Here is a 53,640-nt window from a genome sequence, read left to right on the forward strand (position 1 = left end):
GAGCACCCTCATGTGCAGGCCTTCTGTACTTGGGTCAAACAAGAGGTGGCCGCGCTTGACTGGACGCAAGTGCACCGGACCGGCGGGTCGCACGTGCAGTCTTGAATGCAGCAACAGTGCGCCCCCGCCGAATGAGGTGAGGATTCTGAGAAGCCGTCGACGTTGATGCGATCCGCCTCCGAAAACGAGTCCAGTTGCAATGTCAGCCTGAAAACACCGATCGACGTCTGACGACAGACATGAAATCTTCATGTCCGGTTAGGGTCTTGTGTCACGAGCGCCGTCTGTACGACGGTGCGTAACAGTACGGGAGATGAAGGAAGGCCCTTCGGGTTCGGCGATCAGGTCGCTGATCCCAAGCCACCGCGAGCTGCTGCGGTCAAAAGCCGGGGTGGTGATGTGGCCTCCCCCTGGCGCCCGCGAAAAAGGCTTTGTAAGCTGGGCGGCATGCCTTGGAAATATGGAAGGCGCTATGGAGCTACGGCACCTTCGTTACTTCGTCGCCGTCGCCGAGGAGGGCAGCCTGACGCTGGCGGCTGAAAAAAGGCTGCACACGGCGCAGCCTTCCCTCAGCCGCCAAATCCGCGATCTCGAATACGAGGTTGGCGTCCAGTTGATGACCCGCAGCGTTCATGGCATCGAATTGACTGCCGCAGGCAAGGCCCTTCTAGACCATGCCAGACTGGCGCTGGCGCAGGTCGATGCCGCGGTGGAAGCGGCGCGCAGGGCCGCACAGCCTGCACGAAAGACATTTGCCATCGGCTTCCAAACCGGTCACGAGATGAACTGGCTGCCGCGGGCCATGAATGTGCTGCGCGACGAGCTGAAGGACATCCATGTCACGATCTCGAGCGACTATTCGCCGGATCTCGCCGAGGCGCTCGTCCGTGGCCGGCTCGACGTGGCCTTCTTGCGCGTCGAGCCGGCCTTCGACCTGTGCTACGAGGTGGTGGACCACGAGCCGATGATCGTCCTGATGCCGAGCGACCATCGCCTCACCAGCCGCGAAGCGATTCACCCGCGGGAATTGGCCGGCGAGATCTTCATCGGCGGTTCGAACAAAGCCACCGTGCTGCGTGCCGTGACCGAGGACTATCTGCGCCGCTCCGGGCTCGATATCAAACTGGATCATGGGGTGGACAATTTGGCGATGGCCATGTCCCTGGTCGCGTCCACCCGCGGGTTGGCGCTTATGCCCGCCTATGCGAAGAATCTGCTGCCATGGTCAGTGGTCAGCCGTCCGCTAGAGGGTGAAGCGCCAACGATCGACCTGGCCGTGGGTTACAGCAAGTCAAACACCTCGCCGATTCTCAAGCTGTTCGTTTCAAGAGTGGACGAACTGATCGTTCGCGTATCGAAAAAGCCAGGCGAACCTAGCGATGAGAGCGAGGGAAATGCTGAAGGACGCAGAGGCTCCGAATGACCCTGTTAGCGTCATGATTACCAATTCGAAGGTCCGCTATCCGGCGTGGGACTCGGCTACAGAAAGTCGGCTTCGGGTCAGTTCGAGGCTTCGGATCCACCGGATTGAATGTCTGCATTCTCGCGCGTTCTTACCAGAACCGGTCGGACCGCTTCCGTGAAGAGTTTCGGGCGCCGGCAGGCGTACGAAAGTCCCCGAGGAAGGAACCCGCGGGCCACGGGCGATACTATGGGGATTTCGGATTTCGGCCGGTGTCGGCGATGGCGCGACTGCCGGCGGGAAGCGCTGGGATGGATGCGGATAGACCGCTTCGTTGCGCGTCCGCGCGGCATCGTCGGCTCGGCGCATAGTCGGACGCAGCCCTGTCGACGTCGATGATCACGATGGACGCGCGTGGGTCTGATGCCGAAGGCTGGGTGCCTGCGGCTGAAGGTTGGACCCTGCCATGCCGGGTCATGGACAGCTCTCCGGGTTCGGCGTCGTTTTGTCCGGCGGTCCGCGCGGCTGCCTCCATCGTTCGAACACCTCGATCACGATCATGCGTCCGCCGCAGCACGGGCATGGCGGGCGGAAGTCAGTCGGTTCTTCCGGAATGTTGTCATCGGGCAGCGGCGCGACGCTCAGCAATTCGCGCGCGAGTGCGAGGCTGGCCTTGCGGGAGCTGCCGGCGAGCAAGCCGTAGTGCCGGATGCGATGGAAGCCGCGCGGCAGGACATGGAGCAGGAAGCGGCGGATGAACTCGTCGGTGGCGAGCGTCATGATCTGCTGCCGGTCGGCGCCAGAACGACGATAATCTTTGTAGCGGAACGTGACCTCGGCCTCATCGAACCGGATGAGGCGGCGGTTCGAGATCGCAACCCGGTGGGTGTAGCGGGACAGATAAGCGAGCACCGCTTGGGGTCCGGCGAAGGGCGCCTTGGCGTAGACCACCCAGGGCTTCTTCCGGATCGGCGACAAATGCCGGAGGAAGGCCCGACGGTCGGCCAGGTGCGCCGCCGATCCGAAGAATGCGAGCCGACCGGCGTCGTGCAGCGCGACCAGCCGGGTCAGGAACAGGCGGCCAAACAGCTTGCCGAGCACGCGCACTGGCAGGAGAAAAGCCGGGCGGGACGAAATCCACTGGCTCCCGTCTGGCGCGATGCCACCGCCCGGCACGATCATGTGGACATGCGGATGGTGCGTCAGAGCCGAGCCCCAGGTGTGAAGCACGGCGGTGATGCCGACACGGGCACCGAGATGCTTCGGATCGCCGGCGATCGTCAGCATTGTCTCCGACGCTGCACGGAACAGCAGATCGTAGACCAGCGCCTTGTTCTGGAAGGCGATGTCGGCGACCTCTGCCGGCAGCGTGAACACGACGTGGAAGTATCCGACCGGCAGCAGGTCGGCTTCCCGATCGGCGAGCCAGGCGCGCGCGGCCGCACCCTGGCACCTGGGACAGTGCCGGTTGCGACAGCTGTTATAGGCAATCCGCCAGTGTCCGCAGTCCTCGCAGGCCTCCACATGACCGCCAAGGGCTGCGGTGCGGCAGTTCTCGATCGCCGACATGACCTTGAGCTGATGCAGGCTCAGATGGCCGGCATGGGCGATGCGGTATCCGGGTCCCGCGGTGCGGAAGATGTCGGCGACCTCAACAGAGGCGCGCACGGCTCAGCCGCCGGGCGAGATCCCTCCCGGATTGAACAGGCCAAGCTTGTCAAGCGGGCTGGTGACCGTGCGCACCGTGCGGGTCGCGACCTTGGTGTAGAAGGCTGTATTGTCGAGCTTGGCGTGCCCGAGCAGAACCTGGATAATCCGGATGTCGGTGCCGTCTTCCAAAAGGTGGGTAGCGAAGCTGTGGCGCAGCGTGTGCGGCCCGACGCGCTTGGCGATGTCGGCGGCCTGGGCGGCCTCGACGACGATGCGATGGAGCTGACGCGTGCTGATCGGCTTCATCGCGTGCTGCCCCGGGAACAGCCAGCCGTCGCGGTGCATCACGCCCTGTTGCCGCCCGACCTTCCACCACTGGCGCAGCAGCGCGAGCAGGTCGGCCGACAGCATGGCATTGCGATACCGCCCGCCTTTGCCGCGTTCGATCCTGAGCAGCATGCGTTCGCTGTCGACATCTGCGACCTTCAGCGTCGACACCTCCGCGACGCGCAGCCCGGAGCCATAGGCGACCGACAGTGCGGCCTGGTGCTTGAGGCAGGTGGTGGCGTTGAGAAGACGGGCAACTTCGTCGCGGCTCAGGACCACGGGCAGCTTGCGCGGGTGCGCCAGCCGGACGAGCTTGCGCGCCAGATCAGGGCGATCGACCGTATGGGTGAAGAAGAAGCGCAGCGCCGACACGATGCTGTTCATGGTCGGCACGGGAACGCCGTCTTCCTGCTGCCCGACCTGGAACCGTCGCAGATCGTCGGCCGTGGCCGTATCCGGCCCACGGCCAAGGAAGGTCGCGAACCGTCCGACATCGCGGATGTAGTTGCGCTGCGTCTCCTGGCCGAAACGGCGCAGGGTCATGTCATCGATCAGCCGCTGGCGAAGCGGGCTGATGGGTGCATCGAGAAGGGGATGGGGCATGGTCAGGCTCCTTGTTGAAGAAGCCCGTGATGCTCTGCCGCGGCCGAACCACGCTCAATGCGAACGCGACGATCGGTTCGTGATCTCTACCTCACCGCGCGCGCCCATCCCGCGCAGCGGGTTCGTTCTCCGGCCCGATCAAGACGTTGGGTGGTGGACTGGGCGTTGATCGCGCCCGACGAAATATTCGTCGAAACCTAAGTCCCGCTTCTTATGCGCTAGCCCGGAAGGCGGAGCTATCCCTTATCTTCATCAAACGTGTCTATGGTTGAGCAGAGGCAGAAATTCCGGATGGTGCTTGGCCCTGTAAGGAGTATCCTACATCCAGTTTTCCGAGATTGAAGCGTGTCGACACCGTCGCCAATGCCTTCGGGTCAGAGTATCGCATTCGGGCCCTTTCGGGTGCTTCCGCAGCAGAGGCAGCTGCTTGAGGGTGGGCGAAGAGTCCAACTGGGAAGTCGGGCGCTTGATATTCTGATTGCCCTGCTCGAACGAGCCGGCCAAGTCGTCGCCAAGGACGAGCTAATCGCCTACGTCTGGCCGGACACTTTCGTTGAAGAGAATAATCTGCGCGTTCACGTGACTGCTCTACGAAAAGCGCTGGGAGACGATCCCGCGTCGCCCCGTTTCATCGCCAACGTTCCCGGGCGTGGCTACTGCTTTGTCGCAGCGGTGAGAGGCGGCCCCAAAGCGCCACATCCTCCAGCGCCTGTTCAATCGAGGCCCATCAATAATCTGCCTGCCCTGCTGGGGAACATCGTCGGCCGGGATGATGTTCTCAACACGCTTGCGGTCCAAGTTGCGGAGCGACGCCTACTGACGATCACCGGACCTGGAGGAATTGGCAAGTCGACCGTCGCGTTGGGCGTTGCGAGGCGACTGGCATCTCTGTACCGGGATGGGGTCGCCTATCTCGACCTCGCTCCGGTGAACGACCCACGCTTCCTCGGCAGTCTGCTCGCTTCGGTGCTGGGTCAGCCGATAAGATCCGACAACCCGATCCGGGACATCGCAGTATTACTCCACGATCGGCATCTGCTTGTCGTGCTGGACAGCTGCGAGCACATGATCGAGGCGGCCAGCCAAGCTGCTGAGACGCTGCTCCGCGAGGCGCCTCATATTCACATTCTGGCAACCAGTCGTGAGCCGTTGCTAGCCGAAGGCGAGTGGGTGCACCGCCTGTCCTCACTTGATTTCCCCCCTTCGGCGGGTCCGGAGCGCGCCAAGGACCTGTTGCAGTTCTCGGCCGTTCAATTGTTCGTTCAGGCCACCGCTTCCAATTTAGGTGGTTACGAGCTGAGCGATTCGGACGCTCCGTACGTGGCCGAGATCTGCCGCAGGCTCGACGGGATTGCGCTTGCGATCGAATTAGCGGCAGCCCGCGTGGACAGTGTCGGAATTGAAGGGCTGGCTGGCTCCCTGCACGATGTCTTCCGCTTGTTGACGAAAGGACGCAGGACCGCGTTACCCCGCCATCAAACGTTGAGAGCCACACTGGACTGGAGCTACCGGCTTCTTACGCCGCGCGAGCAGTTGCTGCTCTGCCGTCTGGCCGCCTTCGTGGGCTCCTTCAGCATTGACGCGGCCCGCAAAGTAGCCTCGGGCGGGAGGATTTCCGGAAGCGATGTCGATGGCGATCTTGCGAATCTAGTAGCCAAGTCCCTAGTCGCAGCGGATGGCGTAGACAACCTGCGATACCGCTTGCTCGACACGACCCGTACCTACGCCCGCGAGAAGCTCGTGACGAGCGGGGAAGAGGACGGCACCGCGCGTCGTCATGCCGAGCACTTTCGCGAAGTGTTTGAGCATGCTGAAACGGAATGGGAAATTCGTCCTTCCCTGGAGTGGATGGCGGATTATGGCCGCCATCTCGACAACCTCCGGGCGGCTCTGGCGTGGACGTTCTCACCGACAGGCGAACCCGCGATCGGCGTTGCGCTGACTGCCGCGGCCGTGCCGTTGTGGTTCCAGCTCTCGCTGGTCGACGAGTGCCTCGATCGGGTGCAGCAATCCCTCACAAGGATTGCGCAAGATGCGTCGGAAGACAAACGTCGCATGCAACTTTACGCGGCACTCGGCTGGCCCCAAATGCGTGCCGTCAGCGGCTTTCCCAGCGGTGCGCAGGCCTGGAGCGCAACTCTTGAACTTGCCGAAAAGCTGGGTGATGCGGACTACCAGTTGAGAGCCTTGTGGGCACTCTGGGTCGATCGAACCAATAGCGGGGAGCCGCGCGCAGCCCTGGCCCTTACAGAACGGTTCGCCGTCGTCGCGGCGCAGTTCGGCGAGCCCTCGGACCTATTCCTCGCCGATCGCATGCGCGCACGGTCGCTTCATTTCCTTGGGGATCAGAACGGGGCTCTGAAGAACATTAGGAAAATGCTCGCGGGCTATTTCGCCCCGAGCAACCGATCCCATACGGCGCGGTTTCAGTACGACCAGGAGATTACCGCCCGAATCACACTTGCGCGCGCGCTTTGGGTCCAGGGTCTTGCAGAGCAGGCGCTGCGTGAAACCGAGGAAAACATCGACCAGGCACTCTCGCTTGGTCATGTGCTCACCCTCACGCACGCATTGTCGGACGGTGCCTGCCCGACCGCTCTTCTTCTGGGAGATGTCGGACTGGCGGATCGCTACACCGCGATGCTGCATCGCTACACCACTGAACACGCGCTCGACGTGTGGCACACCTACGCCGACGCCTACCGCAGCCAAATCCTCATCCGAACCGGCGATCTGCGGACCGGCATACCGATGCTGCGATCAGCCGTCGACAGGCTAAGAGATAGCGGCTTTGTTCTCTTTCGAGCACCGTTTCTGGGTGCCCTCGCCGAAGGTCTCTCGCTGAATGGACAGCATGTCGACGCGATTGCAGTCGTGGACAATGCTCTGACCTTGTGCGGAGCCAGCGGAGAAGGCTGGGCCAATGCGGAGCTGCGCCGCCTGAGGGGCGAGATATTGCTGAGGGAAAGTGCACCTGGCGCCCATGAAAGGGCAGAAGAACAATTCGGGCAGGCGCTGCGTATCGCGGTAGATCAGCAGGCGCTGGCCTGGGAACTCAAGGCGGCAACAAGCCTAGCGCGCCTGCGGTTGACGCAAGACCGAGCCCGCGAGGCTGTGGACCTCCTCGCCCCGGTGCGGGGTCGGTTAACCGAGGGCTTCGCAACGAGCGATGCCCGGGCAGCGGACGCCATTCTGGAGGACGCCGGCCGCGCCGCTGCGCGCTGACCTTCGGCTTTGCTTCATCGCCGGTCGGAAGCTTAGTCTCGTCGAACCTTAGCACCCTTTAGCAACCCTTTACTCGCCCGCGAGCGCGATGTGGCGCGACAGTGCTGTCACCGAGCGCAACTGCTTGGGACGGATCACTGAAGGGCCAATTCCATGATCAGACAAACAATTCTCACGACCACAACCCGCCGGGCGGTGATGCACGGCGGTCTGGCTCTCGCAGCCGCCGCAGTACTGCCATCGAAGGCCTTAATCGCAAGTTCCGGCGCAACCCTCTCTTCTCAAACCTCAGCAAAACCAGGAGCCAAGACAATGACCACGATCACGACCAAGGACGGCGTAGAGATCTTCTACAAGGATTGGGGGTCGAAGGACGCGCAGGCGATCGTCTTCCACCACGGTTGGCCGCTAAGCGCCGATGATTGGGACAACCAGATGATGTTCTTCCTTGAGAAGGGCTATCGCGTCATCGCGCATGATCGTCGCGGCCACGGCCGCTCGACCCAGACTGCCACCGGCAACGAGATGGACACGTATGCCGCCGACGTTGCCCACTTGGTCGCGTCGCTCGAGCTTCGCAACGCGATCCATGTCGGCCATTCAACGGGCGGCGGCGAGGTGGCCCATTACGTCGCTCGCGCCCAGGCCGGACGGGTGGCCAAGGCGGTGCTAATCAGCGCCGTGCCCCCGATCATGGTCAAATCCGACAAGAACCCTGGCGGCCTTCCCATCGAGGTGTTTGACGGCTTTCGGGCGGCCTTGGTCGCCAACCGCGCTCAGTTCTACGTCGACGTGCCGGCGGGTCCGTTCTACGGCTACAACCGACCGGGCGCGAAGGTCTCGCAGGGTGTCATCGACAATTGGTGGCGCCAGGGGATGATGGGCGGGGCCAAGGCCCATTATGACTGCATCAAGGCCTTCTCCGAGACGGATTTCACCGAGGATCTCAAGAACATCGACGTGCCGGTGCTCCTGATGCACGGCGACGACGACCAGATCGTGCCGTATCCGGATTCCGCGCCGCTCTCGGCCAAACTGCTGAAGCACGGCACGCTCCAGACCTATGATGGCTTGCCCCACGGGATGTGCACCACGCATCCCGAGGTCATCAACCCGGACCTGCTCGCCTTCATCAAGGCCTAGCCGACTACCGGCCGCCGGCCTCCGCGCACGTTCGAGGAGGTCGGCCCCAAGCAGGGGCTTCATTCATGCGCATCCTGTTGATGCTAATCCCGGATGTCGAGGCCGATATCGCTGCAGGCACATCGATGCTCCGACTCGAGCTCTTTGCCGGCGCATACTATTTGTTTCACGACCGAGGAATCGAGGTCGTTCTGGCCTCCCCAGCTGGCGGATCCCCGTGGATGGGACCGGCGAGCCCCGGCCGGGAAAACGCGGATGTCGCTGTGCTCCGCTTCAGGAAAGACGGGCCATCGCGCGAGGAGCTGACCGATACGATCCGCCTGGATCAGGCCTACGCCGAAGACTTCGACGGGGCGCTCTGCCTGGGCTCTCCCGGTTCCATTTGGCGACAGGAACACAAGAGCCCTGCAGCCTCTCTGATCGCCGACTTCCTCGTCGCCGCGAAACCCGTCGCCATCATGCCGAGCGGGCTGGACCTCATGCCTCACGGAACCGCCGAGGGATTGCTCATCTCCGGCGATAGCGCGCGCACACCATTGCTTGCTGCCCACGCACTCATCGGCGTTCTCGACGGCAGAGAAAATAGGGCGGCCTCTAACTTCAATGAGTAGTCCTATCGTCCGATTGGCTGAAGCCAAGGGTCCGCTCTTGGCGCAACCTCAAACCGAACTTCGCTATCGGCGACGTCCGCTTTCATGCGGTGGCGACGGGATCTCGAACGGCCGGCATGCGGCGCGAAGCTGTCGTTCGCGTCGTGGACAACGTACGTCGGCTTCCGGTCAGACTTTCCGTTCCCCGCCAATCTTTGCAGCACCGAGACAGGTCCATCACGCCCAACACCGTAGAAAATATCGCAGGGTTTCAGAGTCGGGGGAAAGGCGGTAGCGCTCTACCGACTCGAACCTCAGATGGAGTGTCTCGATCAAGTTTGCGCCGCAGCTGATTCAGACACTCCAACTTCCTTTTAAGCCCGCGCAGTTCGGCTGGAGGTGCAAGCTCTGCGCCACCGCGAGCGATGAGGCCGTATTCGACCGCAATGTCAAATATCCGCGCCGGCTGCCACAGCCGGAAATCGACCGCCTTGGCGGCGATCTTGTTTGACGAGCTGGGTGGAGAGATCGACGCTCGGCGGAGGCAGTATCGCTCTTCTCATAGTTCTTGCCGACGATGACGGCGAGCCTGTCGCGGGTGACCGGCTCGCGGGCTGCGAAGATCGTTGCCTCTTGAAGCGCGCCATGGGGTCAATGGCCTTTTCGGCTCAATATCTGCAATCGCCCGTACCACTCGGCGGAAATCTCATCCGCTGGGATTGGTTTCGGCGATGGACGGAACTCCCAGAAAAAGAGCGGTTCACGCAGGAGATCGTGCAAAGTTGGGACACCGCCTCCAAGGCAGCCGAGTTGAATGACTACTCCGTCGGCATCACGGCCATGGTGCTGAAGGAGGCGATCTACATACTCTCTGTCGTCAGAGAGCGTCTCGAGTTCCCCGCTCTGAAGAGGCGGATAGCGACGGAAAAGGACAGGTGGAAGGCAACCATGGTTCTCATCGAGGACAAGGGTTCAGGAACAAACCTCATCCAAGACCGTCGCAACGACGGCGTCTTCAGCATCGCCATCGAGCCTGAGGGAGACAAGATCGTGCGAATGTCGGCTGGATCGGCCTGCATTGAAGACGGGCGTGTTTTTCTTCCGCAGAAAGCGCCTTGGCTCGATGATTTCCGCAGCGAGGTGCTTGCCTACCCAACGGCGCTCACGACGATCAGGTCGATGCCCTCTCACAACTGATCAATTGGTCATGCAAGCGAAAGACTGTGGTTATAAGCGACGCTGTATTGCAGCAGGCAAGGCTCAAGACTGCCTTCAGGCAGGGGTACGGCCAGTGACGCTAGCGTTCCAAACATGGCTTCGTGAGTATGCCTACTTCGCGACGGAAGCCGTGCTTGCGCGCAGGCGACGCCATCTGGTCACGAGCGGGGCTCTTGATGCGGCTGCAAGGCGAACTGGAAGGTCGCACCAGGCCCGGCATTGCGCGTGGCCCACAATTTCCCGCCATGGTTCTCGATGATCGAGCGGCAGATCGACAGTCCCATGCCCATTCCGCTGGGCTTGGTGGTGAAGAAGGCATTGAAGATCTGCTTGGCGTTCCCCGGATCGATGCCAACGCCGGAGTCTTCGACCGCGACGAGCACCTGGCCGCTATCGTCCAGTTGGGATCGCACCACCAGATCACGTGAACGGTCGGTGACGGGCGCCATGGCCTCGATGCCGTTGACGATCAGATTGATGATCACCTGCTGCAGTTGTACGCGGTCGCCGAGCACGGCGGGCAGCGCCGGCGCCAGTTCCAGACGCAGCGACACCCGACGGCCGAGCGCCTCCTGGTGCACCAGCGGGATCATCTCGCTGATCGCGTTGTTGATGTCCAGTCCCACCTTCTGGGTCTCGGTCCTCTTGGAAAGCGCGCGAAGTCGCTGGATGATCCCGCCTGCCCGCCTGCCATTGCTGATCATGTCACGAAGAGCCTCACGCACCTCGGCCAGATCCGGCACCTCGCGGGCGAGCCACCGCAGGCAAACCTCTCCGTTGGTGACGATGGTGGCGAGCGGCTGGTTGACTTCATGGGCGATCGAGGCGGTCAGTTCGCCCAGCGTCGTCAGGCGTGTGACATGCGCCAGCTCCGCCTGCGACTGGCGCAGCGCCTCTTCTGCCCTCCTGGTCGCGGTGACGTCCGTCACCGCCCCGACAAACTCCACGTGTCTCGGTGCATCTTTTGTCGCGTGTGCGACGGCTTGGATATACCTCACCGAGCCATCTGGCATCAGCAAACGATATTCATGAGAGAAATCCTTCCCGTCTCTGGCCGCACGATCGATGGTCTGTTGCACGGCAGCACGATCGTCCGGATGGGTACGTTGAACGACCATGTCAACGGTGACAGAAGGAGCCTTGTCGTAGTCAAAGATCCGGAAAGTCTCGTCCGACCAGATGATCTCGCCGGTAGCGACGTTCCAGCCAAAGCTGCCAGTGCGACTCAATCTCTGCGCCTCGGCCAGATAGGCGTCGCTGCGTCGCAGTTCCTCCTCCGCTCGCTTGCGTTCGGTGTTTTCCCGCTGCACTTCAGAATAGAGGCGGGTATTTTCCAGCGAAATCGCGGCTTGTGAAGCCTCCAGCACGGCGACCCGGTCCGGCGTGAAGGCGTATGGCGTTAGATTGTTCTCAAGATAGAGCGCGCCAACGAGCTTCGTTTGTTTGACGACGGGCAGGCACAGGACGGACCTGGGGTGCTTTTGCCGGACATACTCGTCATCCGAATACAAGTTCCTGACCGAAGCGTCATCAAGGCCCACGCTCTCCCGCGTGCGGATCACGTAGTGAAGCGCGGATACCGCCCTCGCCGCCGCAGCTCGCGCGGCGCTCAACGTGTTGGCCATAAGACAGGCGATCGTCATGGGCCCTACCCCACCAGGCACTGGCGTGATGGCGCCGGCGACCTTGACGGCTTCGTCGAAGATGACGTCTCCGACCAGTCGGCTCTTACCAGACGGCTGATCGACACGGGTGATGCCAACGTCGATCACCGTCGCGCCCGGCTTGACGTCTGCGCCGCGGATCAAGTCCGGCACACCGGTGGCGACCACCAGGATGTCCGCCTGTCTGCAGCGTGCCGCGAGATCGGTAGTGCGAATGTGGGCGATCGATACTGTGCACTGTGCTTCCAATAACAGCTGTGCCATCGGTCGACCGACGACGTTGGACGCCCCGATGACAAGCGCCCCCAATCCGGCGATGTCGTCATGGACCGACCGGATGAGCCGCATGACACCCAACGGGGTGCATGGCGTCAGGACATCCATCATTCCCGTGGCGACGCGACCGACGTTGAGCGGGTTGAAACCGTCGACGTCCTTCTCCGGATTGATTGTCGCGACCACCCGTCGGCTGTCGATGTGCTGCGGCAGCGGGAACTGGACGAGAATGCCATGGATGGCGTCATCGGCATTCAGGCGACCGATCAGACTCAACAGGTCCCGCTCGCTGACGTCGGCCGGCAGGTCGTAGCGGAACGATCGCATACCGACGGTGTCAGTTTGGCGCACCTTGTTCGCTACGTAGACGTGGCTGGCCGGATCGTTTCCGACTAGCACGACAGCCAGGCCGGGTTGTTCGCCGCCAGCTGCAAGGAGAGAGGTCACTCCCGTCGCGACTTCGCGGCGGACCTCGGCGGCGATCGCATTGCCATCAATGATGTGAGCAGTCATCGCCGCAGCCCCTCGTCAGATCTTGAACAGATCGGCGCGCCGATTGTCGGTCTTGTAGGGGGCCGGCGCCACGACGGCGTGGATTTCCTTCTGTCGCTCACCCGGATTGCCCCAGATGACGGTCACTTCGGTGCCGATCTCAGCCTGAGCAACATCGATCGTGCAAAGGGACAGCATCTCGCGGAAGTGGTAGCTGTAGCCGCGGGAGGTCGCGACGCCGACGTCCCTGCCCTTGTGAAGCACGCTATCGGCGTACATGAACCCACGTTGATCGCGTGGCATCTCCATGAACTGATAAGGCGTCTTGTCCTTCTTGAAGAGCGAGGCGTAGACGTCTGCGACGTCATCACCGTTCCAGACGAGCGTCCGCATCAGCCGTCGCGGATTGGCGACCTCCTCTTCCAAGGCGGCACGTCCGATGAATTCGTGATCGAACTTGATGTTTCGGCCCCAACCGAGTTCGACCGGGCTACGGTACCACGCGCTGATATCGTCGGCTTCAAAGCTGCCCGCAACGTTGAAAGTCGAGGCGAATGCCGGCATCGCCGCCCTGAACTCCGCGAGGTAGCCCTTCATCTCCTCGTCGAAGATCGCGGGCATGTAGTCAGTGACGATTGTCGGGAAACATGCTTCGAGGTGGTTTATGAAGATGGCGCGTCCGCCCAGACGGCGCAGTCCAAACTCCGCGCCCGCGGCAACTATGGCGTCATAGACCTGCGCAGCCTTGTCGACCGGCCCCTGCAGGTCAAAGCCGACTTCGCCGGACATGCCCTGACGCAAGGCCAGCATCTTGCAGCCCGCGAATTCGATCTCGCCCGAATGCATGAACTTGATGTCACGCATGGACCTATTCGCTAGTTTCTCCATCAGCGCCAGCGAAGTTGGCCCCGCGATTTGAAAGTTGAACCAGTCATCGGCCTCGGAGGTGACGTCGTAGTTGCCGTGACGACGCACGTAGTCGACCCAGAATGTGCCCCGTCCGAACAACATGTACTCGTCTGCGGAAAGGCGCGTCAGAATGCCTTCCGCGATCACTTTGCCCTTCGATGTCGTGTGGGTGACATGCTTCGACTGTAATATGTCGAACTTAGCGAAGCTGCTGCCCGAGGTATCGCTGAACAGCTTGAGCGCATCGGGACCCTTGAACCGCCGTTCCCACAGGAAGCTCCAGTCTCCGATCGAGCACGTCTGTTTCCACGACATGGTCTCGTCGATCCAGTCGGTATATTCTGGCTGGCCCCAGCGGGACGTGAAGTAGCCTTCCGGGACTTTGCGCAGGTTTGGGGGTAGCATCGAAGTCGTCCTTCTTTGATCAATCGGCGAATATGACGGTGCGCTCACCGTTGATGATCGTGCGGTCTTCGAGGAACAGCAGGACCGCACGCGACAGCACGCGTCGCTCGATGTCGCGTCCCTTCCGGACGAGATCGTCGGGCGTGTCCCGATGGCTCACGCGCTCGACGTCCTGCGCGATGATTGGACCCTCATCCAGATCTCCGGTGACGAAATGGGCGGTCGCGCCGATCAGCTTCACGCCGCGCGCGTGCGCCTGGTGATAGGGCCTGGCTCCTTTGAAGCCCGGCAGAAAGCTGTGGTGGATGTTGATGCAACGCCCCGAAAGATAGCTCGCGAGATCGTCCGACAGGATCTGCATGTAGCGGGCGAGCACAACAAGGTCTGCGCCCGTCTCGTCGACGATCGACTTGATCTGAGCTTCCTGTGCCGCCTTGGTCTCTTTCGTGACCGATAAATGGTGGTACGGAATGTCGCCTATCAGGCTGACGCTCAGGGCCGAGCGGGGGTGGTTCGAGATGATCCCGACGACGTCCATGTTCAGTTCGCCTAGCCGATGCCGGTAGAGCAGATCGCCGAGGCAGTGGTCCGACTTCGAGCCGAGCAGAAGGACCTTCTTCCGCTCCGACATGGAGCGGAGCCACCACGCCATTCCGTACTTGTCGGCGATTGGCGTGAAGGAGGCGCGCAACGCGCCTGCTCGCGATGCAGCCACCTCAACGGCGACACGCATGAAGAAGCGGGCATTGCTGCCGTCGTTGAATTGCTCGGCTTCCACGATGTTGGCGCCGATCTCGAAAAGGCACCGGGTAACCTCCGCGACGATGCCGGGCGTATCGTCACAGGCGAGCGAGAGGATGTAGGAATCGGAATTCGAAGTGGTCGACAATGATCTGCTCCTCAGGAGCGAAGCGCGTCGAGACGGCGTTGCGCTTCGGCGCCGCGCATAGCGAGCATCGGTCGATCGGAGGCCTTGCGGCACGAGAGCATGACGTCTCCTTCCCTCCGCCCTGTGGAGCGGCTCAATGGTCTTGCTGACTGGGATGTTTATCCGGCGTTCAGGTATTGACAATCCGGTGTTCTCAAATATGAGATATCAACATAATGGATATCAGAAAGCTGAATCTCAATCTGCTGCTGCTCTTCGACGGACTTTACCGGGAGCAGAATCTGTCGGCGGTCGCGCGGCGTCTTGCGATGAGCCAGCCGATGGCCAGCGCCAATCTTCGCCATCTGCGGGAATATTTCGACGATCAGCTTTTTCTCTCGACCGGCCGCGGCATGCGACCGACGCAATTCGCGGAGTCGATCGCGGAGCCCGTGAAAGCGGTGTTGGCGATGATCTCCCGCGATATCCTGCGAACGCCGACGTTTCATCCGAAGGACAGCGACAGGGTGTTCACGATCACAACCTCCGACATCGGCGTCATGATCTTCGTTCCCCCCTTGCTTGCCAGACTTCGTGAATTAGCGCCGAAAGCGAGCATGCGTTGCGTCACCTCCGCCCACGATCAGCTGGAGAGCTCTCTGGAGCGCGGCGACATCGATCTCGCCATCGGATATTTCCCAGATCTGACCGGAGCCGGCATCGTAGCAGAGGATCTGTTCGATCATCCGTTCGTGTGTATCGCGCGAAAGAACCATTCGACCATCAGGGAGACGCTTTCGCTCGAGCAATTTCTTGCAGCAGACCACCTCGTGGTGAACCAGGACGGTCGCAGCCAGGAGATCTTCGAGCGGCGCATCCGCGACCTCAAACTAGAGCGTCGGATATTGCTTCATCTTCCGCATTTTATGAGTGTGCCGCAGATGATCGCGAACAGCGACATGATCGCGACCGTACCGCTTTCGCTGGGCGCATGGTATGCCGACAGCGGATTGAAGCTGCTGCCTCCCCCGGTCAGCATCCCACTCATCGAACTCAAGCAGTTCTGGCATCGGAGAATGGAGAACGATCCGGCGGTCCGTTGGCTACGCTCGATCGTGACCGAACAGCTTCGCGACCGCGATCCGTCACTCGCGATGTCGCCGGACTACGCAGATCTAGGCAGATAGCGCCGTAGCACCAGTCGCTGAGTTCTAGGAGACGCGCTCATCCGAGAGCACAGCACCACGCCTGGATAACATTCCATTTGGTGTTCGCTAAGCGACATATTCTACGCAGACGGTGGCAAAATGGCGCGCCCGAAGAGATTCAACTCCTGACCTCAGATTCGTAGTTAGAATCTGAAGAACGTTGGCGCCTCGCCGCGATTCGAACGCGGGGCCTTCCTTCGGAGGGTCGCAGAGTGAAGTTACCGATGCCCGGCGAGCCGGAGTGAATCCAAACGTCCTGACTGCGGAATGCCTTTGATTTAAGAAGTGGTGCGGGTGGTCGGGCTCGAACCGACACTCCTTTCGGAACTGGATTTTGAATCCAGCGCGTCTACCAGTTTCACCACACCCGCAAGGCGCTAACTCATTGACCGCTCAACGCTCTCATGCTGCACCTAAGTAGAAGGTGGCAGTTTGAGAATTAAGCGGCCCTTAGCTCCTAATCTATTGAACTCCAATCCTATTACCCTGCGTGCTGAAGGTAGACGCATCCAGATTTTGAGCCGTCCATGAACGGCTATGCTGAACCTCGCCGAATGCAAGTAAGAATGCGAAAACCTACTACGATCAAAGACTTGTCTTGCATCGTGGGGTCGCCAACCTTCTCCATGGCTTTCGGCAGTAGCCGGGAGCCGACGGCCTGAGTGCCCCTATTCGGCTCCTAGAATTTTTGAGGTTCGGAGACGATAGATGGCCAAAATCAAGCTCGCCAAGACCGCCGTGGATGCCGCAACCCCGAGGGACCACGACTATGAACTCCAGGATACTACCGTACCCGGATTCATGCTGAATGGCCTGCTGCCGGTTTCGTGGACACCGAGATAAGGTGTTTAACGGAACTGGAGAGTGGAAATGCAGAGAAGGAAGTTCAGCCGCGAGTTCAAGCTTGAGGCGGTGAGGTTGGTGAAGGATCGTGGCGTCGCGGTTACCCAGGCAGCCCGTGATCTTGATCTCCATGAGAATGTGCTGCGCAAATGGATCCGCGAGACGAGCGTTGATCCGCAGCATGCCTTTCCCGGTCATGGGCAGATGAAGCCGGAGCAGCTCGAGATCGACCGGCTGCGCAAGGAAGTCGCCAAACTGAAGGCGGAGCGCGACATCCTAAAAAAGGCCGCAGCCTACTTCGCGAGGGAAGTGACATGAGGTTCGCTTTCATCGCGAGGCACCGGGGCATCTGGCCGGTGGCATGACTGTGCAGTGCGCTGGATGTGTCCCGCTCGGGCTTCCATGCCTGGCTCAACCGCAGCCCTAGCGTTCGCTCCCGGCATGACGAGATCCTCGTTTCCAGGATCGACCGAAGCTTCAAGAGCAGCGACCGCACCTACGGCGCGCGTCGGGTCTGGCACGACGTTCTGGCAGAGGGGTTTTCCTGCGGACTGCATCGCATCGAACGCCTCATGCGGGAGAACGGCCTCCGGGCACGTCCACGCCGGCGCGGACTGCCGAAGGATATCGGCGAGCGAGCCGCCGTGTCGGACAACCTCCTCGATCGCGCCTTCGAGGCATCGGCCCCGAACCAGAAGTGGGTCGCCGACTTCACCTACGTCTGGACTGCGGAAGGATGGATCTACGTTGCCGCCGTCGTCGATCTGTTCTCCCGCCGTGTCGTCGGCTGGGCGATGAAGGCCGAGATGACCGCGCAGCTCGTCACCGACGCTCTCATCATGGCGATCTGGAGGAGAGGCAAGCCCGACAGCCTGCTGCACCACTCCGACCAGGGATCGCAATATACGAGCGAGCAGTTCCAGCGACTGATGGCCGACCACGGCATCACCTGTTCAATGAGCCGGTCGGGCAACGTCTGGGACAACGCTGCGATGGAGAGCTTCTTCTCGTCGCTCAAGACCGAGCGGACAGCCCGCAAGGTCTACAGGACGAGAGATGACGCGAGGGCGGATGTGTTCGATTACATCGAGCGCTTCTATAATCCTCGGCGAAGGCACTCGACGCTGGGCTATCTGAGCCCTGTCGAGTTCGAGGAACAAGCTATGCTAGCTTAACCTCGTGTCCGAAAAACCGGTAGCAGGCCAGAAAGTCACACCAGCGGGGCGCAAGATATTCATGCTCCAGTATCAAACCAACTCTGGAGTTCGCCGAAAGCCCGCCATCGGACGCTTCGGAGAACTGACCGTGGAGCAGGCACGGAAGATCGCCCAGGACTGGCTGGCCGAGGTCCGCCAAGGAAATGACCCCAGCGCTGAGAAGTCCGCCGCTCGCGCCGCGCCGACCACGAAGCAGCTCTGCGAGAAGTTCATCGAAGAGTATTCCAAGTTGCACAACAAGCCGAACACGGTCGAAGGCAACGAGCTCAACATCAAGAACCATATCGTCCCGCGCCTCGGCCGGATGAAGGTCCACGAGGTGACGCGAGCGGATATTTCAACTTTCATGACGGCGCTCTCCGACCGTCCGATCATCGCCAATCGGACGCTCGCTTGCCTCCGCAAGATGTTCAATCTTTCGGAGATCTGGGGCTATCGGCCGGACGGGTCCAATCCGTGCCGCCATGTGCAGAAGTATGCGGAGAAGGGTTCGACGCGGTTCATCACCGACGACGAGCTGCGCAAGCTCTTCACCTATCTCGATGCAGCGGAGCGGGACGGGCTCGAACATCCGTTCCTGACCCTGGCGATCCGCCTGCAATTCGAGTTCGCCGCTCGGATGTCAGAAGTGCTGTCACTCGAATGGCCTTGGATAGACCTTGAACAGCGCCGCGTCACTTGGCCGGACAGCAAGACCGGCGACATGATTAAACCGCTCAGCGGCGAGGCCCACCGTCTTCTGAGCGAAGCGCCACGCTTCGAAGACTCGCCCTTCGTCTGCCCATCCATTTTCGATCCCGCCAAATCGATGACGGTGAACACTTATCATCATGGGTGGAAGCGAGTGCTGAAGCGTGCAGGTATCCCGCATGTCGGGACGCACGGCATCCGGCACCGCGCCGCGACGGACATTGCCAATTCCGGCGTGCCGTTGAAGGTCGGCATGGCCCTCACCGCCCACAAGACCGTCGCGATGTTCATGCGCTACATCCACAACGAGGATGACCCGGTCCGCTCGGCCGCTGACGTGGTCGCATCCCGTCGCCGATCGATTGTGACGCCCAACGCGCCGGCAATCATCGTACCCGCGCCGGAGGCTGTCGAAGCCGCGCCGAGCAAAGCGCCGGAGCCGGCAAAGGAGGTCAGACCGTCACCCCCGCTCGCGGGCCTCGAAGATGGGAAATACCCGTCCCGTACCAAGGTCGGAAACTATCGGCCGTTCCGCCACCGCAAGGGCGACAACCGCACAGCACCACCGGGAAGCCGGCGCGAACCTGTCAGCGCGGAGGCGGCGGAATGAAAGCCTCCAAACCCGTAACCACACGTCGGATATGGTCAGACGCGATGGCCGACCGCCAATCGCGCTCGGCTCGCAGTGGCTCCGCACGCGCCAGGCGGCGCTTTATCTCAACCTTTCCTGTCGCACCCTGGAGAAGCTTCGCTCCTCCGGGGGCGGGCCTGCCTATCGAAAAGTCGGCGGGACCGTCCTCTATCGCAGATGAGTACGAGGCAAAAGCCGAGCAATTCGACGAACTCGTCGCGAGAGCAACATCTTGCGGCATCTGTTCGAGACCGTCGTAAAGCGCGGCATGGAAGAGGGCCTTGTCGGAGCCGAAGGTTGCCGTCGACGCCAGCCTGATCACTGCGGATGCTACCTGGAAACACGCGAGATGCGCCACGATTGCGGCCGCGTGGCGTTGACATTTCCGCTGCGAATTGCGGGCTCGCGTTATGGATCGCTGAGCACCTATCGGACCCGAATTCTGGCGTAAGCGGCGCTGCCAGATGAACCACTTCGTCCGGGCTGAACGCGCGACACGCCCGGCTGATCCGGCCGCCCGAGATCAACGCGCTGCGCTCAGTCACGCGGCAACGCCGGATTGATGACCAGAACTCAGGCCGCCTCCGCAACCTCGTCGCCGGAGCGGCCTTCCTTGAGCGTGTTGGCCCACCAGACAAGCTCGTCCAGCATCGGCTTGGCGGAGTCGTCGAGGTAGGGATAGTCCGCCATGGACTTGCCCTCGCGCTGCATGCCGATCATCTCGATCATTCCGATATGAACGGAGCGCTTGAGCGTAGCGGCGTTGAGGCTCAGTTGCAACTGTCCGACGGCGCGGGCTGCGCCGGTGCCGCCATAGCCGAGGAAGGCCACCGGCTTGCGCTGGATCTCGGAGTAGAGATAGTCGAGGGCATTCTTCAGCACGGCCGGGATGCCGTGATTATATTCCGCCGTAACGAAGATGTAGCCGTCGAGGCTGGCGATCTTCTTGCCCCAGCGCAGTGCTAGCTCGTTCTGCGGCGGTGCCTGGTGCAGCGGCATTTTTTCCTCGAAGAACGGCATGGGATAGTCGCGCAGATCGACAATCTCGAAATCGGCGTCATCGCGCTTTTTGGCGATATTGAACAGCCAGTTCGTCGGGATATCGGCGAACCGCCCGGGACGGGTCGTGCTGATGATGATACCGATTTTGGGTCGCTTTTGCATCGTCGCTTTCCTGGACACTCACGAATGGTAAGCAACGATATGGTGATCACCGAAAAGGGCGCAAGACGGCACTTTTTCAGAAGTGACTTACCCGCCAGTAAGTTAGGTCGCTGGCTCAGCCGGGGGCCGACGGCTGGTTCTCCATGACCCACTTACCGACCGGGGCGAGCGCAAGTTTGAGCGAGCGTCCACGGTCGGAGAGCTCGTATTCGACGCGCGGGGGGATCGTGGGGTAAACCGTCCGGATCAGAACCCCGTCGCGTTCGAGATTTCGCAGCGTAACGGTCAGCATGCGCTGGGAGATGCCGTTAATCGCACGGTGCAATTCGCCAAAGCGCATCCGCCGATCGCCGAGTACCATCAGAAGCAGGATTGTCCATTTGTCGCCGACCCGCTCCAGGAAATCTCCGACCCTGCGGCAATTCGGGAGAAGGTGCTGTGGTTCAGTGGTCATGTGGCAAACATAAGGTCGATCACGCCATAAACAAAGACCGTCGGCACGTCGATCTCGGCGATCGTCTGGCGGACTGGCGGTAACGTTGCCACATCCCCATTGCCACGACGAAGTGCTGCTGGTGTAGTCCTCGGTCGGCCACAGTTCGTCGCAGATGTATCTAAGCTGCCTGTCCATAACGGCGAACTCGGAGGTTGGCTTGCTCTGCATGCCCCGCAAAACCTTCGAGGTTGCAAAGTCGTGAACAGTAAGCCCCGATCAGGGCGCTGGCGTCGTCAGTGGTCACTTTTTGGTAAGTGCAGGTCTTTAGGAACTTCCCGACCCACAGCCCCCCTGTGTAGCGCGCTGCCGTCTTTGTCGGCAGCGTATGGTTGGTGCCTATGACCTTGTCCCCAAACGCGACGTTGGTGCGCGGGCCAAGGAAAAGGGCGCCATAGTTGGTCATGTTGTCGAGGAAGTAGTCCAAATTTCTGGTCATGACCTGAACATGCTCGGACGCGATAAGGTCAGCTTGCGCGACCATCTCGGCATCATTGTCGCAAACGATTACCTCACCAAAATCGGCCCAGGCTCTACCTGCAAGTGCGGCAGTTGGCAGTACTTTTAGTTGCCGCTGGATTTCGGCCATCGTGTCGTATGCAAGCTTTTCGGACGTGGTCAGCAATACGGCAGGAGAATCGACCCCGTGCTCGGCCTGCCCAAGCAGGTCCGCGGCACAAAGCTCGCCATCGACGCTATCATCGGCAATGACCAACGTCTCGGTTGGGCCAGCGAACAGGTCTATCCCAACTCGCCCGTAGAGCTGGCGCTTGGCTTCCGCCACGAACGCGTTGCCTGGACCCACAATCATGTCTACCGGAGCAATTGTCGCTGTCCCAAACGCCATTGCTGCAACGGCCTGTACGCCCCCGAGGACGTAAATTTCGTCGGCGCCTCCAAAATGCATCGCCGCGACAATCGCAGGATGTGGACTACCACGGAACGGCGGCGCGCAGGCGATCACGCGTTTGACGCCAGCCACCTTGGCCGTGACGACGCTCATATGTGCCGAGGCCACCATCGGGTATCGTCCGCCGGGCACATAACAACCTACCGCATTGACCGGAATGTTCTTGTGACCGAGCCTGACACCTGGAAGCGTCTCGACCTCGATGTCCAGAATGGCTGCGCGCTGATGCGTCGCGAAATTGCGGACTTGGGCTTGCGCAAAGTGGATATCGTCCAAATCGCGTTTCGACACATTCGACAGTGCATGTTCGATATCGGTGTCCGACAGCCTGAATTGCTGCGGCGACCAATCGTCGAAGCGCCGAGATAAGTCCCGGACAGCTGCGTCGCCTCGCATTTCTACGTCAGCAAGGATCTCCTCGACCGTAGCTCGCGTCGTTGCGTTGGTCGCAGCGACCGTACCGGCATTCTCGCCTCGCTTGAGGTATCTGATCATTTGGTATCCTCTGTCTCTGACTGGAGGTTGGTGGAGTCCCGTCCACGCAACGCCAGAAACGCGGCAAGCAAGGTGATGGAAAACGCAATCATCACGGTTGCAGCTGCGGCGATCGTTGGTGTCAGAAATTCCCGGGCGGAGGTGAACATCTCGCGCGGCAGGGTGCGTTGGCCCGGACCAGCAAGGAAAAGCGTCACCACGATTTCGTCGAGCGATGTCGCGAATGAGAACAGCGCGCCCGAAAGTATCCCAGGAAGCGCGACAGGCAGAGTTATGGCAAAGAAGCTGCGAAGCGGAGAGGCGCCGGCGCTAGCAGCCGCCCAGAGCTGGCGTTCGTCAAGTGCCGCCAGTGCTGCGGATGTCGTCACCAATTGAAACGGCACCGCAAGCGTGGCGTGCGCCAGGATGAGACCCAAGTAGGTCCCAGTCAGGCCCAGTGCCGAGAACATGAAATACATTCCGACCCCGACGATTACGGTCGGCACGACCAGCGGAGCCAGCACGACGGCGCGGACCAGACTTCCAACCCGCCCGCGCGACGTACGAAGCCCGAGCGCTGCGCCAGTTCCCAGAACAACTGAGATGATCGTCGCCCCTGAACCCACGATAAGGCTGTTAATCAAGGCCCCGCGCCAGACGTCGGAGCCAAAGAAATCAGCAAACCATCGAAGTGAAAGGCCTGCCATAGGAAAGCTCAGTTCGTTGCCCGCATTGAAGGCCAACGGCACGATCACCAGGATGGGCGCCACGAGATAGATGAGAACCAGCGCCGACCAGACCGCGAGCAGCCAGTTTCCGATCCTTGCAGCCAAGGAGCGTTTGTGGGGTTTCATCGGTCGGCCGCCCCCTGGTCTTTGGCGAATCCGGTTAGCGTCTGGCGTAATGCCAGCAGAAGCGCGGTACTGACTGTGAGCACAAGACCGAGCGCGGAGGCGAGGCCCCAATTGCCGGTGCCCGTGGTGAACAATGAGATATAGGCGCCGATCGTCTGGTCAGCGGGGCCGCCCACCAGTGCGGGGGTCACGTAGAAGCCCAATGTCAGCACGAAAACCAGCATAGCGCCTGCTGCGAGGCCGGGTAGGATTTGGGGCAGGTAGGCGCTCCAGAATGCGCGGAGCGGACCAGCACCCAGCGAAGCCGCCGCGTCCGTGAGCCGGTGATCGACTGCGCGCATCGAGGCAAGCAACGGCAGGGCAAGAAACGGCAACATCACATGGGTGAGCACAACAATGACCGCGAAGCGATTGTGAAGCAGCGGAAGCGGCCGGTTAATCAGCCCAGAGGCTTCCAACAGTTGGTTGATCACGCCACGATCCTGCAACAGAACGATCCAGGCAGTCGTGCGAACGATGATCGAAGTCCAGAATGGCAGCATGATGATAAGCACAGCGCCACGCTGGATGACCGAAGAGGATTGAGAAATGAAAAAGCAAAGCGGAAACGCGAGCACCAGGGCGCACACAGTGGTGAGGAACGCGATGACGAAGGTGCGAAGAAGAATGTTCCTGTAGAGACCGCCAGTCTCGTAGGAATCCTTGACGCCGTTGCCGAAGTCGCGACGAAGGTCGAAGGCGCCAAGAAGATAGAAGCTCGAATAAGGGCCTGCAGCGCGCTTTAGCATCTGCCAGGTTCCGGGTTGCGCCCAGCGCCCGTCGATCTCCGCAAGGTTCGTCGCGCCACTTTTGAGGCGCTGAGCGGTCAGCCGAAGTAGCGAGTTGGCCTTGGGATCCTCATAGGACAGACGCCGCCCAAGCGCGGCGAGTTTCTGAGGCGCTGCCGCCGGAAGGTCCAAAAGCAAAGCCTGGCTGGCTTCGGCAGGTACCACGCTCTGCCCGTCCCAGGGTCGAAGTGCCGCCGCCACGTTCGGCAATGATGCTTGCATTTCATCGTCGGTGACGCTGGTGCGCACCACCTCGAGCAGTGGGACGACAAAGGTAACAAGGAGCATGGCGAGCACAGGAATTACGAGCGCATATCCCCGTATCGCGCGCCATGTCTCATGCGGGTGCATCTTCATCCGCCTCGGTGCCGTTACTGGCCGGACCAAGCGGCCCAGCGGGCAGTCAGCGCGTCGGTGTTGTCTACCCAAAAGCGATCGTCTAACTGCAACACGTTAGCGGCATTGGCCGGCGAGGTCGGCAGGTCGGTGAGGACGGAAGGATCAATTTCCTTGAGCGCTGCGAGGGACGTGATGCCGATGGGCTGGCCGGCAGGAAGCAGCTTTTGCCGCTCGGGCTTCTGGTAATCCTTCAGGAACCTATAGGCGAGGTCGACGAAGGGCGAGTTCTTCATGATCACCCAGCTGTCGACGGTCTGCAGCGACTGGTTCCAGACCAAACCAAAATTCTTCTTGTCGTTCCGTACGGCGTTAGTGACACGACCATTGTAGGACGTTGTCATAGTCACCTCTCCCGACGACAGCATCTGGATCGGCTGCGCACCGGACTTCCAAAAGATCAACGACGATTTTATGCTATCGAGCTTGGCGAAGGCTCGCTCCACGCCCGCATCCGTGGACAGAGTTGCATAAACATCTTTCGGCGCGACGCCATCGGCCATCAGCGCAATTTCGAGATTGCCTTTCGGACTCCCGCGCAACGCGCGCTTGCCAGGAAAGGCCTGGAGATCGAAGAAATCCTTCCAGTCCTTCGGCGCAGTCTTCAGCGCGGTAGCATCATAGCCAAGGACAAAGTTGTAAATGATCGCCCCCACGCCACAGTGGCTAAGGCTTCCGGGAACGAGTGCAGAAGCGGGAGGCAGGCGAGACGTATCGAGCTCGACAAACAAGCCCTCATCACAACCGATCTGCTGCTCTTCTGATTCAACCTGGATGACATCCCAGCCTCCATCCGGCATCGCCGCCTTCGCACGGAGGATGCCTATTCCGTTGTCCCAACTGTCGTCCACGACCGGCACACCCGCATCCTTGGCGAATGGCGCAAAGAATACCTCTTTCTGAAGGGCTTGGAACGAGCCGCCACCAGCCACGACCGTGAAGTCTCGTGCGGCGGCCGGCAGGGTGGCGCCTATGGCTGCTACCGACGCGAAAGCGAGGATTTGGAAGAGACGGCTATGCATTTCGAAAACCCCTCTGTTAAATGCGTGTGAGAACGATGGTTGGATCGACGTTAGAAAACCCGACGGCGATTGCGTCGCCGATGGAAGGCACCAAGATGCCGTGGGACGCGATCTTGGCGCTTATTTTTATCCCTCCCTCGACCGCGACTTGGAGGCGATAATGGTCCCCGTGGAAGGCCGCATCTTGCAGCGTGCCACGCAGGGCGTTGGGCGAGCCGGCGCCGAGCGTCACTGCGTCCGGTCGGACCAGCACCGAGACTGAGCTTCCGACCGACGCGTCATAAGGCAGCGGAGCCTGCACGATCTGGCCGCCAGAGAGTCTAACAGTCGCCTGGTTATCACTCAGACCGGTGATCTTGCCCTCAAGGAGGTTTGCGTCTCCGAGAAACGAGGCCACAAAGCTGTTGGCCGGCCTGCGATAAATTTCCTCGGGTGGTCCAATTTGGACGAGCCGGCCGTCCTTCAACACCGCAATGCGGTCCGACATGGTCAACGCTTCATGCTGATCATGCGTGACGTAAACGAATGTCATACCGAGAGTTCGGTGTATCTCGCGAAACTCCCTCTGCATGCTATCGCGCAATCCGCGGTCTAGCGCACCAAGCGGCTCGTCCATCAGCACTATCTTTGGGCGGTACACGAGCGCGCGGGCGAGCGCCACGCGCTGCTGCTGGCCTCCGGACAGCTGCGTCGTTCGCCGTTTGCCCAAGCCGGTCAGATGGACAAGGTCAAGTGCCTCATGCACTCGCCTGTCGATTTCTTGGCGATGTAGCTTCCTCAACTTCAGAGGAAAGGCGATGTTTTCATGCACCGTCATTTGCGGGAACAAGGCATAGCTTTGGAACACGACCCCAAGTTCCCGTCGGTGCGGGGCCAGCGCTGTCACGTCCTTCCCATCGATCAGTATCTGGCCGTTCGATGGGTACTGAAACCCAGCAATGAGCATAAGCGTCGTCGTCTTACCTGAGCCACTCGGCCCGAGCAGTGTCAAAAACTCACCTCGCCTCACATCCAGCGACAGGTCATGCAGGATTGTCTGCATCCGGCCATAGCTCATGCTGAGATTGCGCAGCGACACGATGTTGTCGGCCCCGTCTTGGCCGACCTCAGGTATCTTTGCAAAGGGAGTCGACGCACCCATCAAACGTACACTCAGGTCCGGATATCGACAGGGTTGGAGAGCTCACCGAGACCCGCGATAGTAATGCGCACAGGACCGCCCAGGCGATGGATATCGGTCGAGGCAAGCGGCACCTCTCCTTCCTCGCCACCCGGCGCCGAAGCCGTCCCCATGGAGACGACATCGCCAGGAAGCAAAGTCGTGTAGCGGGAAATCACCTCGAGGACTTCCGGCACGTAGTACGTCAGGTTTTTTGTATTGTCGCTGAACAGAAGCTTGCCGCCGACGTGAATGGCTACGTCAAGGTTATGCGGGTCGGCGATCTCGTCGCGCGTCACAAGCCACGGACCCAACGGGGCGAAAGTATCGGCGCTCTTATATCGACCCGAGTAGGACGTATAGCTCTCGATCATCTTGAGTCCACCATTCCCATCAGGCATGGCCTCGCGATAGTGGAATGTGTCCTCCTCACGCAGCGAGGCCGACGTAACGTCGTTATGGATGGTGTATCCGAACACGTGATCATAGGCGTCCTTCGCCTTGATACGACTTGCCGTGCGGCCAATCACAACAGCGAGTTCAGGCTCGGAGTAGGTCAGCCCGTAGTCCGGGTAGAGCACGATCGAGCCGCCGCTCCCGACCAAGGATGTGTGCGACTTCAGGAAGAAAGTCGTAGATTTCGGCCGCTTCATGATCGTTTCAGAAAAGGCGGTATTGTTGTTGGGCACGCAAGCGATCTTCGAGGGCTTGCGAACCGGCGGATGCCACGTGATCTCATCGGCCGCATAGCCTTTTCCAGCATAACCGCCATTAAGGCTCTGCCGAAGGGTTGCTATCTCTTCGAGCGCCTTTGGCCCGGCTTCAATTAGTGCCTGCATGTCGCCCGAGGTGGTCGCATCGCTCGGGGCGCCACCTTTACCAGCCATTGCCTCGGCGAGGTCATGGACCCGGCCTACCTCATCCACAAAGCCAACACGATCAACTCCCGCGGCCCGAAAACTAGCTAATTTCATTGCTCATAACCTCCAAGTTTCGTTTCATATCGCAGAACGTCGTTTTACAGTCAAGTACGGTTCTTGCGAATTATTTTCGTTTGTGCGATCGTGGCGGCAACGTTTGGAGATCCCGTATGGCGATAAGTGACCTAGAAACTGACGGCGGCAAAATCCGAGTTTCGGATAAAGTCCGAGAACTCCTGGTGGGCGCTATTGACCTGCATTGTCATAGCGGCCCGTCCATGATGCGGCGGCAACTCGACCACATAGACGCGATGAAAGAGGCGGCCGCAGCCGGGTTCGAAGCGGTGGTTATGAAGGACCACTACTATTGCACTGCCCCAACGGCTCGGCTGATCCGAAACAAGTATTCTGAGCCCACCGTGATGCTGGGTGGCATAGTGCTTAACAACGCAGTTGGCGGGCTAAACCCTTACGCGGTCGAGCACGCGGCCGCCCATGGGGTAAGGATTGTCTGGTTACCGACGCTCGATGCCGAGAACCACATCCGCGCTCAACAGGGTGTTCCCCCGGAAAAGGCTTTCCCGAAACGTCGCCCCGGCGCGCTAACGGCCCGCCCGGTAATGCTATTCGACGGGTCCGGACAGATTCGAGACGAACTGAAACACATCTGCGACATAGCCGCGAGCAGCGATCTTGTTCTGTCTGCAGGCCATGTTCACTATGATGAGGCTTTTCGTATTTTTGAAGAAGCCCGGAAAAGAGGCGTCAGCCGCTTTGTCATGAGCCACCCGGACTTCATCCTGGGCGCTTCGATGGCCGACATCAGAAGCTTGGCCGAATGGGGCGTGACGATCGAGCACTCGATCTGTATGTGGTTCGGCGGTCCAGACGATGTTCTGTATGACAGGCATGACCTTGCAGCGTTCATTGAGGCTGGCGGATTGCGGGGAACCATTTTCGGCTCCGATCTGGGCCAGTTCGGGAACCCTACACCGGTTCAAGGTTTTGCCTCCATGGTTGGTTTGCTGCTCGATTCTGGCTACGGCGACGCGGATATCCGAGCCATGGTCGGTGGAAATGCCAGAGTCCTGCTCGGCGAGCCCGACCGCGGCATAAAGGCAACATAGGGAAGTGGTGATCGCCATGGCGCAGGATGAATCAGTCTCTGGCGTTAAGTCGGTGAAGCTTGCCTTCCGCGTGCTAGAGGGAGTGTCTGCTGCCGGCGCCAGCGTTGGCGTAAGCGAACTGGCGGACGCCCTCAAGACAACCAAAGGCACCGTTTTCCGACACCTCCAGACTCTAATGGATCTTGGCTACGTGTCGCAGGACGCCCAGACCGCGCGCTACAGCCTCGGCATGCGTGCACAACTTCTAAGCCAAGGTGCCGGGCGTGTAGATATTATGGTGACGGCCGAGGCCGAGGCAAAGGCGCTCCGCGACGAAGTCGGTGAGACCTGCGTGGTCTCGCTAATCAACTCGAAGTCGGTTGTCGTGGCGACGACAGCGCTTGCACGTGCCGCAATCGAGATCGGCGTAAGACCGGGCAGCGACCTGTCCTTGCATTCTACCGCGCAGGGCAAGATCGCGCTGGCCTTCAGTCGCCACCCGCTCCTGAAGCGCGCCTTGGCGAACGGGCTTGAACGCTACAGCGAAACGACGATTTGCGATGCAGCCGCGCTACGCGAGGAGATCGACCGAATCCGACGGCAGGGATACGCGCTGGCACCCGAAGAGTCGGCGCGCGGAATCAGTGCGGTTGCTGCCCCAATCTTCGATAATCTCGGCGATGGCATCGCAACGATTGCGATCGTGGGCCTGGCGCAGTCGATCAAGCATCCTCCAAACCCTCAACATGTGGCTGCGCTTTTGAAGGCGGCAGAGCGAATCTCGCGGAATCTTGGGTTCCGCGTCGAGCCTGATGAACACCCTTCCAACACAGACAAGGAAGCGCATGCCCCTCACGCCTAGTTCCGAAGTCTTCATCACCTGCGCCGTGACCGGTGCCGGTGACAGCGTCGTGCGCTCCGACAAGGTCCCAGTCACGCCCGTGCAGATTGCAGAGGCTGCAATCGAGGCAGCGCAAGCGGGCGCCGCGATAGCGCATATTCATGTGCGCGACCCGGCTACGGGCAAGGCCGCGCGCGACGTCCAGCTTTATCGGGAGGTCGTAGACCATATCCGCGCGTCGGGAGTTGATCTCGTGCTTAATCTGACAGGGGGCATGGGTGGTGACATGACGATGGGACCGCCGGAAAAACCTCTGCCGCCGATTGGTTCCCGAACAGACATGGCCGGCGCGACCGAACGGCTGGCTCATGTGAAGGCGCTCCTCCCCGAAATCTGCACGATCGATTGCGGCAGCATGAATTTCGGCAACGGGGACACGGTCATGATCAACACGCCCGACACCCTTGCCGAGATGGCCCGTAGCATTCAGGCATTAGGTGTGCGGCCGGAGATTGAGATCTTCGAAGCAGGGCACTTGCGTCTCGCCGAACACCTGGTTCAGCAGGGCATAATCGACGACCCGGTCACGGTTCAGTTGTGCATGGGAATACCGTGGGGCATCCCGGACGATTTGAACAGTTTCATGGCGCTCCTCAATAATTTGCCCAAATCCTGGATCTTTTCCGCCTTCTCGATCGGCCGAAACCAGTTCCCCTACGCGATGCTGGCGTTGTTAGCAGGCGGCAACATCCGCGTCGGCCTGGAGGACAACCTTTGGCTCAAGCGCGGCGTGCTGGCGACAAACAAAGACCTCGTCGAACAAGCTGTTGCAATTGCCCACACGGCTAACGCGCGCATCCTTGGACCATCCGAAGTGCGCAAAAAGCTCAAGCTCACGAAACGTTGGTAAAGCGACATTCCATGCCCATCCTCACCCCCTTCGTCTCTCGTGCCATGAGCATCGAGAAGGACTGGATCGATTACAACGGCCATCTCAACATGGCCTACTACAACGTGCTGTTCGATCGCTGCTCTGATGAAGCCTTGGAAAAAATGGGCATGGGGCCGGATTATGTGAAGCAACGGCGGCTCACCATCTACACCGCGGAAGTCCATGTCTGTTATGTGCAGGAGCTGCATCTCGACCACAAGGTCGGGGTCTCCTTTCAGCTCATCGACCATGATGACAAGCGGTTGAGAGCGTACCAGGAAATCCGCCATGTCGATGGCTGGCTGGCCGCAACCTCCGAAACGCTTTCGCTGCATGTCGACGTGTCAGGCCCGAAGGTGGCGCCCTTCCCCGCCGATGTACTTGCCAAGGTCGAAGCCATGCGCGCCGCCCACGCGACCCTGCCGATGCCCGAGCGTGCCGGGCGCTCGATCGGCATTCGCCGCAGGACAGCTTGACCACAGTTACAACAAGAGTCGCGCTTGCGGTTCTTTGTGAGAGGCATCCAACAAGACCAATTGCGGAGTTGCAACATGAGCGCGGAACGCCTCGCTACTTTCACCATCGGCGGCAGAGCGCGCTACGGTGCGGTCACCGGCAAGGGCGTCGTCGATCTGGGGGTCGGAACAAGAACTGTTCCCAGCGACACGCTAACGTCGAACGGAGCATGAACGTCATGCGGCGTGGCGTAACCGAGCCGGAAGTCTGAGCGACCGGAAGCCTTCAGGCATCTGATGTTCTGCATCCCAGGTGTAGATGCCGGTCAGATTGATGTGTTCCCAGCTCAGCGGCGAGACGTGCTTGAGCAGATGATCCGGAATCTCGCGGTGCATTTTGCGCAAGTGGGTGACGGCCCGTTCGAAATAGACCGTATTCCAATGCACGATCGCGCTAACGACGAGATTGAGGCCGGAGGCGCGGAATGCCTGGCTTTCGAATGATCGGTCGCGGATTTCGCCGCGCTCGTGGAAGAAGACAGCGCGCTTCAGCTTATGCGCAGCTTCGCCCTTGTTGAGGCCGGCTTGGCAGCGCCGACGCAATATCGGACTTGAGTACCATTCGATCATGAACAGCGATCGCTCGATCCGACCGAGTTCCCGTAGCGCCCTTGCGAGCTGGCTTTCCTTCGGAGATGCGGACAGCTTCTTCAGGATCGTAGACGGCACCACGGATCGCGTCGTGACCGACGCCGCCAGATGGAGCAGATCGTCCCAATGGTCGAGAATCAAAGTGGTGTTGATCGGCGCCCCGATGTGGTTCGACAGCGCCGGATATGCGTCGCCTTTCTCGAATGTGTGGAACTTCCGATCTTTGAGATTGCGCAGTCTCGGTGCGAACCGCTTGCCGATCAGGGCGAACAGCCCGAATACGTGATCACTCGCGCCGCCCGTATCGGTAAAGTGTTCCTGGATCTCGAGGACCGTGTCCTGATCGAATAGCCCATCGAGCACGTAGGCCGCCTCGCTTTCGGTCGGACTGATGGGCAGAATGCTGAAGTAGCCATACTGATCGGAAAGATGGCTGTAGAATTTCGATCCGGGTTCGCTGCCGTAATGCAAATTGATGTCGCCGCGCTTTGCGGCTCGATCGCTCGCGCGGAAGAATTGGCCATCGGACGATGAGGTTGTTCCGTTGCCCCACAGTCGAGAATGCGGATGGCGGGTGTGTGCATCGGTGATACATACTTGCGCCGCGCGATAGGTCTCCGACCGAGCGTGGAAGGTGCGCATCCAGCCGATCTGGTGAGCGCTGATTCCTTTGGACGCGCTCGCCATTCGCTTCGGACCGAGGTTTGTCGCATCGGCCAGCACGCCGGCCAGCATGGCCGAGACATTCCTCGGAGTGTCACCCGTGCGAACATGCGTGAAGCAGTCCGCAAAGCCGGTCCATTCGTGCACATCCCGCAGAAGGTCCGGCACCTCGACCAACGGATAAAGCTCGCTGATCTCGGCGTTCAGTTCCTCGGCCGCCGCCGGAACCTCGCCAGCCGTTGGCGTCACGATCAACGTGCCGGCTTCAAGACGAACACCTTCGAGCTTTCCGGACCGTGCTCTGTGCGCGAGGCGCTTCAGGTTGAAGTCGAGCATCTGACGCGCTTCGGCAAGCCACTGCGCGCCGTCACCTTGGACGCCCAGCCCGAGGCGGTCCTCCTCCTTCATGGTGGTGAATGTTGACCGCGGCATAAGATGCTCGTCGATCGGCCGGAAGGATCGGCTGCCATCGACCCAGATGTCCGCAGATCTAAGCCGGTCCCGCAAAGCCGCGAGCGTTGCAATCTCATAGAGACGGCGATCGGGCTTCTCCTGCCCGAGGATTAGCCGTCGATCAGCTTGGCTGAGGTGGGTGACCGGGACGCGATCCGGAAGGGTCCGCCACTTCTCGGCATAGAGCCGTTTCAGCAGCGAAATCGCCGCAAGAAGGGGATCGTGGCGGCGCGCTGAGCGGAACGTGAACGCCTGCAGGAACGCACCGGCATATTTGTTGACGGTCGCATATTGCTCGGCCGCCAAGGTCAATGGCGACGCCTCATTGTCTTCGACCATCGACTCAAGCTCAGGCTTCATCCGAAGCAACCGGTGCCACCCAACTTCCTGATCGAGAACCTCCAATGCGTTCCGGCCATAATCGTTCGCGGACTGCATGGCTGTGATCGTATCCAGGAACATGCGCAGTGCCTTGGCGGTATCCGGCCTGCAGTCCATGTGCCGCTGCTTCTTGCGGTTATTGGCTTGCGAGAACAACCGACCTATCAGCTTGATGAACATCGACACTGCATCGTCGGTGAGCTTCTGGCCGAGCTTGATAATCTGCGCCACGATCAGCGCGTGTCGACGGCTGGCATTGAAGTCGTTGGCCAGCCATGCCGGTGTGGCGTTGCCCTCACGGATCATCTGATCCCATCGTCCAGATGGTATGCGCACCTGCAATTTCGCGTCGATTTCCAGGTTGCGCAGGAAGGCAATGCGTTCTGTCAGCCCGACTAGGTTTGACGCACCTGGCGCTTCTGGCGCCGAGCGCAGCCAATGAAAGCGCGTCTGGCCGAGGGCCGGGTCAACCTCCAACAGCCTGTCCAGTGACGCAAGCCGATCAGGCGAGATACCCTCGATAAGTTCTTTCTCAGCCCGTCGGCGAGCTATCGCGCGACCGCCGAGGCCGATCTTCTCGATGGAATGCAGCGAAGGCAGGAGTGCGTTTCGTTTCCGGAACTCCGCAATGACTGCTGTCGCGATCGGCAACCCGTGATCGCCGTTGGCCGCCGCATCGATTGCAGCCACAAGTGCGGCGCGGCGATCGTCTCTAGATGCAGTCCGGAGCCCGAGGTAAGCCATCAACGATCGGCTGTGATCGAAACGCGTCTGTACTCGATGCGCATAGAAGGCGTAGAGGCGCGCGTCGATACCGAGCTGCTCCGCAAGATAGTTGATCACAGCCGCAGGTGGCTGCTCGTTGTCCCACAAAAGCCGCCCTGTTTGTCGCATCGTGCAGAGTTGAACGGCGAAGCCCAGCTTGTTCTGCGGTCGCCGGCGGAGTTCGCATTCCAATCTATCTGCCGGGTCCAGAGTAAAGTGACTGATCAGACTATCCTCGTCCGTCGCTATGCCCAGCAGTATCGCCGCTTCCTTTGAACTGACAAGCCGTCTTCTACCCACTCGCCTTCTCCCTAGGCACACTAAATTCCTAGGGGAACTGGTTGGCCATCGGCCGGAAGCTTTCAACCAGCCCGGTGGCTTCATCTACAGATCTATGCGCGTGTTCGCGCTTCGTTCGACCTTAGCGTGTCTGCGGGAACGGTTCTTGTTCCGACCCCAGGAATGGGTTTGACGGCTTCCGCCGGTCGATAGGGAAGGCAGACGTAATTCTCCGCCAAGTCGCACACCGCAATTGATAATTTCACTTAGTTTTTCTGGGCTTTGGATCTCGATTTGGATCACAATATGTAGCTCGGCGACTTTGCGGACACCTTACGGGTTCTTCAAGGCTGCCGGGAGCGAAATCCCGTCCCATTCCGTTCTGCCGAAACAGTTTTACCCAGCAAGAAATTGGTGGGCCCGGAGGATCTACCAAAATCGTTGATTTCATTGGGTTTTTCGTGGGCCAAAATCAGAAGTCTTCCCGTATCGTTCCGCATGGTTCCGTTGCGCCAAGCACGATCTCGAATGATCCCGCCTTCCAAAGCGGCTAAGTTTGGGCCGCGCAATCCCGTAGCTCCGTAGGCAGAGCGGCAGACAGCTAGTCTTTAGATCACAGATTCGATTCCTGTCAATATCACCATTCTTTTCAACCACTTAGTGAGTTTTCCGCCGTGCCTTTTTTGCGATCTAAGCACGCCAATTAGTACGGCGAATTCGCGGATCGTGTGGTTCGGGCGCGCATTCCAAGGTACAAAACTGGGCAAGGTTCGCTGAGAAGCGGTGCACGGCGATGCCAAATCGAGGTGAGTATTGCCGGTATTCCCAACAACCTTTGCCTGCCCTCTTCAGGATTGGCCAGTTCCGCCTCGGCTTCAAAACGTCGGGCTTTGAGTTCCGCGAGGTGCGCCACATGCATCCATCATCAAACACTCCCGTCGTCAGGTCGCACGATCCTCCCTTGCCCGACGGCTAGTTTCCATCCCTACGTTTCGCCACCGCCTCGGAGATCGCCATATCCCGTGCGCGCAGGAACACGCTCTCCATCCGCCAATGTTCGTTGGTATAGCGCGGATCGGTTGCCCACTCGTCCCAGCCGTGATCGCGGCGGAATTCGCCTAGCAGACCGGAGGTCAGGATAGCGTCCCTGTCGACTACAGTGGGGCTTTCGCAGTCCGGGGCGACATAGATCGCATCTCCCCGGCAATACAGCTCGCACATAAAGCAGGTCTGGCAGTCCGCCTGCCGGGCGATGCGCGGCACATCGCCGGCAACCAACTCAAGCACGTTGGTCGGGCAGACTTCGACGCAGGCGTTGCAGCCCGTGCAACGCTCGGCGATGACGAGTTCGATCATGATGCGAGTTCCAATGCGCGGCCGTAGTCGGACCTCGTCCAGACCTTGTCCAGGCCGCCAACGAGAATGCGCCGGTCAAAACGGGGATCGGTCTGCGGTCGGTCCTCGCGCTGATGCATGCCGCGGCTTTCGTCGCGTGCCAGAGCCGACGCGACACACCAGCGCGCCGTGGCCAGCATGGCTGCAGTCTCCCGGGTTCTCAGCAGCGCATCGCCGACGCCGCGGGCGCGGGCATCGAACTCCGCCCAGGCGGCGTCGAGCGTTTCGGCCGAACGTTTCAGCGCGTGACCGCTGCGGAAGATGTTCTTGTCGTAAGGCAGCATCTCGCCCTGTATGGCGGACCGCGCCGCACCGAGATCGACATCGCTCGGCACGGTGGCCGGGCGCAGGCCCGCCTGCCCGATGGGTCTTGCGCCCGACGCGGCAGGATTTTCCGCGGCAAAGCGCGCCGCACCTCTACCGGCCCATTGACCAGACGACACCGCCCAGGCCGAATTGATGTTGCCGCCTCCCGAAATAGCGCCCGCAACGAGTTCGCGAGTCGCCGTATCGCCAGCGGCATAGAGGCCCGGAACCGAGGTCACGCAATCCTCGCCGACAATGCGAAGCCCGCCGATGCCGCGGATCGTCCCTTCCCCGTGCAAGGTCACTTCGAACCGGTCCTTGTAGGGGTCGATGCCCCAGCGCCGGAACGGCAACATGAAGTTCGGCGAAATCGTCGGCACCCGGCCGCGGATGTCCTCGGGCGTGCGGGCGAGATCGCAGAAGACGTGCCCCTTCAACATGGCACGCGCCAGCGGCCGCGTCGTATCCGGACCTGGCGGCATCGGGATCACCGCGCCGTCCTCGTCGTAATAGGTGGCGAAGGCGTAGGACATGGAGCGCGTCATCGTGGAGCGCACCGGCGCGACGGTATAGTAGGTGGTAAACTCCATCCCGGAGAGTTCGGCGCCAGCTTCCGCCGCCATCAAATAGCCATCGCCTGTATTGGTGTGCGAGCCAAGCAGGCGCGACAGGAACGAAGTGCCGCCAGTGGCCATCACCACCGCGCCGGCATTGACCTGCCAGTGCCCGCCCGCCTGCCGCCGGATGCCGCGCGCGCCTGACACCGAGCCGTCCGCGCGCTGGAGCAACTCCAGCGCCGGGCTGTGGTCGAGGACGGTGACGCCAAGACTGTCCACCAGCTTGCGCAGGGCGCGCATGTATTCTGGGCCGCGCAAGGCGCGATACTGCTTCACGCCATTCTCGTCCGTGGAGAAGTCATAGAAGCCCTCGAGGGTCGGCAGGCTTTCCCAAGTGAGCGCCAGAACGCGCGCCATCCATTCCGGATCGTTGAGGCCGAAGCCGGATTTCAGTCGGTTGCGGATCGTGGTCTCGCGGAGTTCCGCAGGATCGGGCGGCACCCACCAATGTCCCGGTCCCGCAGTCGCGGTGACGCCACTGGTGCCGCAATGCCCCTTGTCCACGAGGATGACGGAAGCGCCGGCTCGACGCGCCGCAGACGCCGCCCAGGTTGCGGCAAGGCCGCCGCCGATAACAAGCACATCGGCGGTCAATTCAAGAGTCTCCTCCGGCGACCGGCTCATCGTTCGAGACCTTTAGGCATTGCCGTGAGTTCCGTGTCGCACCCCCAGCCAGTCGAGAAGGCTGCCGCGTGTCCTGGCGAAGACCGGATCGGCGACGTCGCGCGGGCGCGGCAGGTCGATCCGCTCCTCGTGCGCGATGATGCCGTCCTTCATCACAAGGACCCGGTCGGCGAGAAGCACCGCCTCCTCCACGTCGTGCGTGACCAGAAGAATGGCGCAGCCATGCCGTTGCCAGAGTTCGCCGACCAGGTCCTGCGCCTTGATGCGCGTCAGCGCATCGAGCGCGGCGAAAGGTTCGTCGAGCAGCAGCAGGTCAGGCTCGCGCACCAGCGCGCGCGCCAGCGAGGTGCGTTGCGCCTCGCCGCCGGACAGAACTTTCGGCCACACGTCGGCACGCTGGCCGATGCCAACCTCCTCGAGCGCGGCCAGCGCGCGCGCCCTGTCGGGCCGCCCGGGCAGGCCGAGTACGACGTTGCGCCACACCTTCTTCCACGGCATCAGGCGCGGTGCCTGGAAGGCGACGGCGCGGCGGACCGGCACCTCGACTTCACCAATGATTTCCCGGTCGAGATCAGCAAGGATGCGCAGCAGCGTGCTCTTGCCGCAGCCGCTGGCGCCGAGCAGCGCCACGAACTCGCCCGGCGCGATGTCGACGTCGAGGTTCTTCAACACCTCGCGCTCGCCGAAGCGACGCGTGAGGCCACGAACCCTTACCGCCTGTCCTGCAACCTTGGGCCGTTCGGATACGCGCACGGGCGCATCCGTCTCGACCACCGTCAAGTTCCGCTGAACGCTGGCCGCCATGCGAGGAACACCTTTTCTAGAGTTCTGACCGTGAAATCGACTGCAAGCCCAAGCAGTGCGTAAACGACGAGGCAGACCACGATAACGTCGGTCTGGAAGAACTCGCGAGCCGTGGCCATGAGATAGCCGATCCCGGCCGTGGCATTGATCTGCTCGCCGAAGACGAGCGACAGCCACGCAACGCCGAGCGAATAGCGAAGACCAACCAATGCGCTCGGCAACGCTGCCGGCAGGACCACATGCCGTATCATTGCCGCGCGTGAAAGCCCGAGCGTGCGACCGGCCTCGATCAGCGTCGAATCCACGTTGCGGATGCCGGCATAAACGTTGAGGTAGAGCGGGAAAGCGGTGCCGAGAGCGATCAGAGCGATCTTCGGCGCCTCGCCGATGCCAGACCAGATGATCAGCAGCGGGATCAGCGCGACATGGGGCAGCGTGCGCGCCATCTGCATCGTCGCGTCGATGAGGTCTTCACCGATCCGGAACAGCCCCGCCAGCACAGCGAGTGCCACCCCGACCGTACCGCCGATCGCCAGCCCAATCAGCACGCGGACGAGAGATACCCAAATCGCCGCCTGCAATTCGCCTGTCTGGAACAGCTTGACGGCGCTGGAGATCACCGTGGACGGGCCAGCCAGGACCTCGCCTGGCAGAGCGCCCGTCACCGAGGCGATATGCCAAAGCAGCACGAGAGCGATCGGGCCGGATGCCCGCCTCACCCAGCGCGGCAGGGCGCGCGCGGAAGCCGAGGCCGGCTCTATGCGTTGCTTGGCCAGCCCTGCGTCCTGGATTGCCGCTTCACTAGGCACATGTCTTTCGGCGGCGCGTGGCGCGATGGTGATTGTTGCGATCGAGCTCATCGACCCTTGTTCCTCAAATCTGCCTCAGTTGATCGGAAGTCCGCGATAGACGTAGTCGCGGAGGTCGAGCGAGCCGGTTAGCACGCCGGCCTCTTTCCACGTGTCAAACACGTTCTGCAGCGAGGCGACGAATGTGTCGTCGATGGGTGTGCGCTTGTATGCGGCTTCGATCGGATAGATATTTTGGACAAGGGCTTTGTCCTGCTTGGTGAAGCCGGCATAGAAATCGATGAACGCACCCTTGTTTTCGAGCGACCATTTGTAGCCGCGCTCGATACGGTCGGAGAAATCGGCGATCGCGGCAGCCTTGCCGGGGTCGGCAAGCGCACTGTCGGTCGCGCTCAGCACGAAGTTTCCGGTATTGATTCCCGGCCCGTCAATCAGGACGGTCGCTTTCAACGTGCCGACCGAGCGCGCCAGATAGATCCCCCACGTGCCCCAGGCATCGATGCTACCGGACTGAAAGGCGGCGCTCGCGTCGGCCGGCGTGAGGAAGGCGAGTTTCACATCACTGGTGGTCAGCCCGGCCTTCTTCAGCACGCCGAGCGTCAAATAGTGCGCAACACTGCCGCGGGTCGTCGGCGAGATGGTCTTGCCCTTGAGATCCTGGATTGACTTGATCGGGCTGTCGGCCGGAACGATCAGCGAACTGCCGAGGCCGCCATTCGAGAAATTGGCGACGACCTTGATCTTGGAGCCGCCTGCAATCGCGCTGACGGTTGGAGAATCCGCCGCCTGGCCGATGTCGACGGCGTCGGCCTTGAGCGCCTCGTGCAGGTTGACGGCCGCCGGATAGACCGACCATTCGATCTGATAAGGCACGTCCTTGAGGAGACCAGCCGCTTCCAGCTTGGCGCGGGTCGCGCCGGTCTGGTCGCCGACGCGTAGCACGACCTTGCTCAGGTCTTCGGCGGCGAGAGCCGGCAGCGTGCCGAGGGTTGCGACGGCGGCCAGCCCGCCAACGAGGAGACTGAATGTGCGACGGGAGATGGCGGTCATGGGAGGGTTCACTTTCAGCTTGTGGGAGGAATTTGCTTGGGACGGCAGAAAGCTTACTCGGCCGCCACGGCGACACTCGTGGCGTAGCGGTTGGGCGGGACGGGAACGCCGAGATTGCCGCGGAACGTCTCGCTTTCGTATTCGGTGCGGTAGATGCCGCGCGCCTGAAGGATCGGAACGACGGTTTCGACAAAGACGTCGAACTCTTTCGGCAGCGACACGTTGATCACAAAACCGTCGGAGCCGCGTTCTTGCAGCCAGCGCTGGAACGCGTCGGCGACCTGTTCCGGTGTACCGACGAATTCGGTGCGCGGCGTCGCGAAGCGTAGCGCGGCCTGGCGAAGCGTCAGTTTTTCCCGCGCCGCGGTTTCCAGGATCTTGCGCGACGTGCTCTGGTTGCTGTTCGCCCCATGCGCTCCGACATCCGGGAACGGCGCGTCGAGGTCGTGCTGCAGAAAATCATAGTCGTTGAATGGTCGGCCAAGCATCGACAGCGCGTTCTCGATGGAGGTCAGATTGGCGAAGTCCCGGTATTTGCGCTCGACTTCCTCTTCGGTTGAACCGATCACCGGGCGAATTCCGGGCAGGATGACGAGGTCGTCCGGATCGCGGCCGAAACCTGCGGCACGCTTCTTGGTGTCGCGGTAATAGGCTTTGCCCTCGTCGAGATTTTCGTGGTGAACGAAGATCGCGTCGGCGCGCTTGGCCGCAAAATTCTTGCCGTCCTCGGAAGCGCCAGCCTGGAAGATCACCGGCTGGCCCTGCGCCGAGCGGGCGATGTTGAGCGGCCCCTTGACCTGAAAAAACTCGCCCTTGTGATTGAGCGCGTGAAGCTTTGCCGGATCGAAGAACACGCCACTCGCCTTGTTGTGGACGAGCGCGTCGTCTTCCCAGGAATCCCACAGACCCTGGACGACATCGAGATGTTCGGCGGCAAGCCGGTAGCGCGTGTCATGCGCCAGATGCGAGGATTTGCTGAAATTGACCGCGCTGCCCTCCAGCCATGAGGTCACCACGTTCCACCCGGCGCGGCCGCAGCTGATATGGTCGAGCGAGGCGAACTGGCGCGCGACGTTGAAGGGCTCGCTGTAGCTGGCGGTGAGCGTGGCGACGAGGCCGATATGGGAGGTCGCGCCGGCCAGGGCCGACAGGATCGTCAGCGGCTCGAATCGATTGAGATAATGCGGGCTGGATTTTTCGGTGATGAAAACACTGTCGGCGACGAAGAGGAAATCGAACTTGGCGGCTTCGGCGAGTTGTGCCTGCCTTTTGTAGTATGCGAAGCTCGTGCTCGCGGTTGGATCAGCATCCGGGTGGCGCCAATCGCCCCATCCCATTCCGACGCCGTGGAGCATGAAGCCGAGTTTCAATTGGCGCTTTTGCGACATCACAATCTCCTGTTCGGTCGACGGGGCCGAGTACAAAAATCATCGCGCGAGCGACCGAACGCCCCCCAATTTAAATTCTATAAAATCTATAGACTAGGAACACGATTGCGAAATCGCGGCTCATTGGAGAGCGGATTTCTCCGGCAAGGCTGTCCGGCGGAGGCAGACCGTTGCGGAGCCCGGCACGGTTGCGCCGCCGATGTCTTTCGGAGTGTTCAGCCGGCTTTCGTCGGAACGCTGTTGCGGACATCAAAGATGTCGATCAGCGTCACCGACCGGAATTCCGAGACCAGAACGGTTACACGGACGATCCAGAATCCGTCGAGAGGCAAGACGAAACCGTCTGCAAGATAGCCCTCCCCTTCAACCAAGCGCGCGTCGCGTGTGAACGGGCCGATACCATAGGACGGCTTGTCTAGATCGACGCTGACACTGGCCGGCTTGAACGGTTTCCCATCGAGATTGAGATCACGGACCTCGATCCTCACCGGCCCGACGATGGGCGGATGGATCGACAGGTTGGCGCTGACGCCGTCCTTCTGCGCATGGACTTCCTGCGCCTCAAACAATGCGGGGTTTGCCGCGATCGCACGCGGCGCCGGCGTGAAACGCCAAAGGCCGAGCACAGCGATAATGGCTGTCGCAAGGGCGATCTCAGTCCCTATGCTGCGCGTCAGCCGCCGCGTCGCGCTGGCGTCGCCAGCGATCGCGGGAGCGGTCAAGTAGAAACGGTTGAGCGCCGCGAGCAGGAACAGTGCGAAAACCAATGCGAGCTTGGCCAGAAGCACGAGGCCATAGTTGGTGTTCCACAAAGCCGGAATGGTTTGCACCTGCACGACGGCAAGCAGCAAGCCGGACAGGGCGAGGACGCCGACGATCACCGGAATGACCGATGAAAAGCGCCTGAGCACGACAGACGCCGCGGCATCTCCACGGGCCACCACCATACCAAGTGGCACCAATGCGCCGATCCAGAGCAAGACTGATACCGCATGGAGAAAAACGGCCGGCACGGTGAGGTATCGCGGCGAAGCGGTCGATGCGTGGCCGGCGCTGGCGACCGCCACGCCGACCAGCAGAGGCGCCACGGCGGCAAGACAAAGGCCGAACCGCGTCCGACCGGCCTCACCGGCCGCATAGGCGAGGACCAGTGCCGTCGCCGCCAGTAACGTGGAGCGGCCGTAGCTCGTTGCCCACAGGCCGGTACTCCAGACGTCGGACCGGGTCAGGGCTGGAACCGATTCGCCCAGCGCATCGAGGCCCTGGAACCCGATCAGCGCTGGCGTCGCGACAAGGCCCAGGAAGAGAGATCCCCTCACGATCCGGCTTTGTCTGACCGAGCCGGAGCGTCCGATCAGGGCCTCGAAGGCCACGCCGCCAACGCCAACGATCAGCCCGAGCATCAGCATAAATCGTCCCGACCAGAGGCCGATCCGAACCGGGAGATCGGACTGTTCGACGGCCTGCGGGGCAACCGCGCTCGGCGCGCCGACCGAAAACAGCAGCCCACCCCCGATCGGATGGCCATCGGACGATGCCACGCGCCAGGACAGGATATGTGTGCCTCTTTCGAGGTTTGGCGGCAGGGTCAGCACGACGACCGAGCCCCTGTCACCGATGTCCTTCAGGATTTCGGTGTGCCCGCCCGGATGAATTAGCCGCGCGACCAACGGTCGTACCGGCTCGGAGAACCGCAGCGTAACGGCTTCCGGGGCAACCGGCACAACCGCCCCGTCGGCGGGCTGGGCCGTGATCAGCGTCGCGTGGGCAAAAGCCGAGCCGGTGCAAGAGCCCAACACAATAATGGCGGCGAAGATCGCCGCCACCGCTTTCATCAGGTGAGTCGCTCTGTATGGCAGGGTCAAGGCTGGACGCGAACCGAGGGCGCCGGATGTTTGAGGTCTTCGGATGAGCCGCCGTTCGACGGGATCTCGATCCAGCGCTCGACGCCCTTCTCGCACTCCTGCACGACCGGAACATAGATCGTGCCAGCCCGCGCGCTGACCGTCGCCGAAAAGATGAATTCATCGTGGTGGCTGTTCTCCAGCCTGCCGCCCGTCCAGCCGATCTCCTTCGCCTGCAAGCCGCCAGTGCCGTTGCTGGCGGCAGCGACATGGACAGGTGTCGCATCGGCGGTCGCGGCCGAAAGCGTCCAGCCGGGCTTGGCCTCGGGGGTCACGCCGCTTAGTGCGTCGGGAATCGCAATTCGTATGGCGGTTGTCGCCGAACCCGCGCAGCCATGCGGAATGCGCAGCACGAACTTGACGAGGCGTCCCGCCTCCACCTCCTTGTTCTCGAAGGTGATATGGGCGCTGGCGGGCAGCGAAATCGCAAAAGCAGCGGCTGCGAGGACGGCGCGAAGGCCGCGGTTCAGTTTCTTCATGGTCGGGATTCCAATTTGGTTTCGACTACCAGGTCGCCGCCAGACCGAGATGGCCGAGCGCTTCGCGCCGAAGCTCGGCAAGACGCGGATCGCCGCGATGGCGGGGATAGGGAAGATCAACCTTCAGATCGGCGACGATGCGTGCAGGGCGCGGGCCGAAAATCAGCACACGCTGGGTCAGGAACAGCGCTTCCTCGACGTCATGCGTGACGAGAACGGCGGTCAGTCCGGCGCGCTGCCAAAGCCCCACAAGCTCCGTCTGCATGGTGAGACGCGTCAGCGAATCCAGCTTGCCCAAGGGCTCGTCGAGCAGGAGCAGGCGCGGCTCGTTCACCAGGGCGCGGGCCAGCGCCACACGCTGCGCCATGCCGCCTGAGAGTTGATGCGGATAGGCCTTGTCGAAGCCGTCGAGCCCGACGAGCTGGATGGCGTCATCGACACGCTGGCGCGACTTTTTCAGGATACCCCGGGCTTCGAGGCCGAGCGATACATTGTCCCACACCGTCCGCCACGGAAACAACGTCGGATCCTGGAAAACCATGATGCGCGAGGGATCCGGATCGCCGACGTTTTCACCGTCAACCTTCAAATCACCTTTGGTCGGATGATCGAGCCCGGCGAGAAGGCGAAGCAGCGTTGACTTTCCGCATCCGGACGGACCGAGCAGCGCGACAAACGATCCTGGCTCCACCGAAAAATCGATGCCGTCGAGCACCGGAAGCGGTTCGCCCTCGAGTTCGAATTGATGGAAGACGCTCTGGATATCGATCTTCTGGCCGGCAGCGGCGGATGCCACACCTGTGTTCGTTGCAAGAGCTACCATCTGACCAGGCCCTTTTGCCACGAAAGCGTCCAGTCGCGCACCCTGAAGAGAATGGTGATCAGGCTCGAGCACATCAGCGCCATCACCAGAAGTGCCGCATACATGTTGGCATAGGCCGCCCAGCCTTGAGCCCATTGCAGGTACCAGCCGAGGCCGGCTTTCACACCGAGCATTTCGGCGACGACGAGCACGGCGAAAGACGTGCCGAGACCCATGAAAAGCCCGACGAAGACATGCGGGAGAGCAGCCGGTATCGCGACTTTCAGGATCAGGAACGATGGCTTTGCGCCGAGCGTGCGGGCGATATCGTAATAATCCCGGTTGACGCTGGCGATGCCCGACCATGTGAGGATAGTCATCGGGAAGGCGGTCGCGAGCGCGATCAGGAACACGCTGGCCGAGCCACTGGTCGGGAAGATGAAGAAGGCGAGCGGCAGCCAGGCGGTCGCTGGCAATGGCCCAATCAGCCGCAGCAGCGGATGCACCCAGTAGCTCGCCGCTCGCGACCAGCCGATGGTCACGCCGGTGACGAAGCCTGCGGCAGCGCCAAAGAAATAGCCCTTCGCCAGCAAAAGCACCGAATACCAGACACTGATGCCAAGCCGGCCCCAATCGTCGAAGAACACTTCCAGAATGCTCTGCGGCGACGAGAAAAAGGGCACGGGCAACAGGCCCGCCTTTGCCGTCACGATCTCCCAGCCTCCGACAACGATCGCGGCTGCGACGAACCAGGGTCCATAGTAGCGGGTGGTGATTGCGGCGACTCCGAAGAGCCGCCCCGTTGCTGCGACGATGACCAATCCGAGCGCGATCACCAGCGAGATGATCGCCAGCTCCCGGCCGTAGGGCTGCGGGATGATCTCCGGCCAGAGTTCGATCAGTGCGGCCACGCCGACCCAGCTAGCGGCCGCTGCCAGTCCTAACACCCATATGCCCGTCCCCCTTTGCGCGGGAGCTTCCTCCACAGCGGAGGTTTCATCGCGCCCGGAAAGCGATGGATCAATCGAAGTCATCGTAGCGTCTCCTACGCCGTCAGCACGTCGGCATAGACGCGTTCCGCGAACTCCTTCGGATCGGTCGACTGCTTGAACACCTGCACGTCACGCAGCTCCTGCGCATAGAGCGCGATTTCCTGCTTCAGATCGGCGCCGACCGGATTATGATTGTGTGTCTGCGAAAGCAGCACGCCGACGAGCTCGTCGACCGTCTTGTCCTTGGGTGCATTAGGCAGGAAGGCCTTGGCGGCGTCCTGGGGCTTGGCGACGGTCCAGTCCTGCGCTTCGAGCAGCGCACGTGTTAGCGCCTGCGCGGCGGGGAGATCATCGCGGATCAGGCTGCCGCGCAGGCCGACGATGCAGCACACGCGGTTTTCGAAGCCGTGGTCGAGGTTCGACGCGACCTGGATGTATTTCGGGTCCTGCAGCCAGAAATAGGCCTTGGGGTCGCCGTCCGCGATGGCTTGGATCTCGCCCTTTTCGGCGGCGAGTTGCAGAAGCTCACCGGGATACTGGCGCCATTCGACATCCGCAATCGGATCGAGTCCTTCCTTGTGCAGGAGGATCGAGAAGAAGTTCTTGCCTGGGCTTGCCAGGTCGGAGATGCCGATCGTCTTGCCCTTGAGCTGCTTGAGATCGGTGATACCGCTCGATTTCAGCGCGACGAGACGCGTGCAGCCACCATGCGATCCGGCCGTGATCTTCACATCGAAGCCCTGCTCTAGGGCCTTCAGCCAGCGCAGCGCCATGCCGACGCCGCCATCGGCCTTGCCGGTGGCAATGGCTTCAAGAAGCGCTTCGGTCGAGGCGCCGAAATTGACCAATTCAACATCGAGCCCGTATTTCTTGAAGATGCCTTGCTCTTGCGCGACGAACACCGGCGCCAGGCAGATGGCCGAGGCGTTGGTCGCGAACTTTATTTTCTTTAGCTCGCCGGCCGGTGCCGCGGCCTGTGCCCAGAGGCTGCTTGCGGACACCACTCCGAGCGGCAGGGCAAGCCCGAGCGCTCCCGCCGTCTTGAGGAATGAGCGGCGGTCAAACCCGCCGATAGCGGAACTACTGCCTGCCGATGCAAAAGTCTTCCAGGTCATGTTCGATTCTCCTTGAGGATGCCGAGCTGGATTGGTGGGGCCGCTAGCCGCGCGCCTGGGACCTATTCGGCCGCCTGGACGTGCGGCGCTGCGCCGTCCCGCGCCGCGACGAGCGTCCGCACTCGCGAGATGAGATCGCGGCCGTAGTGAAAGGCGTCTTCGAGTGGATCAAAGCCGCGGATGAGGAAGGTGGTAACGCCGAGATCGTAGTAATCGAGCATCGCCTCGGCGACCTGATCGGGTGTGCCGACCAGCGAGGTCGAATTGCCGCTGGCTCCGGTCAGCGCCGCGATTTCCGTCCACAGTCGCTTGTCGAGCCGCGCGCCTTGCGCGGCCGCCGCCAGCAGGCGGCGCGATCCTTCGTTCGGAGGCCCGCTGACACTATTCTTGGCATTGACGTTGATCAGGCGCTCGCCTGAAGCGCTGGCGCGCAGGGCCTTGGCGCGCTGTAGGATGCGGTCAGCTTTCGCCCATGCCGCCTCCTCCGTATCCGCCAAGATCGGGCGCAGCGACAGGCTGAAGCGCGGCGCGCGGCCATGCGCAGTCGCGGCGGCGCGGATGCGCTGGATTGTCTCGGCGACCTGCGCATAGGTCTCGCCCCACAAGGCGTAGATATCGGCATGTTTGCCGGCAACCGCGATCGCGGCATCGGATGAGCCGCCGAAATAGATCGGGATGCCGTCCGGGCCTTGCGGCTTGACCTCCGAGAAACCGCCGGCGACCCGATAGTATTTGCCGTCATAGTCGAACGGCTTTTGGCTGGTCCATTCCTGCCGCACGATGTCAAGATACTCGCTGGTGCGGGCATAGCGCTCGTCTTTGGTCAGGTGGTCGCCGTCCTGTGCCAGCTCCTGATCGTTGCCACCGGTGATGATATGGACAGAGACCCGGCCGTCGCTCAAATGATCCAATGTCGCCAACTGGCGAGCGGCAACCGTCGGCGCCGTGAAACCCGGCCGATGCGCAATCATCAATTTCAGTTTGCGGGTGATGCTGGTCACATACTGGCCGACGAGAATGCTTTCCGGTGAGGTGGAGTGAAACGCCAGCAGCACACGGTCGAACCCACCATTTTCGTGGATGGCGGCGGCAGCGGCGATGTGTTCGCGGTTGATGATTGGGCCGAAACGGGCGATCGTCTCCGATGCGTTGAAATTTCCGATGTAACCGATGAATTCTACTGGCACGAAAACCTCCGTGGTTTGCTGGTCAGATGCCAAGAGCAAGTCGGCCGGCGCCGAGCCGAACCGTGTCTTCCTGCGGGCTGTGAATGCGACCGCAGAGCACGTCGCGATGATGGCGCTCGAGCGGATTGTGACGTGAGATGCCGTGATTGCCGGTGAGCTTCAGCGCCTTTTCGACAGCGGCAATCGCGTTTTCCGTAGTGACCACCTTGATCAGGCCGGCTTCCGACAGGGTGAAAGGACGCCCTTCGTCGACATCGCGCGCCGCCGAAGCGATCAGCCGAAGGTTGACGGCGATCAATTCCTCGATTTCGCCAACCGCCTGCTGGATGCGGGGAACCGTCGCCAGCGGCTGGCCGAGATTGGTCGGCACGCGCTCCTTCAGAAAACGCACCAGCCAGTCGCGCGCGGCTTGCGCAACGCCGGTATAAAGCGCGCCCGGCAGCGTGCCGAACCATGCGGCCTGCCCTTCGCCGCGTGTATCCCACTCGGACGGAAGACGGATGTCAACGGCATGATCGAGGGGAACCCGCACATCTTCCAGCACGGCATCGTGGCTTCCGGTGGCGCGCATGCCGAGCGGATTCCAGGTTTTTTCGATGCGCAGTCCGGGCGCATTGGCGGGAACCAGAAAGCCGCCAACACGCGGGTCGTCTTCGTCGGTCCTCGCCCATACAATCGCCCAGCTCAGGCCTTCGGCACCCGTCGAATAGATCTTTCGACCGCTGATCGACCAGCCGTCGCCCGTGCGCCGCGCGGTGGTCGCCGGAAGCCCTCCCCGTATCGGAGTGCCGAGTTCAGGCTCCACGCGAAACGCATTGATCAAGGCGCCGTTCTCGACGGCATCGGCAACCACCTGGCACACGAGGTGTTCGGGCCAGCGCCCTGTGGGCAGCGTGGCAAGGTTTATGTACTGCATGATCAGGATGAGCGCCGTCGACGGTTCGCCGCGGGCTATTTCGCGGATCACATCAGATGCTTCGCCCAGACCTGCGCCGCCACCGCCGAACTCGACCGGTGCCGTCAACGCTATGAGGCCGGCATCATGCAACCGAAAAATGTTCTCGTGCGGAAACGCGGCACTCTCGTCATAGTCGCCGGCGGTCTCGGCAAATGTGCGCGCCAATTCGACGGCTGCCTCCACGGACGTGCGAGCGGCCGTTGCAACCCTTGGGCGAAGCGGAGTGACCGTCATCTACGCATCCCTCCTGCCGCGGTTGACGACGGCATCACTCGGCAGCCAATGAGTGACGCAATGTTTGCGGGAAAAACGCACCAAGCTCGGCGACTGCCTGTTCGACACGATGGCGAATGGGCTGCGAGACGAGGCGGTAATCGGCAAAATCCCGGTCGGCCGCATAGATGGCGCTGGGCAGCGTATGCGCCATGAAGAAACCGAAAAGCGGGCGAAGCTGATGCTCAACAATCAGCGCATGGCGGTCACCACCGCCCGTGGCGGTCAGGATCACTGGTTTACCTTGCAGGGCGAGCGGATCGATCAGGTCGAGAAAATGCTTGAAGAGCCCGGTATAGCTACCTTTGTAGGTCGGCGACCCGACGACGAGCACATCTGCCGAAATGATGTCCTGCGCGGCTCTCCGCGCGGCTGCATCGAGATCATCATAGCGCCGGGCGTTGCCCAGAGAAGGACCGATATCGGTCAGGTCGTAGAGTTCGGAGCGAAGACCATACCGGTCACATGCAAGCTCAGTGACTGTCTCGACCAAGGCGTAGGACTTGGACGGACGGCTGAAATTGCCGACCAGGCCGACCAGTTTTCCGTGAGACATGCAGGCACCTTCGTCGTGGAAATTGCCATGTTTTTTCGAACGAACACCATGCCGCGCCAGCAAATGGTGCTGAGACGTCTAATGTCTATAGTATTTATAGATTTAGAGAGAAGGAGCCACGACCGTTTCGAATCTTCGCTGTCCGTTAGAAAATCATGCCTGCGGCGGCGCCCAACCGGGCGTGGGCATTTTACGGTCGACCGCCTGCCTGCGGATGCAGGTTTGGCGCGCCCGATCGTTCGATGGAAAAACCGACTTCGGCTTGTCCGCCCGAAATAGACAATTCGTTGCGCGGCGAAATCCGCTGCGCAATTTTTTCTCTCGCGCCGCGACCGTGGCCACCTATCCTGAACGGACCTTGACGGCCGGATCATCGCTCGCGCCGTTTCGGTGTTCCTCAGCTATGGAGAAGACCGATGTCCAAGGCTCAATCGCTCAACGAAACCCTTGCGGAATTCCAGTCCAAGCGGGCGCTGACGATGCCCGCGGACAGGTTGAAGATCAACGTCGACCAGCGGCGCCTGCTCGTCGACACGGCCGACCGCTCAGCCTTCGTCAAGGCGGGAGATACCGTTCAGCCCTTCGCGTTGACCGAGGTGGGCGGCCAGTCGCTTACGCTGGAAGGTCTGCTCGAAAACGGGCCTCTGGTGCTGATCTTCTTCCGCTTCGCGGGTTGCCCGGTCTGCAATGTCGCCTTGCCCTACTACAACCAGCATCTGGCTCCCGAACTGAACAGGCTGGGAGCAACGCTGGTTGGCGTCAGTCCGCAGGTTGCCGAAAAATTGCGCGACATCAAGGATCGTCACAGACTGGACTTCCTGATTGCAACCGACGCGGACAATGCGTTGAGCCGCCGGTTCGGTATTCTCTATTCCTTTGACGAACCCTCGCGCCGCGTTTCACTCGACAGCGGCACCCCGATCGGCGAGGTGACCGGGACAGGAACCTGGGAACTGCCCATGCCGACGGCGGTGGTCATCGATCAATCAAGGACGGTGCGATTTGCCGATGTCAGCCCGGACTGGCTTGTGCGCACCGAACCGGTCGATATCATCGATGCCCTGAAGACCATTACCGCCCGCGCCGCTGCGTAAACAGCCGACAACAGAAAGCAAGATTTTGACACACGACCACAGGCACGAAGGCCACGATGACCATGACCACGCGCCAGTTGACTGGCGCGAGAACGGGGTAAAGGTCATTCCCGGCAATTCGCTCGACCCCAACACGGCGCAGACGCCCGGCATGAACCGCGCCGCGGCGATCAGCAAGGCCCGGGCGGGCGCCGAAAAGATATGGGCCGGCACGGTGACCATCCACGCCAACGCCAAGACCGGCGCTCATCACCATGGCGATCTGGAAAGCATCATCTATGTCGTCAAGGGCAAGGCGCGCATGCGCTGGGGCGAGAGCCTGGAATATGTGGCGGAAGCCGGCCCCGGCGACTTCATCTACGTGCCGCCTTACGTGCCGCATCAGGAAATCAATGCCAGCCGCGACGAGACGCTGGAATGCGTTCTTGTCAGGTCAGGTCAAGAGCCGGTGGTCGTCAATCTGGACATCGAACCTGTGGAAGCACCCGAAGAGGTGCTCTGGATAGATCCAATCCATAGGTGAACTTCCAGACGATCGGCGATGCGGCTCGGCCTCAGCAGTTGCCGCGCAAGCCGATCTCCGACCAGTAGCGGGCAGCCACCGAGCCTCTTATTGTCTGCCGTAGTCGTCTAGAAATTTGGCCAGCAATCCGGAAACTTCTTCCGCAGCCTCGCGCGTTGGAAAGTGCCCGACGCCATGGAGCACCGCCCGCTCGTAGGATGCGGTGAAATGCTCCTCCAGCCCCTCAGAAGATCGCGGAAACACGACACGGTCATCTCCACCGTGAAGCGTCAGGGTAGGCACTGTGATGACCTTGACCGATGTTTGCCGACGAGCAAGCTCGGCGTAATGAGGATCGGGGTCGGCCTCTTCCCAGCGAACCCGATAGGAATGCAATGTGACGTCGAGCCAGTCAGGATTTTCGAAGGATGCCGCCACGTTGTCGAAAACGGCGTCGTCGAACCAGCCTGGGGGACTCCATGTGTTCCACTGGAATCTGGCGAATTCCTTGCGGTGGTGTCGCACGAACTCGGCGCCGCGCGCGGCTGCCATGAACCATTGATACCAAAATGCCTTTGCTTGCTCAGGCGCCGGCGTGGCCGGCTTTCCCGGTTGCCAGCCGAGTGAGAGCGCGGCGCAGCAATTGATGCGGTCCGGGAAAACCGACGCCAGCAGGTAGGAGATTCTGGCTCCCCAATCGTGCCCGACGACCGCAAAGCGACTAAGGCCAAGTGCATCGGCAAAATCCAACACATCCTGCGCCATGGCGGCTATCTCGCCGGAACGCATGGTTTGCTTGGACAGGAACGATGTCTTTCCAAAACCTCGCAGCCAAGGCGAAAACGTTCGGAAACCTGACCGGTGAAGCGTCGGCGCGACGCGTGCGTAAGTGGTCGCATCGTCGGGCCATCCATGCAGCAATATAACAGGCTTCCCCTCTTCCGGCCCACCACGGAGATAGGCAATACGCAACAGCGGGGTATCGCAATATGATACCGAGGTCATTTGCTCTCCGGGGCTGTGACAGGTTGACCACCGCCAGTCGTCGACTTCGGTCTGGTGTCCTGGCCAAGTCGGGGATTGGTGCGGATTGTGTCGGTGTTGGTTTTCATCGGTTCCGTGTTGCTGTCACAGGCAACTAGCCAAAGACAAATCCCTTCAACGAACCTCCTCCGATTGACGTTCGGCACACGAGGTTCGGACCACGCGCCAGCGCTGTCAACACCTCTGCCCCGGAACCGCCGCTATCGAGTTGGCGGTGGTCTTGAGTGACAATTCCAAGCACAACTTAGCCGCGTCGGCCTGCCTTGGGAATAATTGGACTGGCGACTGCTGTGCTGCTTTGAGACGGAATGATGGGTTGGCGCCTAGCGTCAAACCCGCCGGCGGTATTTGAGCCGGGTTGCAGCCGATTTCCTCATGAACGCAAATGCCCCTTGCATCGCATCTGTGTCATCTGATCGGCCCGGCCGATGGATAACATCAGACGATTCAGGGTGTTGGCGGTTTTGCAAGCGTGGCATGAACATATCGACACTTTCGAACCCCTGCGCATTCCCTTTCGCTGACCAGGGTCGGTACAGCGAGGAGAGCCTCCACGAGGGCCAGGCAGTTGTGGCGAAGCCCCACAAGAGCCCGCCATATCGTGACCTTCTATATCGAGCCACGGAAAGCCGATATGATACAGTCCGAAATCGCGACCGCGACGTACATACCCGATATCCTCTTCCAGCCTGGGAGGATTGGATCGCTTGCTGTCAAGAACCGGATCGTCATGGCGCCGATGACCCGATCCCTCTCTCCCGAAGGCGTCCCCGGCCCGGACGTGGCGGCTTACTATCGCAGACGAGCCGAAGGTGGCGTCGGCCTAATCGTGACGGAAGGCACCTGGGTGCCGCACTGGAGCGCATCCGACGATCCGAACGCGCCGCGCTTTTATGGCGAAGATGCGCTCGCCGGCTGGAAGCACGTGGTGGAAGAAGTCCACACAGGCGGCGCCTCGATCATTCCGCAGCTATGGCACGTTGGGCAGCTTTTCGAAGAGAACACCGGGGCCTCTCGCGGGCACCTCGTCGGTCCATCCGGCCTGACTGGCGGTTTCGGTATTATGCCAACACCGACGGATGAGCCTGCGACGCAAAAGGAGATCGACGAAGTGATCGATGCCTATGCCAAGGCGGCGGTCTTCGCCAGTGACTTGGGGTTCGACGGAGTCGAACTCCACGGCGGGCATGGCTATCTCCTCGACCAGTTCTTCTGGTCGGAGTCCAATATCCGCACCGATCGTTTTGGCGGCAGCGGCATCGCCGACCGGACCAGGTTGGCCGTCGAGATCGTCACCGAGATCAAGCGCCGTGCCGGGGCGGCCTTCCCCGTCGTGATGCGTTTCTCGCAGTGGAAGATGCACGATTTCAAGGCAAAGCTATTTTCGACACCTGCCGATCTCGGCGCGTTTCTATACCCGCTCGTCGAGGACGGGGTGGATGCCTTCCATGGCTAGCAGCGACGGTTCTGGGAGGGGGAGTCCGGCACCGAGCTTAACCTCGCAGGCTGGGCCCAAAAGACTTCGGTTAAACCACCTGAAACTGGCGTTGCCGTACGGCTCACAAGTGATGGCATTGAGAGACAGCGAGGCCGGGGGGCGTGGGGCGCCGACACACTCACTCACACCATTGACATT

The 53,640-nt window shown here is 61.2% G+C and carries 46 protein-coding genes, 1 tRNA gene and 1 pseudogene; 18 read left to right on the forward strand and 30 right to left on the reverse strand.

Annotated features, from left to right (window positions below):
• Window positions 1–313: 313 nt before the first annotated feature.
• Window positions 314–1,423, forward strand: a complete 1,110-nt coding sequence (locus B5V02_RS17785) for a LysR substrate-binding domain-containing protein (RefSeq protein ID WP_425374401.1) — start codon at window positions 314–316, stop codon at window positions 1,421–1,423.
• A gap of 453 nt (window positions 1,424–1,876) precedes the next feature.
• Here B5V02_RS17785 and B5V02_RS17795 read toward each other — a convergent pair whose 3' ends face one another.
• Both B5V02_RS17795 and B5V02_RS17800 read right to left on the reverse strand, forming a co-directional pair.
• Window positions 1,877–3,070 carry an IS91 family transposase gene (locus B5V02_RS17795; protein ID WP_111545483.1) on the reverse strand — a complete coding sequence of 398 codons (1,194 nt, stop codon included), beginning with the start codon at window positions 3,068–3,070 and terminating at the stop codon, window positions 1,877–1,879.
• 3 nt (window positions 3,071–3,073) lie between these two features.
• Complete coding sequence (locus tag B5V02_RS17800; protein WP_111545484.1) at window positions 3,074–3,982, reverse strand: tyrosine-type recombinase/integrase; 909 nt, start codon at window positions 3,980–3,982, stop codon at window positions 3,074–3,076.
• Window positions 3,983–4,384: 402 nt separating this feature from the next.
• On the opposite strand from B5V02_RS17800, the gene B5V02_RS17805 reads away from it, so the two are divergent.
• The 4 genes from B5V02_RS17805 to terL all read left to right on the forward strand — a co-directional run bounded on the left by B5V02_RS17805 (window position 4,385) and on the right by terL (window position 10,137).
• Window positions 4,385–7,207: an ATP-binding protein gene (locus B5V02_RS17805; RefSeq protein ID WP_167458541.1), complete on the forward strand. Its 2,823-nt coding sequence runs from the start codon at window positions 4,385–4,387 to the stop codon at window positions 7,205–7,207.
• A 312-nt stretch (window positions 7,208–7,519) separates the two neighbouring features.
• Complete coding sequence (locus B5V02_RS17810; protein ID WP_208647099.1) at window positions 7,520–8,350, forward strand: alpha/beta fold hydrolase; 831 nt, start codon at window positions 7,520–7,522, stop codon at window positions 8,348–8,350.
• Window positions 8,351–8,415: 65 nt separating this feature from the next.
• The gene (locus B5V02_RS17815; protein WP_111545487.1) at window positions 8,416–8,961 is read left to right on the forward strand and encodes a type 1 glutamine amidotransferase family protein; all 546 of its coding nucleotides are present in this window, start codon (window positions 8,416–8,418) and stop codon (window positions 8,959–8,961) included.
• A 486-nt stretch (window positions 8,962–9,447) separates the two neighbouring features.
• A complete protein-coding gene (terL, locus tag B5V02_RS17820; protein WP_111545488.1) occupies window positions 9,448–10,137 on the forward strand; it encodes a phage terminase large subunit in 690 nt (229 codons plus the stop codon).
• Between the two features lie 179 nt (window positions 10,138–10,316).
• Here terL and folD read toward each other — a convergent pair whose 3' ends face one another.
• The 3 genes from folD to purU are packed head-to-tail and all read right to left on the reverse strand — an operon-like array spanning window position 10,317 to window position 14,793.
• On the reverse strand, window positions 10,317–12,611 hold the full coding sequence (gene folD / locus B5V02_RS42460; protein WP_111545489.1) for a bifunctional methylenetetrahydrofolate dehydrogenase/methenyltetrahydrofolate cyclohydrolase FolD: 2,295 nt from the start codon (window positions 12,609–12,611) through the stop codon (window positions 10,317–10,319).
• A gap of 15 nt (window positions 12,612–12,626) precedes the next feature.
• Window positions 12,627–13,904 carry an aminomethyltransferase family protein gene (locus tag B5V02_RS17830; protein ID WP_111545490.1) on the reverse strand — a complete coding sequence of 426 codons (1,278 nt, stop codon included), beginning with the start codon at window positions 13,902–13,904 and terminating at the stop codon, window positions 12,627–12,629.
• A gap of 19 nt (window positions 13,905–13,923) precedes the next feature.
• Entirely contained in the window at window positions 13,924–14,793 is an 870-nt protein-coding gene (purU, locus tag B5V02_RS17835) for a formyltetrahydrofolate deformylase (protein ID WP_111545491.1), read from the reverse strand.
• 215 nt (window positions 14,794–15,008) lie between these two features.
• Here purU and B5V02_RS17840 point away from each other — a divergent pair, with 215 nt between their 5' ends.
• Window positions 15,009–15,959, forward strand: a complete 951-nt coding sequence (locus B5V02_RS17840; RefSeq protein WP_111545492.1) for a LysR family transcriptional regulator — start codon at window positions 15,009–15,011, stop codon at window positions 15,957–15,959.
• A gap of 307 nt (window positions 15,960–16,266) precedes the next feature.
• Here B5V02_RS17840 and B5V02_RS17845 read toward each other — a convergent pair.
• Window positions 16,267–16,351: transfer RNA gene (locus B5V02_RS17845), tRNA-Leu, on the reverse strand.
• Between the two features lie 337 nt (window positions 16,352–16,688).
• Between B5V02_RS17845 and B5V02_RS42250 the strand changes: the two genes are divergently transcribed.
• The 4 genes and pseudogenes from B5V02_RS42250 to B5V02_RS42465 all read left to right on the forward strand — a co-directional run bounded on the left by B5V02_RS42250 (window position 16,689) and on the right by B5V02_RS42465 (window position 19,542).
• Window positions 16,689–16,823, forward strand: a complete 135-nt coding sequence (locus B5V02_RS42250) for a hypothetical protein (protein WP_281004944.1) — start codon at window positions 16,689–16,691, stop codon at window positions 16,821–16,823.
• 27 nt (window positions 16,824–16,850) lie between these two features.
• Window positions 16,851–17,998 (forward strand): annotated as a pseudogene (locus tag B5V02_RS17850) (IS3 family transposase).
• A gap of 4 nt (window positions 17,999–18,002) precedes the next feature.
• Window positions 18,003–19,340 (forward strand): tyrosine-type recombinase/integrase, encoded by a 1,338-nt coding sequence (locus B5V02_RS17855; RefSeq protein ID WP_425374402.1) that lies wholly within the window; start codon window positions 18,003–18,005, stop codon window positions 19,338–19,340.
• 31 nt (window positions 19,341–19,371) lie between these two features.
• Window positions 19,372–19,542: a helix-turn-helix transcriptional regulator gene (locus tag B5V02_RS42465; protein ID WP_425374403.1), complete on the forward strand. Its 171-nt coding sequence runs from the start codon at window positions 19,372–19,374 to the stop codon at window positions 19,540–19,542.
• A 392-nt stretch (window positions 19,543–19,934) separates the two neighbouring features.
• Here B5V02_RS42465 and B5V02_RS17860 read toward each other — a convergent pair whose 3' ends face one another.
• The 8 genes from B5V02_RS17860 to B5V02_RS17895 all read right to left on the reverse strand — a co-directional run bounded on the left by B5V02_RS17860 (window position 19,935) and on the right by B5V02_RS17895 (window position 27,634).
• Window positions 19,935–20,525, reverse strand: coding sequence for an NADPH-dependent FMN reductase (locus tag B5V02_RS17860; RefSeq protein ID WP_111545493.1), 591 nt, complete (start codon window positions 20,523–20,525; stop codon window positions 19,935–19,937).
• 115 nt (window positions 20,526–20,640) lie between these two features.
• Entirely contained in the window at window positions 20,641–20,979 is a 339-nt protein-coding gene (locus B5V02_RS17865; protein ID WP_111545494.1) for a winged helix-turn-helix transcriptional regulator, read from the reverse strand.
• Between the two features lie 160 nt (window positions 20,980–21,139).
• Window positions 21,140–22,423: a histidinol dehydrogenase gene (hisD, locus tag B5V02_RS17870; RefSeq protein ID WP_111545495.1), complete on the reverse strand. Its 1,284-nt coding sequence runs from the start codon at window positions 22,421–22,423 to the stop codon at window positions 21,140–21,142.
• Entirely contained in the window at window positions 22,420–23,256 is an 837-nt protein-coding gene (locus B5V02_RS17875; protein WP_111545496.1) for an ABC transporter permease, read from the reverse strand. Before B5V02_RS17875 ends, hisD begins: the two co-directional genes overlap by 4 nt.
• Window positions 23,253–24,440 (reverse strand): ABC transporter permease, encoded by a 1,188-nt coding sequence (locus B5V02_RS17880; RefSeq protein ID WP_208647100.1) that lies wholly within the window; start codon window positions 24,438–24,440, stop codon window positions 23,253–23,255. The genes B5V02_RS17875 and B5V02_RS17880 overlap by 4 nt, the downstream gene beginning before the upstream one ends.
• A gap of 14 nt (window positions 24,441–24,454) precedes the next feature.
• Window positions 24,455–25,501, reverse strand: coding sequence for an ABC transporter substrate-binding protein (locus tag B5V02_RS17885; protein WP_111545498.1), 1,047 nt, complete (start codon window positions 25,499–25,501; stop codon window positions 24,455–24,457).
• Window positions 25,502–25,517: 16 nt separating this feature from the next.
• On the reverse strand, window positions 25,518–26,642 hold the full coding sequence (locus tag B5V02_RS17890) for an ABC transporter ATP-binding protein (protein WP_167458542.1): 1,125 nt from the start codon (window positions 26,640–26,642) through the stop codon (window positions 25,518–25,520).
• A gap of 11 nt (window positions 26,643–26,653) precedes the next feature.
• Window positions 26,654–27,634, reverse strand: coding sequence for a fumarylacetoacetate hydrolase family protein (locus tag B5V02_RS17895; protein ID WP_111545499.1), 981 nt, complete (start codon window positions 27,632–27,634; stop codon window positions 26,654–26,656).
• Window positions 27,635–27,750: 116 nt separating this feature from the next.
• Here B5V02_RS17895 and B5V02_RS17900 point away from each other — a divergent pair, with 116 nt between their 5' ends.
• From B5V02_RS17900 to B5V02_RS40625, 5 genes are all read left to right on the forward strand, one after another.
• A complete protein-coding gene (locus tag B5V02_RS17900) occupies window positions 27,751–28,707 on the forward strand; it encodes a DUF6282 family protein (protein ID WP_111545500.1) in 957 nt (318 codons plus the stop codon).
• A gap of 16 nt (window positions 28,708–28,723) precedes the next feature.
• A complete protein-coding gene (locus B5V02_RS17905; RefSeq protein ID WP_111545501.1) occupies window positions 28,724–29,548 on the forward strand; it encodes an IclR family transcriptional regulator in 825 nt (274 codons plus the stop codon).
• A complete protein-coding gene (locus B5V02_RS17910; protein WP_111545502.1) occupies window positions 29,532–30,437 on the forward strand; it encodes a beta-keto acid cleavage family enzyme in 906 nt (301 codons plus the stop codon). Before B5V02_RS17905 ends, B5V02_RS17910 begins: the two co-directional genes overlap by 17 nt.
• Window positions 30,438–30,448: 11 nt before the next feature.
• Complete coding sequence (locus tag B5V02_RS17915; RefSeq protein ID WP_111545503.1) at window positions 30,449–30,934, forward strand: thioesterase family protein; 486 nt, start codon at window positions 30,449–30,451, stop codon at window positions 30,932–30,934.
• A gap of 75 nt (window positions 30,935–31,009) precedes the next feature.
• Entirely contained in the window at window positions 31,010–31,147 is a 138-nt protein-coding gene (locus B5V02_RS40625; protein WP_167458540.1) for a hypothetical protein, read from the forward strand.
• Between the two features lie 3 nt (window positions 31,148–31,150).
• Here the strand turns inward: B5V02_RS40625 and B5V02_RS17920 are convergent, their stop codons facing one another.
• The 15 genes from B5V02_RS17920 to msuE all read right to left on the reverse strand — a co-directional run bounded on the left by B5V02_RS17920 (window position 31,151) and on the right by msuE (window position 49,364).
• A complete protein-coding gene (locus B5V02_RS17920) occupies window positions 31,151–34,126 on the reverse strand; it encodes a Tn3 family transposase (RefSeq protein ID WP_111545504.1) in 2,976 nt (991 codons plus the stop codon).
• Between the two features lie 951 nt (window positions 34,127–35,077).
• Window positions 35,078–35,461: a 4Fe-4S binding protein gene (locus B5V02_RS17925; RefSeq protein WP_111545505.1), complete on the reverse strand. Its 384-nt coding sequence runs from the start codon at window positions 35,459–35,461 to the stop codon at window positions 35,078–35,080.
• Entirely contained in the window at window positions 35,458–37,017 is a 1,560-nt protein-coding gene (locus B5V02_RS17930; RefSeq protein ID WP_245445971.1) for an FAD-binding protein, read from the reverse strand. The genes B5V02_RS17925 and B5V02_RS17930 overlap by 4 nt, the downstream gene beginning before the upstream one ends.
• Before the next feature lie 42 nt (window positions 37,018–37,059).
• A complete protein-coding gene (locus tag B5V02_RS17935; RefSeq protein ID WP_111545507.1) occupies window positions 37,060–37,851 on the reverse strand; it encodes an ABC transporter ATP-binding protein in 792 nt (263 codons plus the stop codon).
• On the reverse strand, window positions 37,824–38,711 hold the full coding sequence (locus tag B5V02_RS17940; protein WP_111545508.1) for an ABC transporter permease subunit: 888 nt from the start codon (window positions 38,709–38,711) through the stop codon (window positions 37,824–37,826). The genes B5V02_RS17935 and B5V02_RS17940 overlap by 28 nt, the downstream gene beginning before the upstream one ends.
• Window positions 38,712–38,735: 24 nt before the next feature.
• Entirely contained in the window at window positions 38,736–39,710 is a 975-nt protein-coding gene (locus tag B5V02_RS17945; protein ID WP_111545509.1) for an ABC transporter substrate-binding protein, read from the reverse strand.
• 53 nt (window positions 39,711–39,763) lie between these two features.
• On the reverse strand, window positions 39,764–41,098 hold the full coding sequence (locus B5V02_RS17950; RefSeq protein WP_111545524.1) for an LLM class flavin-dependent oxidoreductase: 1,335 nt from the start codon (window positions 41,096–41,098) through the stop codon (window positions 39,764–39,766).
• A 215-nt stretch (window positions 41,099–41,313) separates the two neighbouring features.
• Window positions 41,314–42,933: a copper resistance CopC/CopD family protein gene (locus B5V02_RS17955; RefSeq protein WP_111545510.1), complete on the reverse strand. Its 1,620-nt coding sequence runs from the start codon at window positions 42,931–42,933 to the stop codon at window positions 41,314–41,316.
• A gap of 26 nt (window positions 42,934–42,959) precedes the next feature.
• Window positions 42,960–43,481, reverse strand: a complete 522-nt coding sequence (locus tag B5V02_RS17960; protein ID WP_111545511.1) for a YcnI family protein — start codon at window positions 43,479–43,481, stop codon at window positions 42,960–42,962.
• A gap of 25 nt (window positions 43,482–43,506) precedes the next feature.
• Window positions 43,507–44,304, reverse strand: coding sequence for an ABC transporter ATP-binding protein (locus tag B5V02_RS17965; RefSeq protein ID WP_111545512.1), 798 nt, complete (start codon window positions 44,302–44,304; stop codon window positions 43,507–43,509).
• The gene (locus B5V02_RS17970; protein WP_111545513.1) at window positions 44,298–45,317 is read right to left on the reverse strand and encodes an ABC transporter permease; all 1,020 of its coding nucleotides are present in this window, start codon (window positions 45,315–45,317) and stop codon (window positions 44,298–44,300) included. Before B5V02_RS17970 ends, B5V02_RS17965 begins: the two co-directional genes overlap by 7 nt.
• Window positions 45,318–45,328: 11 nt before the next feature.
• Window positions 45,329–46,390: an ABC transporter substrate-binding protein gene (locus tag B5V02_RS17975; protein WP_111545514.1), complete on the reverse strand. Its 1,062-nt coding sequence runs from the start codon at window positions 46,388–46,390 to the stop codon at window positions 45,329–45,331.
• A 62-nt stretch (window positions 46,391–46,452) separates the two neighbouring features.
• Window positions 46,453–47,577, reverse strand: a complete 1,125-nt coding sequence (locus B5V02_RS17980; protein WP_111545525.1) for an LLM class flavin-dependent oxidoreductase — start codon at window positions 47,575–47,577, stop codon at window positions 46,453–46,455.
• A 22-nt stretch (window positions 47,578–47,599) separates the two neighbouring features.
• Window positions 47,600–48,769 (reverse strand): acyl-CoA dehydrogenase family protein, encoded by a 1,170-nt coding sequence (locus B5V02_RS17985; RefSeq protein WP_111545515.1) that lies wholly within the window; start codon window positions 48,767–48,769, stop codon window positions 47,600–47,602.
• 34 nt (window positions 48,770–48,803) lie between these two features.
• Window positions 48,804–49,364: an FMN reductase gene (gene msuE, locus B5V02_RS17990; protein WP_111545526.1), complete on the reverse strand. Its 561-nt coding sequence runs from the start codon at window positions 49,362–49,364 to the stop codon at window positions 48,804–48,806.
• A gap of 416 nt (window positions 49,365–49,780) precedes the next feature.
• On the opposite strand from msuE, the gene B5V02_RS17995 reads away from it, so the two are divergent.
• Together B5V02_RS17995 and B5V02_RS18000 are read left to right on the forward strand one after the other, a co-directional pair.
• Entirely contained in the window at window positions 49,781–50,458 is a 678-nt protein-coding gene (locus tag B5V02_RS17995; protein ID WP_111545516.1) for a peroxiredoxin-like family protein, read from the forward strand.
• 25 nt (window positions 50,459–50,483) lie between these two features.
• The gene (locus B5V02_RS18000; protein ID WP_111545517.1) at window positions 50,484–50,981 is read left to right on the forward strand and encodes a cupin domain-containing protein; all 498 of its coding nucleotides are present in this window, start codon (window positions 50,484–50,486) and stop codon (window positions 50,979–50,981) included.
• 87 nt (window positions 50,982–51,068) lie between these two features.
• Here B5V02_RS18000 and B5V02_RS18005 read toward each other — a convergent pair whose 3' ends face one another.
• A complete protein-coding gene (locus B5V02_RS18005) occupies window positions 51,069–51,965 on the reverse strand; it encodes an alpha/beta fold hydrolase (protein WP_111545518.1) in 897 nt (298 codons plus the stop codon).
• Between the two features lie 640 nt (window positions 51,966–52,605).
• Here B5V02_RS18005 and B5V02_RS18015 point away from each other — a divergent pair.
• Window positions 52,606–53,460, forward strand: a complete 855-nt coding sequence (locus B5V02_RS18015; protein WP_146606082.1) for an oxidoreductase — start codon at window positions 52,606–52,608, stop codon at window positions 53,458–53,460.
• Window positions 53,461–53,640 lie beyond the last annotated feature (180 nt).

The organism is Mesorhizobium kowhaii, assembly GCF_003253745.1.
GTDB lineage: Bacteria > Pseudomonadota > Alphaproteobacteria > Rhizobiales > Rhizobiaceae > Mesorhizobium > Mesorhizobium kowhaii.

What these genes read in the sequence shown, in the direction of transcription:
- B5V02_RS17785 (WP_425374401.1), top strand. Translation starts at nt 314, where the DNA reads ATGAAGGAAGGCCCTTCGGGTTCGGCGATCAGGTCGCTGATCCCAAGC.
- B5V02_RS17800 (WP_111545484.1), bottom strand. Translation starts at nt 3,982, where the DNA reads ATGCCCCATCCCCTTCTCGATGCACCCATCAGCCCGCTTCGCCAGCGG.
- B5V02_RS17810 (WP_208647099.1), top strand. Translation starts at nt 7,520, where the DNA reads ATGACCACGATCACGACCAAGGACGGCGTAGAGATCTTCTACAAGGAT.
- B5V02_RS17815 (WP_111545487.1), top strand. Translation starts at nt 8,416, where the DNA reads ATGCGCATCCTGTTGATGCTAATCCCGGATGTCGAGGCCGATATCGCT.
- folD (WP_111545489.1), bottom strand. Translation starts at nt 12,611, where the DNA reads ATGACTGCTCACATCATTGATGGCAATGCGATCGCCGCCGAGGTCCGC.
- B5V02_RS17830 (WP_111545490.1), bottom strand. Translation starts at nt 13,904, where the DNA reads ATGCTACCCCCAAACCTGCGCAAAGTCCCGGAAGGCTACTTCACGTCC.
- B5V02_RS17840 (WP_111545492.1), top strand. Translation starts at nt 15,009, where the DNA reads ATGGATATCAGAAAGCTGAATCTCAATCTGCTGCTGCTCTTCGACGGA.
- B5V02_RS42250 (WP_281004944.1), top strand. Translation starts at nt 16,689, where the DNA reads ATGGCCAAAATCAAGCTCGCCAAGACCGCCGTGGATGCCGCAACCCCG.
- B5V02_RS42465 (WP_425374403.1), top strand. Translation starts at nt 19,372, where the DNA reads ATGGTCAGACGCGATGGCCGACCGCCAATCGCGCTCGGCTCGCAGTGG.
- B5V02_RS17860 (WP_111545493.1), bottom strand. Translation starts at nt 20,525, where the DNA reads ATGCAAAAGCGACCCAAAATCGGTATCATCATCAGCACGACCCGTCCC.
- B5V02_RS17865 (WP_111545494.1), bottom strand. Translation starts at nt 20,979, where the DNA reads ATGACCACTGAACCACAGCACCTTCTCCCGAATTGCCGCAGGGTCGGA.
- hisD (WP_111545495.1), bottom strand. Translation starts at nt 22,423, where the DNA reads ATGATCAGATACCTCAAGCGAGGCGAGAATGCCGGTACGGTCGCTGCG.
- B5V02_RS17875 (WP_111545496.1), bottom strand. Translation starts at nt 23,256, where the DNA reads ATGAAACCCCACAAACGCTCCTTGGCTGCAAGGATCGGAAACTGGCTG.
- B5V02_RS17880 (WP_208647100.1), bottom strand. Translation starts at nt 24,440, where the DNA reads ATGAAGATGCACCCGCATGAGACATGGCGCGCGATACGGGGATATGCG.
- B5V02_RS17885 (WP_111545498.1), bottom strand. Translation starts at nt 25,501, where the DNA reads ATGCATAGCCGTCTCTTCCAAATCCTCGCTTTCGCGTCGGTAGCAGCC.
- B5V02_RS17890 (WP_167458542.1), bottom strand. Translation starts at nt 26,642, where the DNA reads ATGGGTGCGTCGACTCCCTTTGCAAAGATACCTGAGGTCGGCCAAGAC.
- B5V02_RS17895 (WP_111545499.1), bottom strand. Translation starts at nt 27,634, where the DNA reads ATGAAATTAGCTAGTTTTCGGGCCGCGGGAGTTGATCGTGTTGGCTTT.
- B5V02_RS17900 (WP_111545500.1), top strand. Translation starts at nt 27,751, where the DNA reads ATGGCGATAAGTGACCTAGAAACTGACGGCGGCAAAATCCGAGTTTCG.
- B5V02_RS17905 (WP_111545501.1), top strand. Translation starts at nt 28,724, where the DNA reads ATGGCGCAGGATGAATCAGTCTCTGGCGTTAAGTCGGTGAAGCTTGCC.
- B5V02_RS17910 (WP_111545502.1), top strand. Translation starts at nt 29,532, where the DNA reads ATGCCCCTCACGCCTAGTTCCGAAGTCTTCATCACCTGCGCCGTGACC.
- B5V02_RS17915 (WP_111545503.1), top strand. Translation starts at nt 30,449, where the DNA reads ATGCCCATCCTCACCCCCTTCGTCTCTCGTGCCATGAGCATCGAGAAG.
- B5V02_RS40625 (WP_167458540.1), top strand. Translation starts at nt 31,010, where the DNA reads ATGAGCGCGGAACGCCTCGCTACTTTCACCATCGGCGGCAGAGCGCGC.
- B5V02_RS17925 (WP_111545505.1), bottom strand. Translation starts at nt 35,461, where the DNA reads ATGATCGAACTCGTCATCGCCGAGCGTTGCACGGGCTGCAACGCCTGC.
- B5V02_RS17935 (WP_111545507.1), bottom strand. Translation starts at nt 37,851, where the DNA reads ATGGCGGCCAGCGTTCAGCGGAACTTGACGGTGGTCGAGACGGATGCG.
- B5V02_RS17940 (WP_111545508.1), bottom strand. Translation starts at nt 38,711, where the DNA reads ATGAGCTCGATCGCAACAATCACCATCGCGCCACGCGCCGCCGAAAGA.
- B5V02_RS17945 (WP_111545509.1), bottom strand. Translation starts at nt 39,710, where the DNA reads ATGACCGCCATCTCCCGTCGCACATTCAGTCTCCTCGTTGGCGGGCTG.
- B5V02_RS17950 (WP_111545524.1), bottom strand. Translation starts at nt 41,098, where the DNA reads ATGTCGCAAAAGCGCCAATTGAAACTCGGCTTCATGCTCCACGGCGTC.
- B5V02_RS17955 (WP_111545510.1), bottom strand. Translation starts at nt 42,933, where the DNA reads ATGAAAGCGGTGGCGGCGATCTTCGCCGCCATTATTGTGTTGGGCTCT.
- B5V02_RS17960 (WP_111545511.1), bottom strand. Translation starts at nt 43,481, where the DNA reads ATGAAGAAACTGAACCGCGGCCTTCGCGCCGTCCTCGCAGCCGCTGCT.
- B5V02_RS17965 (WP_111545512.1), bottom strand. Translation starts at nt 44,304, where the DNA reads ATGGTAGCTCTTGCAACGAACACAGGTGTGGCATCCGCCGCTGCCGGC.
- B5V02_RS17970 (WP_111545513.1), bottom strand. Translation starts at nt 45,317, where the DNA reads ATGACTTCGATTGATCCATCGCTTTCCGGGCGCGATGAAACCTCCGCT.
- B5V02_RS17975 (WP_111545514.1), bottom strand. Translation starts at nt 46,390, where the DNA reads ATGACCTGGAAGACTTTTGCATCGGCAGGCAGTAGTTCCGCTATCGGC.
- B5V02_RS17985 (WP_111545515.1), bottom strand. Translation starts at nt 48,769, where the DNA reads ATGACGGTCACTCCGCTTCGCCCAAGGGTTGCAACGGCCGCTCGCACG.
- msuE (WP_111545526.1), bottom strand. Translation starts at nt 49,364, where the DNA reads ATGTCTCACGGAAAACTGGTCGGCCTGGTCGGCAATTTCAGCCGTCCG.
- B5V02_RS17995 (WP_111545516.1), top strand. Translation starts at nt 49,781, where the DNA reads ATGTCCAAGGCTCAATCGCTCAACGAAACCCTTGCGGAATTCCAGTCC.
- B5V02_RS18005 (WP_111545518.1), bottom strand. Translation starts at nt 51,965, where the DNA reads ATGACCTCGGTATCATATTGCGATACCCCGCTGTTGCGTATTGCCTAT.